At 67.8% G+C, this 56,480-nt stretch carries 49 protein-coding genes (1 of these 49 running past the window's edge); 18 read left to right on the top strand and 31 right to left on the bottom strand.

Annotated elements, in window-relative coordinates; genetic code table 11:
* From AC3A6G_RS05710 to AC3A6G_RS05690, 5 genes are all read left to right on the top strand, one after another.
* A protein-coding gene (locus AC3A6G_RS05710; protein WP_487864332.1) for a cyanophycin synthetase crosses the window boundary here: on the top strand, positions 1–102 show its 3' portion. The gene continues 2,142 nt to the left of window position 1, outside the view; the window shows 102 of its 2,244 coding nt (coding positions 2,143–2,244); its start codon lies beyond the left edge, outside the window; the stop codon is at positions 100–102.
* A 20-nt stretch (positions 103–122) separates the two neighbouring features.
* Complete coding sequence (cphA, locus tag AC3A6G_RS05705) at positions 123–2,690, top strand: cyanophycin synthetase (protein ID WP_487862262.1); 2,568 nt, start codon at positions 123–125, stop codon at positions 2,688–2,690.
* Between the two features lie 169 nt (positions 2,691–2,859).
* Positions 2,860–3,294 carry a hypothetical protein gene (locus tag AC3A6G_RS05700; protein WP_487864333.1) on the top strand — a complete coding sequence of 145 codons (435 nt, stop codon included), beginning with the start codon at positions 2,860–2,862 and terminating at the stop codon, positions 3,292–3,294.
* A 41-nt stretch (positions 3,295–3,335) separates the two neighbouring features.
* Entirely contained in the window at positions 3,336–3,857 is a 522-nt protein-coding gene (locus AC3A6G_RS05695) for a hypothetical protein (protein WP_487873294.1), read from the top strand.
* 126 nt (positions 3,858–3,983) lie between these two features.
* Positions 3,984–4,238, top strand: a complete 255-nt coding sequence (locus AC3A6G_RS05690; protein WP_487862265.1) for a hypothetical protein — start codon at positions 3,984–3,986, stop codon at positions 4,236–4,238.
* A 35-nt stretch (positions 4,239–4,273) separates the two neighbouring features.
* Here AC3A6G_RS05690 and AC3A6G_RS05685 read toward each other — a convergent pair whose 3' ends face one another.
* From AC3A6G_RS05685 to AC3A6G_RS05640, 10 genes are all read right to left on the bottom strand, one after another.
* The gene (locus AC3A6G_RS05685; protein ID WP_487873293.1) at positions 4,274–5,194 is read right to left on the bottom strand and encodes a dihydrodipicolinate synthase family protein; all 921 of its coding nucleotides are present in this window, start codon (positions 5,192–5,194) and stop codon (positions 4,274–4,276) included.
* A 6-nt stretch (positions 5,195–5,200) separates the two neighbouring features.
* Positions 5,201–6,940 carry an IlvD/Edd family dehydratase gene (locus AC3A6G_RS05680; protein ID WP_487873292.1) on the bottom strand — a complete coding sequence of 580 codons (1,740 nt, stop codon included), beginning with the start codon at positions 6,938–6,940 and terminating at the stop codon, positions 5,201–5,203.
* Positions 6,941–6,947: 7 nt separating this feature from the next.
* Positions 6,948–7,982, bottom strand: a complete 1,035-nt coding sequence (yjfF, locus tag AC3A6G_RS05675; protein ID WP_487862268.1) for a galactofuranose ABC transporter, permease protein YjfF — start codon at positions 7,980–7,982, stop codon at positions 6,948–6,950.
* The gene (locus AC3A6G_RS05670) at positions 7,979–9,013 is read right to left on the bottom strand and encodes an ABC transporter permease (RefSeq protein ID WP_487873291.1); all 1,035 of its coding nucleotides are present in this window, start codon (positions 9,011–9,013) and stop codon (positions 7,979–7,981) included. Before AC3A6G_RS05670 ends, yjfF begins: the two co-directional genes overlap by 4 nt.
* Positions 9,014–9,083: 70 nt before the next feature.
* Positions 9,084–10,604 carry a sugar ABC transporter ATP-binding protein gene (locus AC3A6G_RS05665; protein ID WP_487873290.1) on the bottom strand — a complete coding sequence of 507 codons (1,521 nt, stop codon included), beginning with the start codon at positions 10,602–10,604 and terminating at the stop codon, positions 9,084–9,086.
* A complete protein-coding gene (gene mmsB, locus AC3A6G_RS05660; protein WP_487873289.1) occupies positions 10,601–11,827 on the bottom strand; it encodes a multiple monosaccharide ABC transporter permease in 1,227 nt (408 codons plus the stop codon). The genes AC3A6G_RS05665 and mmsB overlap by 4 nt, the downstream gene beginning before the upstream one ends.
* On the bottom strand, positions 11,814–13,370 hold the full coding sequence (gene mmsA, locus AC3A6G_RS05655; protein ID WP_487862308.1) for a multiple monosaccharide ABC transporter ATP-binding protein: 1,557 nt from the start codon (positions 13,368–13,370) through the stop codon (positions 11,814–11,816). The genes mmsB and mmsA overlap by 14 nt, the downstream gene beginning before the upstream one ends.
* 8 nt (positions 13,371–13,378) lie before the next feature.
* Entirely contained in the window at positions 13,379–14,452 is a 1,074-nt protein-coding gene (chvE, locus tag AC3A6G_RS05650) for a multiple monosaccharide ABC transporter substrate-binding protein (RefSeq protein WP_487873288.1), read from the bottom strand.
* Positions 14,453–14,465: 13 nt separating this feature from the next.
* A complete protein-coding gene (locus AC3A6G_RS05645) occupies positions 14,466–15,431 on the bottom strand; it encodes an ABC transporter substrate-binding protein (RefSeq protein ID WP_487873287.1) in 966 nt (321 codons plus the stop codon).
* Between the two features lie 55 nt (positions 15,432–15,486).
* On the bottom strand, positions 15,487–16,938 hold the full coding sequence (locus tag AC3A6G_RS05640; RefSeq protein ID WP_487873286.1) for an aldehyde dehydrogenase family protein: 1,452 nt from the start codon (positions 16,936–16,938) through the stop codon (positions 15,487–15,489).
* A 160-nt stretch (positions 16,939–17,098) separates the two neighbouring features.
* Here AC3A6G_RS05640 and AC3A6G_RS05635 point away from each other — a divergent pair, with 160 nt between their 5' ends.
* The gene (locus AC3A6G_RS05635) at positions 17,099–18,058 is read left to right on the top strand and encodes a LysR family transcriptional regulator (protein ID WP_487862275.1); all 960 of its coding nucleotides are present in this window, start codon (positions 17,099–17,101) and stop codon (positions 18,056–18,058) included.
* On the opposite strand, the gene AC3A6G_RS05630 is transcribed toward AC3A6G_RS05635, so the two are convergent.
* Positions 18,059–18,841 carry an SDR family NAD(P)-dependent oxidoreductase gene (locus tag AC3A6G_RS05630; RefSeq protein ID WP_487873285.1) on the bottom strand — a complete coding sequence of 261 codons (783 nt, stop codon included), beginning with the start codon at positions 18,839–18,841 and terminating at the stop codon, positions 18,059–18,061.
* Between the two features lie 148 nt (positions 18,842–18,989).
* Here AC3A6G_RS05630 and AC3A6G_RS05625 point away from each other — a divergent pair, with 148 nt between their 5' ends.
* Positions 18,990–19,916 (top strand): SMP-30/gluconolactonase/LRE family protein, encoded by a 927-nt coding sequence (locus AC3A6G_RS05625; RefSeq protein ID WP_487873284.1) that lies wholly within the window; start codon positions 18,990–18,992, stop codon positions 19,914–19,916.
* A 22-nt stretch (positions 19,917–19,938) separates the two neighbouring features.
* Here AC3A6G_RS05625 and AC3A6G_RS05620 read toward each other — a convergent pair whose 3' ends face one another.
* Complete coding sequence (locus AC3A6G_RS05620; RefSeq protein ID WP_487873283.1) at positions 19,939–20,826, bottom strand: LysR family transcriptional regulator; 888 nt, start codon at positions 20,824–20,826, stop codon at positions 19,939–19,941.
* Between the two features lie 130 nt (positions 20,827–20,956).
* Between AC3A6G_RS05620 and AC3A6G_RS05615 the strand changes: the two genes are divergently transcribed.
* Both AC3A6G_RS05615 and AC3A6G_RS05610 read left to right on the top strand, forming a co-directional pair.
* Positions 20,957–21,838, top strand: coding sequence for an NmrA family NAD(P)-binding protein (locus AC3A6G_RS05615; RefSeq protein ID WP_487873282.1), 882 nt, complete (start codon positions 20,957–20,959; stop codon positions 21,836–21,838).
* Entirely contained in the window at positions 21,835–22,086 is a 252-nt protein-coding gene (locus AC3A6G_RS05610) for a DUF2798 domain-containing protein (RefSeq protein ID WP_487873281.1), read from the top strand. The genes AC3A6G_RS05615 and AC3A6G_RS05610 overlap by 4 nt, the downstream gene beginning before the upstream one ends.
* 14 nt (positions 22,087–22,100) lie before the next feature.
* On the opposite strand, the gene AC3A6G_RS05605 is transcribed toward AC3A6G_RS05610, so the two are convergent.
* The 8 genes from AC3A6G_RS05605 to AC3A6G_RS05570 all read right to left on the bottom strand — a co-directional run bounded on the left by AC3A6G_RS05605 (position 22,101) and on the right by AC3A6G_RS05570 (position 35,286).
* Positions 22,101–23,189, bottom strand: a complete 1,089-nt coding sequence (locus AC3A6G_RS05605; RefSeq protein ID WP_487873280.1) for an aldose epimerase family protein — start codon at positions 23,187–23,189, stop codon at positions 22,101–22,103.
* 50 nt (positions 23,190–23,239) lie between these two features.
* Positions 23,240–24,190, bottom strand: coding sequence for an alpha/beta hydrolase family protein (locus AC3A6G_RS05600; protein WP_487873279.1), 951 nt, complete (start codon positions 24,188–24,190; stop codon positions 23,240–23,242).
* A 19-nt stretch (positions 24,191–24,209) separates the two neighbouring features.
* Positions 24,210–28,910 (bottom strand): CapA family protein, encoded by a 4,701-nt coding sequence (locus AC3A6G_RS05595; protein WP_487873278.1) that lies wholly within the window; start codon positions 28,908–28,910, stop codon positions 24,210–24,212.
* A 180-nt stretch (positions 28,911–29,090) separates the two neighbouring features.
* The gene (locus AC3A6G_RS05590; protein ID WP_487873277.1) at positions 29,091–30,347 is read right to left on the bottom strand and encodes a putative Na+/H+ antiporter; all 1,257 of its coding nucleotides are present in this window, start codon (positions 30,345–30,347) and stop codon (positions 29,091–29,093) included.
* A 108-nt stretch (positions 30,348–30,455) separates the two neighbouring features.
* Positions 30,456–31,775, bottom strand: coding sequence for a lytic murein transglycosylase (locus AC3A6G_RS05585; RefSeq protein ID WP_487873276.1), 1,320 nt, complete (start codon positions 31,773–31,775; stop codon positions 30,456–30,458).
* Positions 31,776–31,785: 10 nt separating this feature from the next.
* On the bottom strand, positions 31,786–33,534 hold the full coding sequence (locus AC3A6G_RS05580; protein WP_487873275.1) for a RecQ family ATP-dependent DNA helicase: 1,749 nt from the start codon (positions 33,532–33,534) through the stop codon (positions 31,786–31,788).
* On the bottom strand, positions 33,531–34,079 hold the full coding sequence (locus tag AC3A6G_RS05575; protein ID WP_487873274.1) for a hypothetical protein: 549 nt from the start codon (positions 34,077–34,079) through the stop codon (positions 33,531–33,533). Before AC3A6G_RS05575 ends, AC3A6G_RS05580 begins: the two co-directional genes overlap by 4 nt.
* A gap of 16 nt (positions 34,080–34,095) precedes the next feature.
* Positions 34,096–35,286 (bottom strand): zinc-dependent alcohol dehydrogenase, encoded by a 1,191-nt coding sequence (locus AC3A6G_RS05570; protein ID WP_487873273.1) that lies wholly within the window; start codon positions 35,284–35,286, stop codon positions 34,096–34,098.
* 242 nt (positions 35,287–35,528) lie between these two features.
* On the opposite strand from AC3A6G_RS05570, the gene AC3A6G_RS05565 reads away from it, so the two are divergent.
* Positions 35,529–35,861, top strand: a complete 333-nt coding sequence (locus tag AC3A6G_RS05565; RefSeq protein ID WP_487864348.1) for a four-helix bundle copper-binding protein — start codon at positions 35,529–35,531, stop codon at positions 35,859–35,861.
* Positions 35,862–35,966: 105 nt separating this feature from the next.
* Positions 35,967–36,728 carry an SDR family oxidoreductase gene (locus tag AC3A6G_RS05560; RefSeq protein ID WP_487873272.1) on the top strand — a complete coding sequence of 254 codons (762 nt, stop codon included), beginning with the start codon at positions 35,967–35,969 and terminating at the stop codon, positions 36,726–36,728.
* Positions 36,729–36,743: 15 nt separating this feature from the next.
* Here AC3A6G_RS05560 and AC3A6G_RS05555 read toward each other — a convergent pair whose 3' ends face one another.
* On the bottom strand, positions 36,744–38,294 hold the full coding sequence (locus tag AC3A6G_RS05555; RefSeq protein ID WP_487873271.1) for a methyl-accepting chemotaxis protein: 1,551 nt from the start codon (positions 38,292–38,294) through the stop codon (positions 36,744–36,746).
* 167 nt (positions 38,295–38,461) lie between these two features.
* Between AC3A6G_RS05555 and AC3A6G_RS05550 the strand changes: the two genes are divergently transcribed.
* The 4 genes from AC3A6G_RS05550 (at position 38,462) to AC3A6G_RS05535 (ending at position 42,014) form a co-directional block, all read left to right on the top strand.
* Positions 38,462–39,259: a GntR family transcriptional regulator gene (locus AC3A6G_RS05550; protein ID WP_487873270.1), complete on the top strand. Its 798-nt coding sequence runs from the start codon at positions 38,462–38,464 to the stop codon at positions 39,257–39,259.
* A 64-nt stretch (positions 39,260–39,323) separates the two neighbouring features.
* Positions 39,324–40,310 (top strand): Bug family tripartite tricarboxylate transporter substrate binding protein, encoded by a 987-nt coding sequence (locus tag AC3A6G_RS05545; protein WP_487873269.1) that lies wholly within the window; start codon positions 39,324–39,326, stop codon positions 40,308–40,310.
* 4 nt (positions 40,311–40,314) lie between these two features.
* Positions 40,315–41,544, top strand: coding sequence for an aconitase X (locus AC3A6G_RS05540; RefSeq protein ID WP_487873268.1), 1,230 nt, complete (start codon positions 40,315–40,317; stop codon positions 41,542–41,544).
* Entirely contained in the window at positions 41,541–42,014 is a 474-nt protein-coding gene (locus AC3A6G_RS05535) for an aconitase X swivel domain-containing protein (protein WP_487873267.1), read from the top strand. The genes AC3A6G_RS05540 and AC3A6G_RS05535 overlap by 4 nt, the downstream gene beginning before the upstream one ends.
* Before the next feature lie 4 nt (positions 42,015–42,018).
* On the opposite strand, the gene AC3A6G_RS05530 is transcribed toward AC3A6G_RS05535, so the two are convergent.
* Genes AC3A6G_RS05530 through AC3A6G_RS05520 form a run of 3 tightly spaced genes read right to left on the bottom strand, consistent with a single transcriptional unit; the run spans position 42,019 to position 44,867 of the window.
* Positions 42,019–43,320 (bottom strand): TRAP transporter large permease, encoded by a 1,302-nt coding sequence (locus AC3A6G_RS05530; protein WP_487873266.1) that lies wholly within the window; start codon positions 43,318–43,320, stop codon positions 42,019–42,021.
* Complete coding sequence (locus AC3A6G_RS05525) at positions 43,310–43,831, bottom strand: TRAP transporter small permease (RefSeq protein WP_487862292.1); 522 nt, start codon at positions 43,829–43,831, stop codon at positions 43,310–43,312. Before AC3A6G_RS05525 ends, AC3A6G_RS05530 begins: the two co-directional genes overlap by 11 nt.
* A 4-nt stretch (positions 43,832–43,835) precedes the next feature.
* On the bottom strand, positions 43,836–44,867 hold the full coding sequence (locus AC3A6G_RS05520) for a TRAP transporter substrate-binding protein (protein WP_487873265.1): 1,032 nt from the start codon (positions 44,865–44,867) through the stop codon (positions 43,836–43,838).
* Between the two features lie 205 nt (positions 44,868–45,072).
* On the opposite strand from AC3A6G_RS05520, the gene AC3A6G_RS05515 reads away from it, so the two are divergent.
* The gene (locus AC3A6G_RS05515) at positions 45,073–47,055 is read left to right on the top strand and encodes a metallophosphoesterase family protein (RefSeq protein ID WP_487873264.1); all 1,983 of its coding nucleotides are present in this window, start codon (positions 45,073–45,075) and stop codon (positions 47,053–47,055) included.
* Positions 47,056–47,099: 44 nt separating this feature from the next.
* Here the strand turns inward: AC3A6G_RS05515 and AC3A6G_RS05510 are convergent, their stop codons facing one another.
* The 6 genes from AC3A6G_RS05510 to AC3A6G_RS05485 all read right to left on the bottom strand — a co-directional run bounded on the left by AC3A6G_RS05510 (position 47,100) and on the right by AC3A6G_RS05485 (position 53,476).
* A complete protein-coding gene (locus AC3A6G_RS05510) occupies positions 47,100–48,467 on the bottom strand; it encodes a hybrid sensor histidine kinase/response regulator (RefSeq protein ID WP_487873263.1) in 1,368 nt (455 codons plus the stop codon).
* A 5-nt stretch (positions 48,468–48,472) separates the two neighbouring features.
* On the bottom strand, positions 48,473–49,960 hold the full coding sequence (locus AC3A6G_RS05505; RefSeq protein WP_487862296.1) for an ATPase domain-containing protein: 1,488 nt from the start codon (positions 49,958–49,960) through the stop codon (positions 48,473–48,475).
* Positions 49,957–50,373, bottom strand: coding sequence for a hypothetical protein (locus tag AC3A6G_RS05500; RefSeq protein WP_487862297.1), 417 nt, complete (start codon positions 50,371–50,373; stop codon positions 49,957–49,959). The genes AC3A6G_RS05505 and AC3A6G_RS05500 overlap by 4 nt, the downstream gene beginning before the upstream one ends.
* A 218-nt stretch (positions 50,374–50,591) precedes the next feature.
* A complete protein-coding gene (locus AC3A6G_RS05495; protein ID WP_487862298.1) occupies positions 50,592–51,428 on the bottom strand; it encodes a sterol desaturase family protein in 837 nt (278 codons plus the stop codon).
* 82 nt (positions 51,429–51,510) lie between these two features.
* Complete coding sequence (locus AC3A6G_RS05490; RefSeq protein ID WP_487862299.1) at positions 51,511–52,770, bottom strand: iron-containing alcohol dehydrogenase; 1,260 nt, start codon at positions 52,768–52,770, stop codon at positions 51,511–51,513.
* Positions 52,760–53,476 (bottom strand): alpha/beta fold hydrolase, encoded by a 717-nt coding sequence (locus AC3A6G_RS05485; RefSeq protein WP_487862300.1) that lies wholly within the window; start codon positions 53,474–53,476, stop codon positions 52,760–52,762. Before AC3A6G_RS05485 ends, AC3A6G_RS05490 begins: the two co-directional genes overlap by 11 nt.
* 80 nt (positions 53,477–53,556) lie before the next feature.
* On the opposite strand from AC3A6G_RS05485, the gene AC3A6G_RS05480 reads away from it, so the two are divergent.
* Positions 53,557–54,276: a GntR family transcriptional regulator gene (locus tag AC3A6G_RS05480; protein WP_487862301.1), complete on the top strand. Its 720-nt coding sequence runs from the start codon at positions 53,557–53,559 to the stop codon at positions 54,274–54,276.
* Positions 54,277–54,284: 8 nt separating this feature from the next.
* Here the strand turns inward: AC3A6G_RS05480 and AC3A6G_RS05475 are convergent, their stop codons facing one another.
* Positions 54,285–55,607, bottom strand: a complete 1,323-nt coding sequence (locus AC3A6G_RS05475) for an MFS transporter (RefSeq protein WP_487873597.1) — start codon at positions 55,605–55,607, stop codon at positions 54,285–54,287.
* 206 nt (positions 55,608–55,813) lie between these two features.
* Between AC3A6G_RS05475 and AC3A6G_RS05470 the strand changes: the two genes are divergently transcribed.
* Entirely contained in the window at positions 55,814–56,116 is a 303-nt protein-coding gene (locus AC3A6G_RS05470) for a hypothetical protein (protein ID WP_487873262.1), read from the top strand.
* Positions 56,117–56,480 lie beyond the last annotated feature (364 nt).

Here is a 56,480-nt window from a genome sequence, read left to right as displayed (position 1 = left end):
GGCGCCGGCGTCGAAGCCTTCGAAGCCGACCTGCAGGCGGCGCTCGCGTCGCTGCAGCTGTCGCAGAGCCCGCCGCTCCCCGTCCAACCGCAGCTCGCCTGAACCCAACCGCGTCGCCGTCCATGAAAGTCACCCGTCTCCGCGCCCTGCGCGGGCCCAATCTCTGGAGCCGCCACACCGCGATCGAAGCGGTGGTCGCCTGCGAAGGCGACGAGAACGCCATCAGCCGCCTGGCCGGTTTCGAGGCCCGCCTGCGCGCGCGCTTTCCGACCATCGGCGAGCTGCATCCGATGGTGCTGGGCCAGCCGCTGGCGCTGGCCCACGTGCTCGAGAACGCGGCCGTGGCGTTGCAGGCGCAGGCCGGCTGCGCCGTCAACTTCGGCCACACCTCGCCCACGCTCGAAGACGGCGTCTACCAGGTCGTGGTCCAGTACACCGAGGAAGAGGTCGGCCGCCGCGCGCTCGCGCTCGCCGAGGCGCTGCTCACCGCCGCCCTCTACGACACGCCTTTCGACGCGACCGCCGCCCTCACCGAGCTGCGCGACCTCGACGAATCGGAGCGCCTGGGCCCGAGCACCGGCGCCATCGTCGACGCCGCCGTGGCGCGCGGCATTCCCTACCGCCGGCTCACGAGCGGCAGCCTGGTGCAGTTCGGCTGGGGCTCGCGCCAGCGCCGCATCCAGGCCGCCGAGATCGACAGCACCAGCGGCGTGGCCGAATCGATCGCGCAGGACAAGGAGCTCACCAAGCAGTTGCTCAATGCCGCGGGCGTGCCGGTGCCGCTGGGCCGCCCCGTGGCCGATGCCGACGACGGCTGGGCCGCTGCCATGGAGATCGGACTGCCCGTGGTGGTGAAGCCGCAGGACGGCAACCAGGGCAAGGGTGTCACGGTCAACATCACCACGCGCGAACAGCTCACGGCCGCCTACGAATCGGCCGCCGCGTACGGCGAGGTGATGGTCGAGAAGTTCCTGCCGGGCTTCGACTTCCGCCTGCTCGTGGTGGGCGACCGCCTCGTGGCCGCGGCACGGCGCGACCCGCCGCACGTGATCGGCGACGGCAGCGCCACGGTGCGCCAGCTCGTCGATGCGGTGAACCTCGATCCGCGGCGCGGCGAAGGGCATGCCACCTCGCTCACCAAGATCCGCCTCGACGACATCGCCGTCGGCCGGCTCGAGGCGCAGGGCCTCACGCCCGACAGCGTGCCCGAGCGCGGCCAGCGCGTGGTGCTGCGCAACAACGCCAACCTCTCCACCGGCGGCACTGCCACCGACGTGACCGACACCGTGCACCCCGAAGTGGCCGCGCGCGCGGTCGATGCGGCGCAGATGGTCGGGCTGCACATCTGCGGCGTCGACATGGTGTGCGAGAACGTGCTGCGCCCGCTCGAGGAGCAACACGGCGGCGTGGTCGAAGTCAACGCCGCACCCGGCCTGCGCATGCACATCTCGCCCTCGTTCGGCCGCGGCCGCGCCGTTGGCGAGGCCGTCATGGACACCCTCTTCGCACCCGGCGACGACGGCCGCATCCCCGTGGTGGCCGTGACCGGCACCAACGGCAAGACCACCAGCGCGCGCCTCGTCAACCACCTGCTCGCATCGAGCGGCCTGCGCACCGGCATGACCAACACCGACGGCGTGTACGTCGACGGGCGCCAGACCGACAGCGGCGACTGCAGCGGCCCGAAGAGCGCGCGCAACGTGCTGCTGCACCCCGACGTCGATGCGGCGGTGTTCGAGGTGGCGCGCGGCGGCGTGCTGCGCGAGGGCCTCGGCTTCGACCGCTGCCAGGTGGCCGTGGTCACCAACATCGGCAGCGGCGACCACCTGGGCCTGAACTACATCACCACGGTCGAAGACCTTGCGGTGCTCAAGCGCGTGATCGTGCGCAACGTCGCGCCCGAAGGCTATGCGGTGCTCAATGCGGCCGACGCGAACGTGGCCGCGATGGCCGCGGGCTGCCCCGGCCATGTGATCTTCTTCGCGGCCGACCGGCAGCATCCGGTGATGGCCACGCATCGCGCACAGGGCAAGCGCACCGTCTACGTCGACAACGACGCGCTGATTGCGGCCGAGGGCTCGTGGCGCGAGCGCATCGCACTGCGCGACGTGCCGATCACGCGCAACGGCACCATCGGCTTCCAGGTCGACAACGTGATGGCCGCCGTGGCTGCGGCCTGGGCCGTGGGCCTCGACTGGGACACGATCCGCAGCGGCCTCGCCAGCTTCATGAACGACGCGGCCGGCGTGCCCGGGCGCTTCAACGTCATGGACTACCGCGGCGCCACGGTGATCGCCGACTACGGCCACAACACCGACGCAATGCGTGCGCTGGTGTCGGCGGTCGACACCATGCCCGCGAACAAGCGCTCGGTGGTGATCAGCGGCGCCGGCGACCGGCGCGACTGCGACATCCGCGACCAGACCGCGATCCTCGGGCAGGCCTTCGACGAGGTCATCCTCTACCAGGATGCCGCGCAGCGCGGCCGCGCCGACGGCGAGGTGATGGCGCTCCTGCGCCAGGGACTGCAGGGTGCGCAGCGCACGAGCTACATCGACGAGATCCGCGGCGAGTTCATCGCCATCGACACTGCGCTGGCGCGGCTGCAGCCGGGCGACCTGGCGCTGGTCCTGGTCGACCAGGTGGACGAAGCGCTCGCGCACCTGGCCAAGCGCATTTCGGAGGCTTGATCCCCGGAGCGCCTTCGGGGCGCGCATGCCGGACCAGTCCCACATGCAGCGGCGAGTCCGGCCGGGGCTGCTGTCTGTGCCGTCCCACAGGGGCCGCTGGGCCAGCGGCCCCAGACTGGCGCTCCGGTCGTGCCCTCTTCGGAGGGCGTGGCCCAACCAGGAGCACCCGATGAGAACAAGAGCCCGTTCCGTATCCCGCGTATCCCGCCTTTCCGCTGCCGCCTTCTTCGCGGCCAGTGTGGTCATTCTCGCGGCCGGCACCTCGCTGGCGCGGGCCCAGGCACCCGCCGGCAGCGCCGACACGATGCGCCAGGAGCGCGCCACCTGCGACGGCGTCCAGCAGGACCGCGCAGCCTGCCTGCGTGAAGCGGGTGCCGCCCGCCAGGAGGCGGCGCGCAGCGGCTTGACCAGCGCGAGCCCGGGCCGCTACGACGCCAATGCCCTGGCACGCTGCCGCGAGCAGCCCGCGGCTGACCGCGCCGACTGCGAAGCGCGCCTGCAAGGCGGCGCGCGCACCAGCACCGAGGGCAGCGTGATGGGCGGTGGCGTCATCCGCGAAACGGTGACACCGCTGCCGGCGCAACCGGCATCCCCCGCGCGCTGAATGCGCTTCCTTTCGTTTCAGGTCACGCCAAGGAGCACACCATGAACAACAGTCTTCACGCCCGTTCGATGATCGCCGCCCTGATCGCAGTCGGCGGTCTGTCAGCCGCCGTGGCGCCGGCCTCGGCCCAGTCGCGCCAAGGCGGTTCCACCTACCAGCAGGAACTCGCCGTTTGCGGCCACAACCAACAGGACCGTGCGGCCTGCATTCGCGAAGCCGGCGCCGCGCGCCAGGAAGCCGCGCGCGGCGGCCTGACCAGTGCACCCGACTTCCGCGCCAATGCGCTCGCGCGCTGCAACCTGCAGCCGCCCGCCGACCGCTCGGCCTGCGAGGCGCGCGTGCTCGGCGACAGCGGCAACACCGACGCCCGGGTCAGTGGCAGCGTGATGGGCGGCGGCGTGATCCGCGAATCGGTCACCACGGTCGTCATGCCCGCGCCCGCGGCGATGCCTGCGCCCTCGCGCGCGCCGGCGCCAGCGATCGTCGCACCGGTCGAGCGCATGCCGCCGCCCGCGGCGTACCCGGCGCCCGCACCCTATCCAGCGCCGTATCCCGCTCGCTGAGCGTTTCGCGCGATGGCCAAGGCCACTGCCGCAGGGCATGGCCTTGGACTGTCACAGGACTGTCATAAAGCCTGGCGCACTGATAGCTATAGTTCCCGGTCTCTGCCTACCGAGGAACACTTTCCAATGAATGCCATCAAGGTCGCCCGCCGATTCATCGAAACGGACCCGGCCAATGAATCGGCCAAGATCCTGGCCCAGCTCGTGCTGGCGCTCGAATCGGAGCGCAGCTTCGAACTGGTCACCCTCTACAACCTCGATTACAAGAGCTTCGAACTCGCGATCGACATCCTGAAGGAATGGCGGCTCGACCGCTACTACGCGAGCAAGTCGAAGCTGTTCGATCTGTCGCTGCAGGTCAGCGAACTCGAGAAGCCCTGAGGCGCTGTTGCGTCTCCTCTTCTTGTTCTCCTTCTTCAACGCCTCCAGCGCAGCACCAGAGGATCGAGCCGCTTCGCGGTGTCGATCAGGCCTGCGCGCGTGTCGGGGTGCAGCGCCGGCAGCGGATGGCGCGGTGCCTCGCAAGCGATCACGCCGCCCTCCTTCATGAGCGCCTTGCAAGCGAGCAGACCGGCCTGGCGGTTCTCGTAGTTGATCAGCGGCAGCCACTGCTGGTAGAGCGCGAAGGCACGGTCGCGATCGCCCGCGCGGTGCGCCTCGATGATCGGCCGGATGCCATCGGGATAGCCGCCGCCGGTCATCGACCCGGTGGCGCCCGCATCAAGGTCGGGCATCAGCGTGATGGCCTCCTCGCCGTCCCAGGGTCCCTCGACCGCATCGCCACCGAGGCGGATCAGTTCGCGCAGCTTCGATGCGGCACCGGGCGTCTCGATCTTGAAGTACGCCACCTGCTCGATCTCACGCGCCATGCGCGCGAGGAAGGCCGCCGACAGCACGGTGCCGCTCGCGGGCGCGTCCTGGACCATGATCGGGATGCCCACCGCGTCGGACAGCCCCGCGTAGAACTCGAAGATCTGCGGCTCGGGCACGCGGAAGGTCGCGCCATGGTAGGGCGGCATCACCATCAGCATCGCCGCACCCATGTCCTGCGCGCGGCGGCTGCGCTCGGCGCAGACCCGGGTGCTGTAGTGCGTGGTGGTCACGATCACCGGCACGCGGCCTTTCACGTGGTCGAGGATGGCGCGCGTGAGCACCTCGCGCTCCTCGTCCGACAGCACGAACTGCTCCGAGAAGTTCGCGAGGATGCACAACCCGTCGGAGCCCGCGTCGATCATGAAGTCGACGCAGCGCTTCTGGCTGTCGAGGTCGAGCGTGCCCTGGTCGGTGAAGGTGGTGGGCACCACCGGGAAGATGCCGCGATAACGGGGATTGTTCATGGTGAATCAGTGTGAATGGCGGGGAACGGCAGAGCCTCGGCAGCCGACCAGGAAGTCGAAATCGCAGCCCTCGTCGGCCTGCAGCACGTGGTGGACGTAGAGCTTCTGGTAGCCACCGCCGCGCGTGCTCATTGGCTGCACGTCGGCGGCCGAGAGCGCGGCAAGCCGCGCGGCGAGTTCCTCGTCGCTGATGTCCAGGTGCAGCCGGCCCGCATCGCAGTCGAGCTCGATCCAGTCGCCGTCGCGCACCGCCGCGAGCGGTCCGCCGTCGGCGGCCTCGGGTGCCACGTGCAGCACCACCGTGCCATAGGCCGTGCCGCTCATGCGCGCGTCGGAGATGCGCACCATGTCCTTGATGCCCTGGCGCAGCAGCTTGGGCGGCAGGCCCATGTTGCCGACCTCGGCCATGCCGGGGTAGCCTTTGGGGCCGCAGTTCTTCATCACGAGCACCGAGCTGGCGTCGACTTCGAGCGATTCGTCGACGATGCGCGCCTTGTAGTGCTCGAGGTTCTCGAACACCACGGCGCGGCCGCGATGCTTGAGCAGTTCGGGCGATGCGGCCGAAGGCTTGAGCACCGCGCCGCGCGGCGACAGGTTGCCGCGCAGGATGCGAATGCCGCCGTCGGCGATCAGCGGCCGGTCGAGCGGGCGGATCACCTCGTCGTCGAGGCTCGGCGCCTCGCGCACGTTGTCCCAGATCGAGTGGCCGTTGACGGTGAGCGCGCCCGGGTGCGGCAGCAGGCCGTTCTCGCCCAGGCGCCGCAGCACGGCCGGCAGGCCGCCCGCGTAGTAGAACTCTTCCATCAGGAAGCGGCCCGAAGGCATCAGGTCGACGATGGTCGGCGTGTGGCTGCCGATGCGCGTCCAGTCTTCGAGCTCGAGCGGCACGCCGATGCGCCCGGCGATGGCCTTCAGGTGGATCACCGCGTTGGTCGAGCCGCCGATCGCCGCATTCACGCGGATCGCGTTCTCGAACGCCTGGCGCGTGAGGATCTTCGACAGCGTGAGGCCCTCCTTCGCCATCTCGACCGCGCGCATGCCCGACATCTGCGCGAGCACGTAGCGCCGCGCGTCGACGGCCGGGATCGCCGCGTTGTGCGGCAGCGAGGTGCCCAGCGCCTCGGCCATGCAGGCCATGGTCGAGGCGGTGCCCATGGTGTTGCAGGTGCCGGCCGAACGCGACATGCCCGCCTCGGCCGACAGGAACTGGTGCAGGCCGATCTCGCCGGCCTTCAGCGATTCGTGCAGCTGCCACACGGCCGTGCCCGAGCCGATGTTCTTGCCGTCGAGCTTGCCGTTGAGCATCGGTCCGCCGGTGACCACGATGGCCGGGATGTCGCAGCTCGCCGCGCCCATCAGCAGCGCCGGCGTGGTCTTGTCGCAGCCCGTGAGCAGCACCACCGCATCGACCGGATTGCCGCGGATCGCTTCTTCCACGTCCATGCTCGCGAGGTTGCGCGTGAGCATCGCGGTCGGCCGCAGGTTCGATTCGCCGTTCGAGAACACCGGAAACTCCACCGGAAAGCCACCCGCCTCCGAGATGCCGCGCTTCACGTGCTCGGCAATCTTGCGGAAGTGGGCGTTGCACGGCGTGAGCTCCGACCAGGTGTTGCAGATGCCGACGATCGGGCGTCCGTCGAACTCATGGTCGGGGATGCCCTGGTTCTTCATCCAGCTGCGGTACATGAAACCGTTCTTGTCGGCGGAGCCGAACCATTCGGTCGAGCGCAATTTCTTTGTCGTCATGAAAGTCTCAGTGGCGCGGGGCGCGCGAGGTGAAGAAGCGCTGCAGCAGGCAGAACACGAACAGGAGTGCGCCCACGACGATGCGCGTCCACCACGAGCTCAGGGTGCCGTCGAAGGAGATCAGCGTCTGGATGATCCCGAGCATCAGCACGCCGAACAGCGTGCCCGCGACATAGCCCACGCCGCCGGTCAGCAGCGTGCCGCCGATCACCACGGCGGCGATGGCGTCGAGCTCGAGCCCCATCGCATGCAGGCCGTAGCCCGACTGCATGTAGAAAGTGAAGATCACGCCCGCGAGCGCCGAGCACAGGCCCGACAGCGTGTACACGCCCACCAGCGTTCGGCGCACCGGCAGGCCCATCAGCATGGCCGAATGCGCGCTGCCGCCGATGGCGTACACCGCGCGGCCGAAGGGCGTGCAGTGCGCGATGAACACGGCGGCCAGCAGCACTGCGATGGCGATCACCGCGCTGATCGACAGCGAGGCCTCGCCCCAGACCGGAATGCGGATCTGCGACACCTCCGAATAGAACGCGTGCGTGATGCTGATCGAGTCGATGCTGATCAGGTAACACAGTCCCCGCGCGAGGAACATGCCCGCCAGCGTGACGATGAAGGGCTGCAGCCGATAGCGCTCGATCAGCAGGCCCATGAACGCGCCGAAGGCCGTTCCCATCGCGAGCACCAGCGGAATGACGACCGCGGGGCTCCAGCCGTGCTTCTCGACCAGCGCGGCCGACACCATGGTCGTGAGCGCGATCACCGAACCGACCGACAGGTCGATGCCGCCGGAGAGGATCACGAAGGTCATGCCGACCGCCACCACGATCAGGAAGGCGTTGTCGATCAGCAGGTTCAGGAACACCTGCGCCGAGAAGAAGCCGTCGTAGAACACCGAGCCCAGCGTGGCCATCAGCATGAAGAGCGAGATGGTCGCCGTCAACGGCAGGTACTTCGGATTGAGCCCGCGCTTGCCCCCTCTCCCGCGCGCGGGAGAGGGTTGGGGTGAGGGTGCAGCGCTCGTCTCGATCACCGCGCTCATGCCCTGCTCCCGTCATGCGCCGGCCGCTGCACGAGCGTGCGGACCTCCGCCCTGAACTCCGGCGATTGCAGCAGCATCACCGCGAACACCACCGCCGCCTTGACCACAAGGTTGATCTCGGGCGGAACGCCCATCGAATAGATGGCATAGGTCAACGTCTGGATGATCAGCGCGCCGATCACGCTGCCCACGAGGCTGAAGCGCCCGCCCGTGAGCGCGGTGCCGCCGAGCGTCACTGCGAGGATCGCGTCGAGTTCGAGCAGCTGGCCGGCGTTGTTGCCGTCGGCGCTCTTCACGTTGGAGCTGATCAAGAGGCCCGCGATGCCCGCGCAGACGCCGCAGAACGCATAGGCGCCCACGACCAGGCGCTTCGCCTGCACCCCCGCCACGCGCGCGGCCGTGGGGTTGATGCCGACGGCCTGGATGAACAGGCCGAGCGCGGTGCGCGTGATCGCGAGGTAGAGCAGCGCGAACACCGCCGCGACGATGAACACCGCGAACGGCAGGCCCAGCAGGTGGCCGCTGCCGAGAAAGAAGAAGGGCTTGTAGTAGATCGTGATGATCTGGCCGTCGGTGATGAGCTGCGCGATGCCGCGCCCCGCCACCATGAGGATCAGCGTGGCGATGATCGGCTGCATGCCGACCTTCGCGACCAGCAGGCCGTTCCACAGGCCGCACAGCAGCGCCGCGCCGATCGCCGCCAGGATCGCGAGCCACATCGGGAACCGGCTCACGTCGCTCGCCACCGAGCCGCCGATCATCCAGGCGGCCACGGCCGCCGCGATCGCCACCGTCGCACCCACCGAGATGTCGATGCCGCGCGTGGCGATCACGAGCGTCATGCCGAGCGACACCAGCACCAGCGGCGCCGCGCGGTTCACGATGTCGATCAGGCTGCCGTAGAGATGGCCGTCGCGCCACTCGAGGTGCAGGAAGCTGGCGTTGAACGCGGTGTTGACGGCGAGCAGCAGCAACAGCGTGATGAGGGGCCAGGCGAGGCGGTGATGCATGAGGGCGGAGAGGCGGTTCATGGGGTTGGCTGCCTTGCTCCTTCCCCCTTTGGGGGAAGGTTGGGATGGGGGCACGCGGCCTCGCGCGGGTTCATACCGAGGCAATCATTTCGTAGACCTCGTCCTCGGTCGAGCCGCCCGGCAGCTCGCCCACCTTCTGCCGGTCGCGCAGCACCACGATGCGGTGTGCCACGCGCACCACCTCGCTCATCTCCGACGAGATGAAGACCACCGCCATGCCCGCACGCGCGAGCCGCAGGATCTCTTCCATGATCTCCTGCTTGGCCGCGACGTCGATGCCGCGCGTCGGCTCGTCGAGGATCAAGAGGCGCGGCTCGGTGGCGAGCCAGCGCGCGATCATCGCCTTCTGCTGGTTGCCGCCCGACAGCAGACCGATCGGCGTCTCGACGCTCGCGGTCTTGATGCCCAGCGACGCGACGAAGCGCTCGGCCAGCGCGGTCTGCTCGGCTTGCGAGAGAAAGTGCCGGGCGCCGAGCCGGGCCTGCAGCGCGAGCGCGATGTTCTCGCGCACCGACAGCTCGGCGACGATGCCGTCGGTCTTGCGCTCTTCGGGGCAGAGCGCGAAGCCCTGTCGGATCGCATCGGCCGGGCTCGAGAAGCGCATCGCGCGCCCGTCGACCTTGAGCATGCCACGGTCCGGCGCCTCCAGGCCGAACAGCAGCCGCGCCAGCTCGGTGCGGCCCGCGCCCAGCAGTCCCGCGATGCCCACCACTTCGCCCGCGCGCACGCGCAGATCGACCGGCTGCAGCTGCCCCGCCTGCGCGAGCCCCTCGGCCTGCAGCAGCGCGGGCGCGGCTTCGTCGAGCGCCGGCAGCGCGGCCGGGCGTGCCGACTGCGCCGCCAGCTCGCGTCCGAGCATGGCCGCGATCAGCGCCGGCGGGCCGAGCTCGGCGGTTGCCCATTCGCCCACCCACGCGCCGTTGCGCAGCACCGTGATGCGGTCCGACACCGCATACACCTGGTTGAAGAAATGCGTCACGAAGACGATCGCGAGCCCTTCGCCGCGCAGCCGCCGCAGCACCTCGAACAGCTTCTCCACCTCGTCGTCGTCGAGGCTCGAGGTCGGTTCGTCGAGGATCAGCACCTTCGACGACACGCCGAGCGCGCGCGCGATGGCCACCATCTGCTGCACCGCCACCGAGTAGCTCGACAAGAGGCGCGTCACGTCGATCTCGAGCCCGATGCGCGCCAGCAGCTCGGCGGCGCGCCGGTTCACCGCCGCCCAGTCGATGCGAAAGCCCTGGACCGCGCCGCGGCGCGGGTAGCGGCCCGCGAAGATGTTCTCGGCCACCGAGAGATTCGGGCACAGGTTGACCTCCTGGTAGACGGTGCTGATGCCGAGCTTCTGCGCCTCGAGCGGCGAGCCCGGCCGGATCGGCCGGCCATCGAGCCGCATCTCGCCGCCCTCCGAGGCGAGCACCCCGGTGAGCACCTTGATCAGCGTCGACTTGCCCGCGCCGTTCTGTCCCATGAGCGCATGGATCTCGCCCGCGCGCAGGCTCAGCTGCACGTCGCGCAGCACGGCAATGCCGCCGAACTGCTTGCCGATGCCGCGCAGTTCGAGCACGGGCTGGTCGCTGCTGCCGCTCATGCCTGCCTGTTCTTGTTGTAGACGTCGATGAACACGGCCGCGAGCAGCACCAGCCCCTTGATCACCTGCTGGTAGTCGATGCCGATTCCCATGATCGACATGCCGTTGTTCATCACGCCCATGATGAAGGCGCCGATCACCGCGCCCATGACCTTGCCCACGCCGCCCGAGGCCGAAGCGCCGCCGATGAAGCAGGCCGCGATCACGTCGAGCTCGAAGCCGAGGCCCGCCTTCGGCGTGGCGGTGTTGAGCCGGGCCGCGAACACCAGGCCCGCGAGCGCCGCGAGCGCGCCCATGTTCACGAAGGTCAGGAAGGCGAGGCGCTGCGTCTTCACGCCCGACAGCCGCGCGGCCTTCTCGTTGCCGCCGAGCGCATAGATGCGCCGACCGACCGTGGTGCGGTTGGTGACGAAGTCGTAGGCCACGATCAGCACCGCCATCACGATCAGCACGTTGGGCAGGCCCTTGTAAGTCGAGAGCAGGTAGCTGAAGAACAGGATGAGCGCCGCGAAGAACACGTTCTTCACGAGGAAGAAGGCGTAGGGCTCGGTCTCCATGCCGTGCGCGGCGAGCCGGGCGCGTCCGCGCAGCTTGAAGAACACCAGCGCCGCCGCGGCCACCGCGCCCACCACCAGCGAGGTGACGCGCAGCGTCCCGCCCTCACCGCCCAGCGGGTCGGGGATGAAGCCCGAGCTGAGCCGCTGGAAGGTCTCGGGAAACGGCCCCACAGACTGTCCCGCGAGCAGTGCGAGCGTGAGCCCCTTGAACACCAGCATGCCCGCGAGCGTGACGATGAACGACGGGATCCTGCGGAACGCGACGAACCAGCCCTGCGCGGCGCCGATCAGGGCACCCGCCACGATGCCGAGCACGGCCGCCGGCACGAAATGCCATTCGTACTCGACCATCAGCACCGCTGCGAGCGCGCCGATGAAGCCGCAGACCGAGCCTACCGACAGGTCGATGTGCCCGGCCACGATCACCAGCAGCATGCCGAGCGCCATGATGACGATGTAGCTGTTCTGCAGCAGCAGGTTCGTGAGGTTCAGCGGGCGCAGCAAGGTGCCGTCGGTCAGCACCTGGAACAGCACCATGATCGCGACCAGCGAGATCAGCATGCCGTATTCGCGCAGGTTGTTCTTGAGGAACCCGGCATGCACCCCGCGCGGCGCGGCGGCAGCAGGCATGGCGGCGTTCACCGCTTCGGCGTCAGGCGGCGTCATGGACGGAACTCCCCGCGCTCACGATGGCGTGCATGATGCGCTCCTGCGAGGCCTCGGCGGCCGGAAACTCGGCCACGAAGCGGCCCTCGTTCATCACGTAGATGCGGTCGCACATGCCGAGCAGCTCCGGCAGTTCGGAAGAAATCATGAGAATGCCTTTGCCCTCGCTCGCGAGCTGGTCGATGATGGTGTAGATCTCGTACTTGGCGCCCACGTCGATGCCGCGCGTGGGTTCGTCGAGGATCAGCAGCTCGGGCTGCGTGAAGAGCCACTTGCTCAGCACCACCTTCTGCTGGTTGCCGCCCGACAGGTTGACCACGGCCTGCGACACGCCGGGCGAGCGGATGCGCAGCGCCTTGCGGTAGTCGTTGGCCACCGCGAACTCGCGCGTGTCGTCGATCACCATGGCTTTAGCCACCGCCGGCAGGTTCGCGAGGCTCACGTTCTTCTGAATGCTCTCGTCGAGCACCAGGCCCAGGCCCTTGCGGTCTTCGGTCACGTAGGCGATGCCGTGGTCGATGGCCTTGCGCACCGTGCCCACGTCCACCGGCTGGCCGTGCATCAGCACCGTGCCGCTGATGCGCTGGCCGTACGAGCGGCCGAACACGCTCATCGCGAACTCGGTGCGGCCCGCGCCCATGAGCCCCGCGATGCCGATGATCTCGCCGCGGCGCACCTGCAGGTTCACGCCCTTGATCTGCTCGCGCTCTGCGTGCAGCGCATGGTGCACGCGCCAGTCGCGCACCTCGAACACGGTCTCGCCGATGCGCGGCGTGCGCTCGGGATAGCGGTGCGCCATGTCGCGCCCGACCATGCCGCGGATGATGCGGTCCTCGCTGACCGGTCCGGCGCGGCAGTCGATCGTCTCGACCGTGGCGCCGTCGCGCAGCACGGTGATCGAATCGGCCACCTTGGCGATCTCGTTGAGCTTGTGCGAGATCAGGATCGACGCGATGCCCTGGCGCTTGAGTTCGAGCAGCAGCGCCAGCAGCGCGTCGCTGTCGTTCTCGTTCAGGCTCGCGGTCGGCTCGTCGAGGATCAGCAGCTTGACCTCTTTGGCCAGCGCCTTCGCGATCTCCACCAGTTGCTGCTTGCCCACGCCGAGATCGGTCACCAGCGTGGTCGGCAACTCCGCGAGGCCGACCCTGGCGAGCAGCGCGCGCGTCTTGGCGTAGGCCGCGAACCAGTCGATCACGCCGCCGCGCGCGATCTCGTTGCCGAGGAAGATGTTCTCGGCGATCGAGAGCAGCGGTACCAGCGCGAGCTCCTGGTGGATGATGATGATCCCGAGCTTCTCGCTGTCGGCGATGCCGCGGAAGCGGCGCAGCGCGCCCTCGAAGTGGATCTCGCCGGTGTACGAATCGCACGGGTACACGCCGCTCAGCACCTTCATGAGCGTCGACTTGCCCGCGCCGTTCTCGCCCACCACCGCATGGATCTCTCCGGCGCGCACCGCCAGGTTCACGTCGGCGAGCGCCTTCACGCCCGGGAAGGTCTTGGTGATGCCGCGCATCTCGAGGATGCGCGGCGCGCCGGCTGCCATGGCGGTGCTCACTTGACCTGGGTTTCCTTGTAGTAGCCGCTATCGACCAGCACCTGCTTCCAGTTGCCGCCGTCCACGCTCACCGGTTTCAGCAGGTACGAGGGCACCACCTTGATGCCGTTGTTGTAGGTCTGGGTGTCGTTGACCTCGGGCGTCTTTCCCGAGAGCATCGCGTCGACCATGGCCACGGTCACCTTGGCAAGCTCGCGCGTGTCCTTGAACACGGTCGATGTCTGCTCCTTGCGCAGGATCGACTTGACCGATGGGATCTCGGCGTCCTGGCCCGAGACCACCGGCATCGGCTGCGAGGGCGAGCCGTAGCCCACGCCCTTGAGCGACGAGATGATGCCGATCGAGAGCCCGTCGTACGGCGAGAGCACCGCGTCGACGCGGTTGGTGGAATAGAAGGCCGACAGCAGGTTGTCCATGCGCGACTGCGCCACCGCACCGTCCCAGCGCAAGGTGCCGACCTTGTCCATGCCCATCTGCTTGCTGCGCACCACGAGCTTGCCGCTCTTGATGTAGGGCTCCAGCACCGACATCGCGCCGTTGTAGAAGAAGAAGGCGTTGTTGTCGTCGGGCGAGCCGCCGAAGAGCTCGATGTTGAACGGCCCCTTGCCGCTCTTCAGGCCCAGCGCCGCCTCGATCGACTGCGCCTGCAGCACGCCGACCTGGAAGTTGTCGAAGGTCGCGTAGTAGTCGACGTTCTTCGAGCCCTTGATGAGCCGGTCGTAGGCAATGACCTTCACGCCCCTGTCGGCCGCCTTCTGCAGTACGTCCGACAGCGTGGTGCCGTCGATCGCCGCGATCACCAGCACCTTCGCGCCCTTGGTCACCATGTTCTCGATCTGCGCGAGCTGGTTCGGGATGTCGTCGTCGGCGTACTGCAGGTCGGTCTTGTAGCCCTTCTCCTTGAAGTACTTGACCATGTTGGCGCCGTCGGCGATCCAGCGCGCCGACGACTTGGTGGGCATCGAGATGGCGATCGGGCCCTTGTCCTGCGCGTGGGCGAGCGGCGCGAGACCGGCGGCGGCCAGCGCCACGACGGCCAGGGAGGCCTTGAGGAAGTTGCTGCGTTTCATTGGATGTCCGTCCTCAGTACTTTCGATTCGGGAATTCTTTTGCGGCGACTTCCATCGGGAAGATGCCTTCCTCGGTCACGATGCGCTTGGGCAGCGTCTTGCCGGCCTTGATGTCCTTCACCGCGCTCATGAGCTGCGGCCCGAGCAGCGGGCTGCACTCCACCGACACGTTGAGCTTGCCGGCGATCATGGCTTCGAAAGCGCCCTTGACTGCGTCGATCGAGATGATCGTGATGTCCTTCGCGGGCTTCAGGCCCGCTTCCTCGATCGCCTGGATCGCGCCGATGGCCATGTCGTCGTTGTGCGCGTACAGCACGTTGATCTTCTTGCCCTCGGCCTTGAGGAAGGCTTCCATCACCTCCTTGCCCTTGGCGCGCGTGAAGTCGCCGGTCTGCGAGCGCAGGATCTTGAACTTGGGATCGGCCTTGACGATCTCCTCGAAGCCCTTCTTGCGGTCGATGGCCGGGGCCGAGCCCACGGTGCCCTGCAGTTCGACGATGTTGACCTCGCCCTTCTGGTCCTTCATCTTCTCGACCAGCCAGCGGCCGGCCTTGCGGCCTTCCTCGACGAAGTCCGAGCCCATGAAGGTGACGTAGAGCGAATCGTCCTTGGCGTTGACCGCGCGGTCGGTCAGCACCACCGGGATCTTGGCGGCCTTGGCCTCGCGCAGCACCGTCTCCCAGCCCGACTCCACCACCGGCGAGAAGGCGATCACATCGACCTTCTGCGCGATGAACGAGCGGATGGCCTTGATCTGGTTCTCCTGCTTCTGCTGCGCGTCGGAGAACTTGAGCTCGATGCCGGCTTCCTTGGCCGAGGACTTGATCGACTCGGTGTTGGCGGTGCGCCATTCGCTTTCGGCGCCCACCTGGCTGAAGCCCAGCACGATCTTCTTCTGCGCCAGCGCGCTGGCGGGCAGCAGTCCGCCGAGCGAAGCGGCGGCCAATGCGATGTTGAGGGTGCGGCGATTGAGTGTCATGGGATGTCTCCTTCTTTCTTGCTGTGAGCCTGCTGGAAAGCCTTGGTGGTGGTGGTCAGGCCCGCATGTAGCCGGTCTTGACCGTCGTGTAGAACTCCGCGGCATGGCGCCCTTGTTCGCGCGGCCCGTAGCCCGACCCCTTGCGGCCGCCGAAGGGCACGTGGAAGTCCACCCCCGCGGTCGGCAGATTGACCATCGTCATGCCCACTTCGGCATGGCGCCTGAAATGCATCGCGTGCTTGAGCGAGTTGGTGCAGATGCCCGCGCTCAAACCCGAGGGCGTGTCGTTGCACAGCGCCAGCGCCTCGTCGTAGTCGGCCGCGCGCAGCACGCAAGCCAGCGGGCCGAAGACCTCCTCGCGCGCGATGCGGTGGCCGGGCTGCGCAAGGAACAGCGCGGGGCTCATGTAGTGGCCCGCCGTGGCGCGCACGAGCGGCTCGCCGCCCCAGACATGCTCGGCGCCTTCTTCGCGCGCGATCCCGACCCAGGCCAGGCTGCGCGCGAGCCGCACCTCGTCGACCAGCGGGCCGACGTCGATGCCGCGCTCCAGCGCATGGCCGATGCGCAGTGCCTTGAGGCGCTCGCGCAGCCGCGCCACGAACACGTCGTGCACGGCAGCCTCGACGATGAGCCGGCTCGACGCGGTGCAGCGCTGGCCGTTGGAGAAGTAGGCGCCCTGCACCGCGCAGTCGACCGCATGGTCGATGTCGGCATCGGCCAGCACCACGAGCGCGTTCTTGCCGCCCATCTCGAGCTGCACCTTGGCGCGCCGCGCGGCCGCCGCCTGCAGGATGCGTTCGCCGTTGCGTGCCGCGCCCGTGAAGCTCAGCGCATCGACCAGCGGGCTGTCGACCAGGGCCTGGCCGGCCTCGCGCCCGCTGCCCATCACGAGGTTGAACACGCCCGCGGGCAACCCGGCGCGGCTGATGATCTCGGCCAGCGCCCAGCCGCAGGCCGGCACCAGCTCGGCCGGCTTGAACACCACGCTGTTGCCGTGCGCCAGCGCCGGTGCGATCTTGCCCGCGGGCACCGCGAGCGGCGCGTTCCAGGGCGTGATGAGCCCCGTCACGCCCACGGGTTCGCGCGTCACGTCGACCTGCACGCCCGCGCGCAGCGAGGCCATGTTCTCGCCGCCGCCGCGCAGCGCCTCGCCCGCGAAGAACTTGAAGACCTGCCCCGCGTGCCCGGCCTCGGCCACCGCCTCGGGAAGCGTCTTGCCGACCTCGCGCGCCAGCAGCAGGCCCAGCTCGTCGCGGCGCGCCAGCAGTTCGGTGCCGATGCGATCGAGCACGTCGGCGCGGCGCTGCGGCGTGCTGTGGCTCCAGTGGCCGAAGGCATCGGCCGCGGCACGGACCGCGAACTCCACCTGCCGCCGGTCGGCGCGCGCGTATTCGGCCACCACTTCGCTGGTGTCCGACGGATTGGCGCTCACACCCGTGGTCGCGCTGGTCTCCCAGCGGCCATTGATGTACTGCCGCACGTTCTGGTGGAGCTCGCCGTGGATCACGGTGCGTTGACCTTTGTCTCTCGTTTTTGAAGTGGCGAGAGTCTATGAACGATATTGATATCGATCCAATCATTTTTTCGACAAAATGGATATCAATCGACGGATTCTGGAAAACCCGTCAGCCCAAAGTTCCAAGCCGCTAGGCAAGCAATCAAAAGCCATGAACAACTACAACCACTGGTTCATCCGCGCGCGCCTCAAGACGCGGCAACTGCTGCTGCTCGTGGCGCTGGCGGAGGAAGGCAACATCCACCGCGCGGCGCAGGTGCTGAACATGACGCAGCCCGCGGCCTCCAAGCTGCTGAAGGACCTGGAGGACGTGCTCGAAGTGCCGCTGTTCGAGCGCCTGCCGCGCGGCATGCGCCCGACCTGGTACGGCGAAACCATGATCCGCCATGCGCGCGTGGCGCTCGCGAGCCTGAACCAGGCGCACGACGAACTCACCGCGCTCAAGGCGGGCCGCTTCGGCCAGGTGAACGTGGGCGCCATCACCGCGCCGGGCATCACGCTGATGCCGCCCGCCGTGGCGATCGTCAAGCGCGAGCAGCCCGACCTGCGCGTGTCGCTCGAGATCGAGACCAGCGCGGTGCTGATGGAGCGGCTCGCGCAGGGCAAGCTCGACATCCTGGTGGCGCGGCTCTTCGCTGAGCACGACAAGTCGCAGCTGCGCTACGAGGCGCTGGCCGAGGAACCGGTGTGCGCGCTGGTGCGCCCCGGCCATCCGCTGCTGGGCGTGAGCGGCCTCACGCTGCGCGACGTGGTGGGCGCCGGCTGGATCGTGCCGCCCGCGGGCAGCGTGCTGCGCCACCGCTTCGAGCTGATGTTCCAGGAGGAAGGCCTTGCGCCGCCCGCCAACATCATCGAGAGCCCTGCCCTGCTTTTCATCACGCGCATGCTGCAGCAGAGCGACATGGTGGCGGTGCTCGCGAGCGACGTGGCGCGCTACTATGCGGCACACGGCATCGTGTCGCTGCTGCCGCTCGACATGCCCTGCCACATGGACGCGTTCGGCATCATCACGCGCACCGACCGGCTGCTGTCGCCGGCGGCGAAGGTGATGATGAAGGCTTTGAAGACGGCGAGCCTCAGCGTCTACGGACGCAAGCTCGAGATGGACTGATCAGGTCCAGCCGGCGTCCACCGTGAACTCCTGCGCCGTGCACATCTTCGCGTCGTCCGATGCGAGGAACAGCACCATGCGCGCGATGTCTTCGGGCATCAGCTTGTCGGGCAGACACTGGTTGCGGTGCAGCGCCTTCTCGCCCTCGTCGTCGAGCCAGAGGTTCACCTGGCGCTCGGTCATCACCCAGCCCGGCGACACCGTGTTGATGCGGATACGGTCGCGGCCCAGCTCCACCGCCAGCCCGCGCGTGAGGCCGTTGACCGACGACTTGGCGATCGCGTAGCACGGGTAGCCCGAGCCCTTGGTCTGCCAGCCCGTCGAGCCCAGGTTGATGACCGCGCCGAAGCCCAGGCGCCGCATGCCCGGCACCACCGACTGGATCGCGAACAGCGCCGGCCGCTCGTTGATGGCCATGCGGTTGTCGTAGTACTCGGGCGTGACCGATTCGAGCGTGTGGCGGTCGTCGCTCGCGACGTTGTTGACCAGCACCGCGAAGTCGCCGAGCTCGGCCGCCGCGTCGGCCATGGCCTGCTGCAGCGCGCCGATGTCGCGCACGTCGCAGCTGCGCCACCACGGCGCCGCATGGCCCGCGGCGGCGATGCGCTCAGCGAGTGCCGCGCTCGCGGCTTCGGCGATGTCGATGAATGCCACGCGGGCGCCCTGCGCGGCGAACGCCGCCACGATGGCCGCGCCGATGCCGCTGCCGCCGCCGGTCACGAACACGGTGCGCCCCGCCAGACTGGGGTGGATCGATGGCTTTTCCGGTGAATCAGTCGTCAAGGGAGGCATCTCCAAGCGGTTGGCAGTGACATTGCAAATTCAATATCTATCGATGCCATAAATCGCAATTTCTATTATCAATATGCCTTGATACGATCCGCCGCGTCAAGGCCGCGTGACAGACAACAACGAAGAAGGAGACAAGCACATGAACCACGACAACAGCGGCAGCGCGCTCACCGCACCGACCATCCTCGGCCAGCCCGAATGCCTGTGGCCCGCGGGCGCGACGCTCGGCGAGGGCACGCTGTGGTCCGTGCGCGACCAAGTGCTGTACTGGGTCGACATCCTCGAGCACCGGCTCTACCGCCACGATCCGCGCGACGGCGCGCGCCGCAGCTGGCAGTTCGACGAGGAGATCACCGCCCTGGCCGAGCGCGCCGAGGCGCCGGGGCTGATCGTCACGCTGCGCCGCGGCTTCGCGCTGTTCGACCCGGCCGCCGACGCCGCGCCGCGCTACCTGCACCAGCCCGAGACCGAGCGCACCGGCAATCGCTTCAACGACGGCAAGTGCGACCGGCAGGGCCGCTTCTGGGGCGGCAGCATGGATTTCGACTGCCAGGCGCCGACCGGCGCGCTCTACCGCTTCGATGCCGACGGCCGCTGTACGCGGCACGACGACGGCTTTGCGGTCACCAACGGACCGACCTGGTCGCTTGACCAACGCACGATGTACTTCAACGCCACGGCCGAAGGCTGCATTCATGCCTACGACTTCGATGCCGCGGCCGGCACGGTGCACAACAAGCGCGTGTGGCTGCGCTTCGGCGCGGGCGAAGGCCTGCCCGACGGCATGACCACCGACGCCGCCGGCCGGCTGTGGATCGCGCGCTGGGGCGGCCGCTGCGTGAGTTGCCACGACCCCGCAAGTGGCGACGAGCTCGGCCGCATCGCCTTGCCCGCAAGCAACGTGACCAACTGCGCCTTCGGCGATGCGGACCTGTGCACGCTCTACATCAGCACCGCGCGCAGCGGCCTCACGCCCGAGCAGCTGGAGTCCGAGCCGCTCGCGGGCGGCCTGTTCAAGGTGCGCATCGCAAGCCCGGGGTTGCCGGCCGCGCTGTTCGCGGGTTGAAGCGGCGGGCGCTGCCGATCGGTCAGAGCGGCGGCAGGCTCTCCGCCGCGAAATCCGCGAACAATTTCGCGCGCGCGAAACTGCCGCGCGCGGCAGGCCACACGGCGTGCACCGGCAGCGGCGGCGCCTCGAACGCGGTGAGCACCAGTTCGACCTGGCCGCTCGCGACCAGATGCCGGATCTGCCACAGCGGCGTGAAGAACAGGCCCATGCCGCTGGTCGCCGCCGCGTAGAGCGCGGCGGTGCTGTCGGCGCGAAACCGGCCGGACACCTTCACGCGCTCGCGCCGGCCGTCGATCGAGAACGGCCAGTGCCCGTCGTTGCCGTGCGTGGTGCGCACCAGGCATTCGTGCGCCGCGAGGTCCTCGGGCCGCGCGGGTCTTCCGTGCCGCTCGAAGTACGACGGCGCACCGAACACCACCCGCCGCAGTGCGCCGAGCCGCCGCGCCGCGAGCTCCGAATCGGGCAGCTCGCCGATGCGGATCGCGAGGTCGAGGTCGCCTTCGATCAGGTCGACGAACCGGTCGGACGCCGTGAGGTCCACCGCCATGCCGGGGTAGCGCTGCATGAACGCGCCCGCCAGCGGCACCACGTACGACGCGGAGAACTCCACCGGTGCAGCGACGCGCAGCAGTCCGCTGGGCGCTTCGCGCTGGCTGTTCGCCTCGGCGCCCGCTGCGTCGAGTTCGGCCAGCGCGGCCTGCACGCGACGGTAGTAGCTGCGCCCCACTTCGGTCGTCGACGAGCGCCGCGTGGTGCGGCGGAGCAGCTGCACGCCGAGGCTGCGCTCGAGCATGCCAAGCGAACGGCTGATCGACTGCACCGAGCGCCCCAGCTGGCGCGCGGCTGCGCTCTGGCTGCCGTGGTCGACGATGGCGACGAAGGCGCGGATGTCCTGAAGCTGGTCCATGCATCTTTCCGGTCTGGATGAAGGTTCTTGGCGCGGCGCGCGGATTCTCCGGTGCGCATGCCTTCCCTATCTTTGCGGTTCCGCGGCGATGGCCGCTTCGCAGGCAATCAAGAGAAAAAAGGAATCATCCATGGAACGACAAAAACCCACCGTGCTGGTGGTCGGAGCGACCGGCCGGGTCGCCGGCCTCGTGCTGCCGGCACTCGCTGCGCGCGGCGCCACCGTGCGCGCGCTGGTGCGCAGGCCGGACGACACCGCGACAGCCTTGCAGCGTGGCGCGCACCAGGTGGCGGTGGCAGACCTGCGCGACGGCGCGAGCCTCGCGCGCGCGGCGGCGGGCTGCGACGGCGTGTTCCACATCGGCCCGGCCTTCCAGCCCGACGAGGCCGACATGGGCTGCCGCATGGTGGCGGCGGCGCAGGCCGCGGGCGTGCGCAAGTTCGTTTTCTCTTCGGTGATCCAGCCCACGCACGCCACGCTCGCGAACCACGCGAGCAAGCTGCCGGTGGAAACAGCGCTGTTCGAATCGACGCTCGACTACACGTTGCTACACCCGGCCAACTTCTTCCAGAACCTGCAGTCCGCCTGGGCGGCCATTGCGCGCGAGGGCGTCTTCGCCGAGCCCTACCCGGTCGGCACGCGCATCGCGCGCGTGGACTACCGCGACGTGGCCGAAGCGGCGGCCATCGCGCTGACCGAAGACCGCCTGGCGTACGGCAGCTTCGAACTCTGCGCACCAGGACGCTTCAACCGCGTCGAGATCGCAGCCATCGCCGCCGAGGCACTCGGACGGCCGGTGCGTGCGGCGGAACTGCCGTTCGACAAGTGGGTGGCCGTGGCGCGCCCACCCTATGACGCGCAGCAGCTCGTCATGCTCTCGAAGGTGCATGCCCACTACGCGGCCCACGGCCTCGGCGGCAATGCGCTCACGCTCGAGGCCATTCTTGGCCGCCCGGCGCGCACGCTCGCCGACTACATCCGCGAACTGGCCGCAAGCCAGCCTTCCCGATGAGCGCGCGCAAGCTGCCCGCGCGCTGGGCCGGCGTCCTCATGCCGCTTCTGTTGTCGGTCTTCATGTCGTGCATCGTCGCGGGCATTGCGACGCTCAAGAGTGTCGGCTTCAACGACGGGCTGCTGCCGCAGTGGATGGCCGCGTGGGGCGTGTCGTGGCTGGTCGCCTTTCCTGCGCTGCTCGGCCTGCTGCCGATCGTGCGGCGCCTGGTGGCGGCGATGGTGCAGGCGCCGCCGCCGCCGCGCTGAAGCGGCGGGCCCGCTCAGCCGAGCAGGCCGAAGCGGTGCTCGGTCGCGCTGTCGAAACGCTCGCCGGGTCGCAGCACGGTCGACGGAAACTCCGGCCAGTTCGGCGCGTCGGGATGGTGCTGCGTCTCGAGGCATAAGCCGGCGCCGCGCAACAGCGGCTCGCCGTGGCTGCCGCGCAAGCTGCCGTCGAGGAAGTTCCCCGAATAGAACTGCACGCCGGGCTCGGTGGTGTGCACTTCCATCACGCGCCCGGAGGGCGCATGCGCGACGCGGGCAGCCAGCGCCAAGCCGTTCGCATCCGCGCGATCCAGCACCCAGTTGTGGTCATAGCCGCCGGCCGCAAGCAGTTGCGCGTGCGGCTCGCTGATGCGCTCGCCGATGGCCCGCGGCGCGCGAAAGTCGAATGGCGTGCCGTCCACTGGCGCCTCGCCGAGCGGGATCAGGCCGGCGTCCACGGGGCAGTAGCGGCTCGCGGCGATCGTGAGCGTGTGGTCCAGCACCGTGCCTCTGCCGCCGGCAAGATTGAAGTAGTCGTGGTGCGTCAGGTTCAGCACCGTGGGGCGGTCGATGGTCTCGGCGCGGTAGTCGATGCGCCAGGTGTTCTCGCGCGTGCTCAGCGCATAGCGCACCGCCACCTGCAGCGTGCCCGGATAGCCTTCCTCGCCATCGGCGCTCGTGTAGCGCAGGTCGATCGCGACGGCGTCCGGCGACTCGTCGGCGGGAACGGGCTCGATCTGCCAGAAGCGTGTGCCGAAGCCATGTCGGCCGCCATGCAGCGAATGGTCACCGTCGTTGACCGACAGCTGGTGCGACTGGCCGTCGAGCGTGAAGCGCCCCTGTGCAATGCGGTTCGCATGGCGGCCGACGATGGTGCCGAGGTGCGGATGCGGCGCCAGGTAGTCGGCCAGTGTCGGCAGGCCCAGCACGATGTTGCCGCTCTGGCCGTTGCGGTCCGGCACGTGCAGTGCGGTGACGATGCCGCCGATGTTGATGGCGCTGAGGCGCAGGCCGAGGCCGTTGTCGAGCGTGTATTCGGCGACCACGCGGGCGTCGGGCATGCGGCCGAATTCGCGCGAGGTGATGCCGTTGGGGAGCGGGGTCATCGGTCTGCCCATTCTTGCTTGATTATTGATGGCTGCCGGAAATCGACCCTCTATCGATGAGCTTGCGAGCTGGGCCTGACTTTTCGATTCGCCGCTTGCTTTGAAGTGGCGCATTCTTGCGCATAGGCCAATCCCACATCACCACGCAGATCGTGAAAGCTGGGAGGGACGCCCTCCACTTCGCTCAGAACTACACGGTGCCCCGCGCTTCTCAGGGCCTTCGCGAACCTTGCCTGGAGGTAAAACGGGGTGACCTTGTCCCGGGGGTCGCCAAGGATGTAGACGATGCGTTTTTCGTCTCGGACCACATTCTTGACGTGGTCCAGCGGATCGTACATTTTCCTTGCCAGCGCCACCTCCTTCGGACGGGGAGAGACTCCCGCATCCTCGCCCCGGCGCTTCTGCCACCGCTCGAGATATGCGAACGTCGACGAGGACATGACGGCGCAACCGATATCGGAGCGTCCCATTGTCAGCATTGCAGCGGCGGCGGTTGCGCCGCCACTGTGTCCCCAGAGCACGAAGCTTTGAACGCCGTAACGCCGCTTCAACACGTCGAGGCTGTCGTTCAGGGGGGTGAACTCGTCCCGCAATCGGCGGCGCAAGCGATGATTGCCGGACGATCCGTAGGTTCCAGGGCGCGCCAGCATTACGACCGGAACACCTGCCCGGCGAGAAAGCTCGGTGTAGCGCGCACTCAGGGCCTGGCGGGTGTTGCTCGGGATCTCGTTCCAAGGCCGTGTCAGCATCGCGTCGCGGTCCCCGGTCATGTAGACGATGAGCGTCGGCGCAAGGCGAAGGTCAACCGGACCAAAATAGCGAAGACAGCTACCGCTTGCGTCCAGGTGCAGATAGCTGGCTTCGTCGGGGCAAGCCAGTTGCTCTGCAGGCATTCCCCAGGGCAAGGGATCTCCCGCGGAACTGAACGAAAGCGCGGCGCTGCAAGCCAACCCGCAAAGCACCCCGAACAGCAACCGCTGCCCCGATCGACGAGATTTCATGCTGCCGGGTCCCTGACGGTCAAGCCGCAGTCGTCTTCGACAGCGCACGCAGCTTCGGAAAAGTATCCCCGAAATCCGAGTCTCGGCGAGACCCTTTCAACAGCACCGTGTCGCCGTCTCTCAGTTCTCTGCGAAGGTACCGCGCCAGTTCGTCAGCCGATGTGAAGTGAGGCCCGAGAAGGCCGGATGGCATGACCGCGCGCAGGAACTGCATCTCCTCGCCATGCGTGAGTACCAGCTCCGCACCGGACTGCAGGAGCGGTTCGGCAAGGCTTTCGTGAAGAGGCTTGGCCATCTCGCCGAGGTGGACGATGCGCCCGAGTACGGCGACCTTGCGCCCGTTGCGGTTGCGGCGATCGAGCGCCAGCACCGAAAGTGCATTGCGCATCGATTCGACTTCCGCATTCCAGCTGTCATCCAACACTTCCGCGCGCACACCATCCCACTGGAGCGTGTGCCACTGCAGGCGGCCCTCTTCTGGTTCAAACCCTGCGACGCGCGCCATCCCCGATTCAATATCGCAGCCCATTGCATAGAGAACCGCCGCCACCGACATGGCGTTGTTCACCATGCCTTCGCCGGGAAGCGGGACGTAGAAGCCGCAACTTCGTTCGGGTGTCTCAACCTCGACCCACGAACCGTAGGCATTGCCACGCGAGCTCCGCAGACGGACTTCTGCTTTGTCACTGCGGCCAACGACAATGCAGCGTTTCGCATGTTGGCGCGCCCTCTCCAGGACCTGCTCGAAATGCGGCAGATGCTCTCCGACAATGGCCGTGGCCCGGCCGCTCAGGCCGACGAACACACGCGACTTCCAGCGCACGACATCCTGGATTGATTTGACCATCGAGTTCGTCTGCGAGAACCCGATCGCCGTGACCAGTGCAATCGTCGGTCGCAAAAGTTGCGTGATGGGACCGCGCTTCATCCACAACGCACTTTGCGCCACCTCGACGACGGCAGCTTCATGCTCCGCCGACAAGCTCGCCAGCGTGGAAGGCGCTCCGACGCGCGAGTTGTAGTTGTCGACACTGCTGAGCACGCGCTCCGGGCCGCCAAGTGCCTGGGCCAGCAAGCCCATCGTCGTGGACTTGCCGACAGTACCGGTTATCGCAATCACTTCACCGGTGTACCGAGCTCGCGCAGCCAGGCCGAGCTCGATGATGGCGCGGATCGGGTCCTGCACTTGGAGCATCGGGAAATCCGGCGGCATGCCCTCCACCGGCTTGCTCACAATGGCGCCGGCCAATTGAGTAGCCGACCCCGGCAGCAATCGATGGCGGTCGACATTGCGCTGTCCCGTTGTATTGCTCTGCTCATGGCGCGCGCGGTCGAACGTGTCGTGTGCGACATAGAGCACCGGCGAGGCGCGCATCGGGATGTGCTTGGCGCCCGACACCACGGAGCGGACCGACCATTGCGGCGGCGGCTCGACCAGCCAGGTTCCCCCGGTGATACCGGCCAACTGAGCCGCGTTCCAGGTCTGCCCTGGCGTGCAGGCCAACAATTCTGGAGAGAACTCGGCGGCGTACGTCGCGGGGACGCTCGACGTTGGCGCTGAATCCCTGCCCGGCACAGCGAGCTCGAAGAACCGGTCGATGGCTTGGACGTGCTCTCGTGCGCGCTGCAGCACCAGCGCAACCTGAAGCTGCATTCGACCGTTCACCAAGTCTTTTCTCTCGGGCGGACGCAACGGGCAAAAGTCCCGATAGAGGGTGCCGGGCCGCCACTGTGTGGTCGGTACCTGCCAGTCGCACGGATCGTGGTCCATGCCAAGGCCCCAGGGCGGCATGGTGGAACTGCCCGTGGGTTGCGCGCGAATATCGATGCGGTAGTCGCGCAGCACAGCTGCATCACAGGTCCAGAATGTTTCGACCCAGATGCTCTCACGGGTGGCGATCGGCTCCTCGGGCCAGGCCCGCACACCCACCAACGTCAATGGACCGAATCGGAGTGGTACCGGCAATGCTGCCGTCGCCGGCAGTTCGTCGACCCAGGCATCCTTCGGCATCGGTCGGGGCATGCGCAAGCTGCGCAGGTCATACCGCACGGCTGCAGCCGGTTCTGCGGTCACAGGATCGCGCCGGCTGGGCGCAAGGTCGATCGCTGCAGTGCCGTCGCTGCGGCACTGCATCCGCGTGCCCAGCGCCGCGCAGCGGGCCACATAGCGTTCCGCCGCTGCCATGGAGGAGGGTCCGCCGCGCTCTACAGTCTGGCCGAAACCGACTGCTACCGGAACGAAAACGACGCGTTCGATGCCGTTTGCGCCAAGCTCGAGCTCGAACACCCCGCCGTCGCCATTGTCGATGCGGCGCGCGTCGAACAAGAGATCACCAGCGTCATGAATAATCGGACGGCCCTCGTGCAGTTCGATCCCATGCAGCGTATGCGCAGATGCGCCCAATACCGCGTCGGCGCCCGCATCGATGATGGCCCGGCCCACGGCGGATTGTTGCGGGTCAACTTTGGCAGTGTGGTTCTCGCCCCAGTGGACCGCCACCAGCACCACACTGGCCTCGATGCGCGCCTTGGCGATACGGGGTGCTAGACATGAAGTCCATTGCTGAATCTCGCTCAGCGGCAGGTGCGCGCTGCCAGGTGCATCTGGACGCGCAGCAAAGCGGGGCTGCGTTGCGTCGATCGAGAACACGGCCACGTTGTGGGTTCCCGCTGGCACGATGGCCGGTGTCAACGCAGCCTCGAGATCTACGCCACTCCCCGCTTGGGCGAGCCCGACGTTGCGCAGCCACTGCAAATGCTCCATCAGTGCCTCGGGACCGTAGTCGCCCGAATGGTTGTTGGCCGTGGTCACCACGTCCACACCTGCCGCGGTCAGCACCTCGAGCATCTCGGGGCGAGCACGCAGGTAGTAAGGACCACCCTCGCCCTTCGCCACACCGCGCTGACCGCTGGTGGCCACGACGCATTCGAGATTCACGATGCTCAAGTCCGCGCGCGCGATGGCGCGCACCGGTGCGAGGACGCGATGCACGCCAAAACGCGCGGTGAGATAGTGCTGCCTTCGACCGAGGTTCACATCGCCGCCCCAAAGCACGACAGGGCGCTTGCGTTCGATTCTGGGGGAACCCTCGAGGTATTTCAGATAGCTGACATAACCCGACAGGTAGTGCTCCACGTCGTCGATCCGCACTCGAAAGCTGTGATGGCGGATGAAGAAGCCGTCGACGATGCGCGCCGGATTCTTGAAGAACATCGCGAGCTCGGGCCAGAAGTGACCATTCAGCAGATAGCGCGCACGGGATTCGAGCGCACGATAGAACTTGTCGAGATCGAAATCCTTGAGAAGATGCGCATGTACCGGATCCGCCTGCAGCCGCGAGATCATCTTCTGCGCCGCCATCATCAGCTCGAGCAAGGTCGGAAATGTCGTAATCCGCTCCAGCACGAAATCCAGATGGTCGCGCACGTTGTCGAGGCCGAAGCGGTAATAGCGCTCATCGCTACGGTACAGCGTGAGTTCATTCACGCAATAGCTCAGCCAATGGTCATGGGCTTGCCAGTGCTTGGCCTCGATGAAGTGTTCGAATGCTTTCTCGACGGACTGGAGGTAGACGGGGTTCTTCGTCAGCCCGTACAGCCGCATCAGCCCGAAGGCTGCTTCGCCTTCGTAGTAGATGATCCGATTCTCCTGTGTCACACGCAGCGTGGGGTACGCAAGCACATGCACGAACCGACCTGTGGCCGAATCCTGCATGTGCAGAATTCCAAGTGCCAGCTTTTCGAGCAATGGAAGATGCTGTGTGTCCCCCGTGACCTCCGCGTACTTCACGAACGCCAGCAGGCACACAGCGTTGCCGCCGAGCTTGATCTCGTCGCCGATGTCGATCAGGAAGGCCGCGCGTTCGCCGCTCGGGAGCGTTACTTCCCGGATCGCGTCACGTACGAGATAGCCGAGCGCGCGATCGATCGCGTCGCGCTGGTCAGGGTTGCCCGTCCGTTCCCAACCTTCGAGCAGGGCATAGGTCGAACTCGCATGGCGCAGCGTGTTGTACGTTGGAATCGGACGATCAAAGCAAGGGAACCACCCGTAGTCGAAACGCCCGGAGGGCTGCACCTGGCGGGCCAGGTAGGCGCTGCTTCTTGCGATCACTCCGTGTACGAATTCGGCGTCCCAACGATCCACCGTGCGGTAGCCGCTGTGGCGTCCTTTGTCTTCAATCAAATGGACATCGCTGCCATCGGTAAACGCGGCGAGGGTGTCGAAGAGCCACACGGTCGTTTCGGGCTCCGACGGCCACGCCAACGGACGCCCGAAGCGGCGTGTGCCGTATGTCCGCAGGTTGGTCGCGTTGGGTACGGCCTCCTCGAACGCGTTGTCGTAGAGCAGCGCATTGGCGCCGATCTCCTGCTCCAGGATCGCTACGGAAAGGTCTGCGTCGAAGCCGATCCCGCAGCGGAAATAGTTGCGCTTGGTCGTGCGAAGCTGGGCCTTCAATTGCGCCCACGGCATGGCTTGCACGTTTTGAGCGATGTCGGCTCGCAGCCAGAAGGGCGAGCCCGGCTGCTTGCGCCGCCACACTTCTATTTTTTGAACGCCGTCGGACCAGGCCTCATCGAAGCGCTTCCCCACGGCGCGCACGACCTCCGCACGTTCGTTTCCGGTGCTGACAGAGAGGAAAAGAACGCATGCAGGCGAGCCACCTGCGCGGTGCAGATGCGCGTTCCAGAGTTCCAGAAGGGCGCTGTGCAGCCGGCGCAAGGGTTCGCTGTGAGGAGCGGTGCTCGCTAGATCCGCGGACCTATCGGTGGAATGCGGTCGGGGAGAGGGAGGTGCCATCCGAACTTCTCAAAACGTAAAAAGAGCGGATCGCAGTCTATTCTGCTTTGCATTGATGAACGCACGTCCGCGGCAGCTCCGCCGCCGCAGCCCGGCCGCACCCTACAGCAGCATGAACGCCGCGGCCGCCACGGCCGTAGGCCCGAGCGCGCCGAGCAGCAGCCCGCCCGCACCGATGGTCTCGTCGGTGAAACCGCGCTTGAGCAGCGCCACACCCGCGGGATTCGGCGCGTTGGCAATCACCGTCAGTCCGCCGCCCGCCACCGCGCCGGCGACCAGCATGTACTTCGATTCGTCCGAGATGTTGGCGATCAGCGAACCCAGGTAGGTGAGCGCCGCGTTGTCGGTGATCGCGGTGAGGCCCAGCGCGCCGAAGAACAGCGCGACCGGCTCGAGCCCCGAGACGACCGGCTCCAGCCACCAGCGCTGCATGCCGCCGAGCACCACCAGGCCCGCAAGGAAGAAGCCGACGAGCAGGGCCTCCTTGATGATCAGCGGGCTCTGGTGGCGCTCGTACGCCTGCGTGAACCCGAGGAACATGAGGAACAGGCCGAGGAACGCGACCGGATGGTGCGCGAACAGCACGATGCCCGCGAGCAGCACCAGGTGCGTGGCGGCCACGGTGGCAGGCACGGGCGCGCCGGCCAGCTGGTTGCCCGCGGCACCAATCGGCAGGTGGCGGCGCAGCACGAACGTGGCGACGGTCGCATTGATGAGCACGGCCACGGCGGCCTTCCAGCCGAAGGTGGCGAGCATGAAGGCGCTGTCCCACTGCCAGGTGGTGGCGACCATCAGCACGGGCGGTGCGGCATACGAGGTGAGCGTGCCGCCGATCGAGATGTTGACGAACAGCACGCCGAGCGCAAAGTACTTGACGCCCTCGGGCACCTGGGGCCGGAAGATCTGCGGCGCGAGCATGAGCGCCGCGATGGTCATGGCCGCGGGTTCGGTGATGAGCGAGCCCAGCAGCGGCACCGCGGCCAGCCCGAGCCATGCGGTGGCGACAGGCGTGGGCACCGGCACCAGCCGCGCGATATTGTTGACGACCGACATGACGGTGGCCAGCACCGGCCGCGAAGCGGCAACCACCATGACCACGAAGACGAACAGCGGCTCGGTGTAGTTGCGCGATTCGGCATAGTCGAGCGCCGCGTCACCGCCGATGACCACGCCCATCGTGAGCACCAGCACGATGGCCCAGAAGCCGAACACCACCTCGACCTCGCCGAGCAGGTGGAACAGGCCGGCGTGGCGGGGGTAGCGATGCGACAGCCGCTCGAACTGCTTGGCTGCGAAGGTGTGGATGAGGGCGACGGCGAACAGTGCAGCAGCGATGTACTGCATGGTGGACTCTTGCATGGGTGGCGATGGCGTGTGTGAACCGCGTGGCGGCCCGACCAGCGCATGAAACCTGCGTTGCCGCGCTCGCGGCTTCGCACCCGGCTGCAATTTTAGCGGACGCCGCCTTCAGTTCTGCTGCTGCAGACGCTGCAGCAATTCGACGCTCGGGTAGCCGTCCGCGGGCGAGCCCACGCTGCGCTGCCAGCGGCGCAGCGCATCGCGCGTGGCGGGCCCCATCACACCATCGGCCGCGCCGGCCGCGAAGCCGCGCTGGTTGAGCGCGGCCTGCAGTTCGGTCGTCTGGCTGCGCGACAGCGCCGCCAGATCGCGCGGCCACGCGGCCTGCACGCCCGTACCACCCGCCAGCTGCTGCGCGAGAAGGCCGACCGCAAGCGCGTAGTTGGTCGAGTTGTTGTAGCGCAGGATCGTGCGGAAGTTCGGCCCGACCAGAAAGGCCGGCCCGCGCGCGCCCGCGGGCAGCAGGATCGCGCCGTCGCCAAAGGCCGGCAGAGGCTGGCCGTCGATGGCTGCCACGCCTTCGGCCGCCCATTGCGTGGAGGCCTGGCGAATCGCCATGTCGGCGCGGCCGGGCTCGAAGCCCGCAGGCAGCCGGACCTCGACACCCCACGGCTGGCCGGCCTGCCAGCCCGAGCGCGAAAGAAAATTGGCGGTCGAGGCCACGACGTCGGCCATGCTGCCCCAGATGTCGCGCCGTCCGTCGCCGTCTGCATCGACCGCGTACGCGAGAAAGTTCGACGGCAGGAACTGGGTCTGGCCCATCGCGCCGGCCCAGGAACCGATCATCCGCTCGCGCGCGATGTCGCCGCCCTCGAGGATCCTGAGCGCCGCGAGCAGTTCGCGGCGGGCCCAGTCGCCACGGCGCCCGTCGAAGCCGAGGGTGGCCAGCGCGTCGATCACCGGCGTGCTGCCGTAGTTGCCGCCGTAGTTGCTTTCCATGCCCCAGATGGCAACGACGATGGCCGGTGGTACGCCGTAGCGCGCAGCGGCCGCGTCGGCTTCTGCATGCACCTGCTGCAGCCGCTCCTGGCCCGTGACCACGCGCTGCGGCGTGACGGCGCTGTCGAGATAGTCCCAGACCGTGCGCGTGAACTCCGGCTGGGCCCGGTCGAGCTCGACGACGCGCGGCAGGTACTGCACGTTGGCGAATGCGGACTGCAGCGTGGCTTCGCCGATGCCCGCGGCGCGCGCCGTGGCGCGGAAATCGGCCACCCACTGGGCGAACTGCTGCTCGACGGCAGCGCCGTCCTGTGGCACTGGCAATGGCGCTGGTGCTGCGACCCGGTTCGCAGGCGCTGGTGCCGATGCCTGTGGCGGTGCCTTCGCCGCGGGGCTGGCAGCGCAGCCGGCAAGGCCCACCGCGGTGGCCGCGAGCAGTGACGAGAGCAGATGGGAGCGGGCGAAAGATGGGCGTGCGGAATGGTGCATGGCTCGATTCTCAGGCCTGTGCCTGGGCCTGCACCGGGGCCTGCACCGCGGACCGCCGCGCCCGCCGTGCGGGCACCGGCCGCACGAACTCGGGCCGGAAGCAGCGCTCACTGCCGTCGGCGAATTCGATCGTGACCGAGATCGCGTCGGCGTTCGCCACCGAGCCGACGCCGTAGCGCGCGACCCGGACCGACTCGCCGGGCGCGAAGGCGGTGCGCGGCGATGCGGCCTGCTTCTGCGCATTGGCCGCTGCCGCTTCGGCCTCGGCGTCCCGCTGCGCGCGCTCGTGCCTGGCAAGGCGCGCGCAGTTGTCGCAGGCGCCGCAGCGCTGCAGCAGTTCGTCTTCGCTGCCCAGGCCCGAGAGCAGCACCTGCCAGCGGCACATGCCGGTGGTTGCGTAGAAGGTCATGCGCTCGAGCGCCGCGCGCTCCTGCTCGCGCTTGTCGTGGTGGCCGCGCAGCAGCGCCTCGAGCCCGGCGTCGTCGAGCGCGGCCTTGCGGCCCCAGCGCAGCAGGCCTTCGTCGTCCTGCGCGAGCAGCTGCGCCTGCCGCAGCAGGTTCAGCAACACGCGCAGCTTGCCACGCGGCAGGCCCGCGCGCTGCGGCAGATCGGCGAAGGCATGCCGCGCATCCCGCGCTTCCGAAAAGACCTGCTGCACGCGGCGCAGCTCGGCCAGCTCGGGCAGCCAGCCGGCAAGAAAGAACTGCTGCACGGCCTTGTCGCGGCGCAGGTACAGCAGCACGCAGTCGGCACGCTCGCCGTCGCGGCCGGCCCGCCCCGACTCCTGGTAGTAGGCATCGAGGCTCGCGGGCACCTGGTAGTGCAGCACGAAGCGGATGTCGGGCTTGTCGATGCCCATGCCGAACGCGTTGGTCGCCACCATCACGCGAAGGTTGCCGGCCATGAAGCGCTCCTGCGCCGCGCGCCGCTCGTTGGCCGGCTGCCGGCCGTGGTAGAGGCCGACGGATTCGCCCAGGGCTTCGGACAGCGCGGCGAAGAGCGCCTCCGCCGCCTTCACGGTGGCGGTGTAGACAATGCCGCTGCCCTGCAGCCCGGTCGCGAGCGCGAGCGCACGCTGCAGCTTGTCTTCCTCGCGCTCGAAGGTTTCGACGGCATAGTGCAGGTTGGTGCGGTAGGCGCCGGTGTCAACATGGCCGGCGCGCGGGATGCCGAGCTTCTCCATGATCTCGGCGGCCACCTCGTCGTTGGCGGTGGCCGTGAGCGCCAGTACCACCGGGCTGCCCAGCGCGCGCGCCGCCACGTCGATCTCGAGGAACGCGGGTCGGAAGTCGTGCCCCCACTGCGAGATGCAATGCGCCTCGTCGACCACCAGCAGCGACACCGGCCGCTGCCGCAGCAGCTTTACGAAGGCCGCATCGGCCAGCCGCTCGGGCGTGCAGAAGACCACGCGCGCACGGCCATCGGCGATCGCCTGCTCGGCATCCGCGATGGCCTCGGCGCTGCACTGGCTGTTGAACTGCACCGCGGTGACGCCGAGCGCATCGAGCTTGTCGCACTGGTCCTTCATGAGCGCGATCAGCGGCGAGACAACGACGGTCTGCCCCGCCGCCAGCACCGCGGGCACCTGGTAGCAGAGCGACTTGCCGGCGCCCGTGGGCATGACCGCGAGCGTCGATTCGCCTGCCACCACGCGGTCGATCACGCGGCGCTGCCCCGGCCGCAACTGCCGCAGGCAGAACACCTCGCGCAGCACACGGTCGACGCGGGATTGGGCCCGCGGCCTTGGCGCTGCGCTCATCCGCGCAGGCGCCGGGCCCGTTTGCGCGGCTTGAGCACCACGCAGAGCAGCGCCACGGCCGCGATGCCGATCGCGGCCTTGCGTGCGGCGCCCCTCGGGTTGTGCCGGAGTTCGGCGCGTCCGCCCATCTCGGCATAGATGTTCGGCACGTGGCCGCGCGCGAGATCGCCGACCAGTGCCTCGCCCATCTGCAAGCGGTCGGCCATGAGCAGCATCATCCAGTGGCGCAGGTCGTTCTCGGAATGGCGAAAGGCCGCGCGGCGCAACCAGCCGCTGAGACCCGAGGGCGGCAGCGTGGAGCCGAAGATCGGCGTGATGCCGGGGCGTTCGGTCGAGTGCAGCACCTCGACGTGCGCGTGCTGCTGCTGCGGCGGATCGATCGGGTGGTTCGGCAGGCGCGGCGGCGTCCGCTCCTTCGGCACGGCGGGGCGCATGGCGCGGTCGAGGTCCGCGCCCCAGCCCACGATGTGCGCATGGCGCGGGGAGACTGGTGCCTCGCTCTCGGCGTTGTTCGTGTTGTCCGATGGGTTCGGGGTGTGGTTCATGGACGGCTCCCTGGTGTCAAAGTGCTGCCGCGGTGGCCAACGTGGCGCCGCCGTCGCGTGCGGCGCCGGGCGGCACCAGCACGGTCTTGATGCAGTTGTCGAGCTTGCTCGAGAAAAGGTGGTAGGCATCGGCCACGTCCTCGAGGTCGATGTGGTGCGTGATCACGCGCCGCGGCTCGATGCGCCCGGCCTGGATGTGTTCGATGAGCCGTGGCAGGTGCCGCTTCACGCTGGCCTGGTTCATGCGCAGCGTGAGGCCCTTGTTGATGGCATTACCGATCGGCACCGCGTTGAACGTGGGGCCGTACACGCCCACGATCGAGACGGTGCCGCCCTTGCGCACCGAGTTGATGCACCAGTGCAGCACCGTGGCCGCGCCGCCCTGCAGCTTGAGCTTGACGCCCAGCAGCGTCTGCGCGAAGTTGCCGGCGGCCTCGCAGCCCACGCAGTCGATGCACACGTCGGCGCCGAGGCCGTCGGTCATCTTCTTGATGTGGATCGCCATGTCGCCGACCTGCTTGAAGTCGATGGTTTCGCATTGCGCGTAGTCGCGCACGAAGTCGAGCCGGTATTCGAGATGGTCGACCACGATCACGCGCCCCGCGCCCATCAGCCACGCCGACTTGGCCGCGAAGATGCCGATCGGTCCGGCGCCGAAGATCACCACCGTGTCGCCCTCGTCGATGCCGCCCATCTCCGCGGCCTGGTAGCCGGTGGGGAGCGCGTCGGTCAGCAGCACGGCATCGTCGACATGCATGTCGGGCGGAATGATCGTGGGGCCCACGTCGGCCATCGGCACGCGCACGTATTCGGCCTGGCCGCCGTCGTAACCACCGGCCGTGTGCGAATAGCCGAAGATGCCGCCCACCGCGGTGGCTTCGGGATTGGTCGAATGGCAGTTGCTGTAGAGCTCCTTCTGGCAGAAGTAGCAGCTGCCGCAGAAGATGTTGAAGGGCACGAGCACATGGTCGCCGGGCTTCAGGTGCTGCACCGCCGACCCGACCGCTTCGACCACCCCCGTGAACTCGTGCCCGAAGGTGGAGCCGATGCGCGTATCGGGCACCAGGCCGTGGTAAAGGTGCAGGTCCGATCCGCAGATGCACGAACGCGTGACCCGCACGATCGCATCGCCGGGATGCTCGATCTCGGGCTCCTGCTTGTGCACCGTGCGGATCCGGTAGGGACCGCGGTAGTTCATTGCCAGCATCGCTTGCTCCTTGCTTGTGTGCAGCCGAAAAAGGTCGACAGAGGAAGCCAAGCATCTGCAGCGCGCACAGGCGCCGCGCAAGCACAGGCCGACGCGGTCCGTCGGACAGCGCCCCTACCGCGCCTACTGATGAGCAGATGCGGTGCGCCTGCATGCCAAGCGCATCGCACGCGCCGATACGCCACGCTCCTACACGGGTGCACCGCTGTCGCGCGAGCATGTTGGATTTGAAGGAGAACGCCATGCCGCATGACAGCACCTATGCCGCCTGCATCGAGGCGTGCAACGGTTGCGCCACCGCGTGCAACCACTGCGCCGCCGCCTGCCTGAAGGAAGACGACGTGAAGATGATGGCGCGCTGCATCGCGCTCGACATCGACTGCGCCGCCGCCTGCCACTTTGCCGCCGCTGCCATGGCGCGCGGCAGCGAACATGCCAAGGCCATCTGCGCGCTGTGCGCCAGCGTCTGCGATGCCTGCGCCGAGGAATGCGCGAAACACACGCACGACCATTGCCAGGCCTGCGCCAAGGCCTGCCGCGACTGCGCGGCCGCGTGCCGAAGCATGGCCGGCTGAGCGCGCTGCACTGCCGGTGAAGACCCCCTCCTCGTGCCGCGCGCACGGATGCTACAAAGCGTGTGCGGCGCACCCGCGCCGCGCGAGGCATCGAGGAGGGTTTGAATGACGACGAGCGAAAACGAGAGCCAGAAGGTGGTGCTCATCACGGGCGCGAGCCGCGGCATCGGGGCCGCCACCGCGCTCGGGGCGGCCCGGGCCGGCTATGCGGTGGCGGTCAACTACGCCTCGGACACGGCAGCCGCCGAGTCGGTGGTCGATCGCATCCGCAACGCGGGCGGCCGCGCGGCCGCCCTGCGCGGCGATGTCGCGAGCGAGTCGGAGGTGCGCGCGCTGTTCGACCGGACCGAGGCCGAGCTCGGGCCGGTCGCCGCCCTGGTCAACAACGCGGGCATCACCGGTCCGATCGGCCGCTTCGAGGAGGTGGCCACCGACAACCTGCGGCGCATCCTCGATATCAACGTGCTCGGCACCTTTCTCTGCGCGCGCGAGGCGCTGGTGCGGCACGGCCGGAATGGCGCGCTCGAGGTTATCGTGAACGTGTCCTCGGTGGCCTCCACCACCGGCAGCCCGGGCGAGTACGTGCACTACGCCGCAAGCAAGGCCGCGGTCGAGAGCTTCACCATCGGCCTCGGCCGCGAAGTGGCGGCGCGCGGCATCCGCGTGTGCGCTGTCGCGCCGGGATCGACGCTGACCGAGATCCATGCCAAGGCAGGCGAGCCCGGCCGGCCCGCACGCATCGCACCGAAGATCCCGCTCGGCCGGCTCGCCGAGCCCGAGGAGATCGCGGAAGCGATCGTGTGGGCCATGACGCCGGCCGCCTCGTACGTGACGGCGACGGTGATCCGCGCGACGGGCGGGCTCTGACGCGGGAAGCCCGGTTCAGAGCCTGAAGGCGCTCACCGCCTGCGAGAGGCTGCCGGCCTGCGCCTGCAGCGAGCCGGCCGCCGCGCCCGCCTGCTGCACCAGCGCGGCGTTCTGCTGCGTGACCTGGTCGATCTGCGCGATCGCCTGGTTCACCTGCTCGATGCCGTCGGTCTGCTCCCGGCTGGCGACGGTGATCTGGCCCATGATCTCGGTCACGCGCTGCACGCTGGCGACGATCTCCCGCATGGTGCGACCGGCCTGGTCGACCAGCGCGCTGCCCGCCTCGACGCGGCCGACCGAGTCGCCGATCAGGTCCTTGATCTCCTTGGCCGCCGCGGCCGAACGCTGCGCCAGGCTGCGCACCTCCGAGGCCACCACCGCGAAGCCGCGGCCTTGCTCGCCGGCGCGCGCCGCCTCGACCGCCGCGTTGAGCGCGAGAATGTTGGTCTGGAACGCGATGCCGTCGATCACGCCGATGATGTCGACGATCTTGCGCGACGAGCCGTTGATCGCGGCCATGGTGTCGATCACTTCGCCGACGATCGTTCCGCCCTGGGCCGCCACCGACGACGCGGAAACCGCGAGCTGATTGGCCTGGCGCGCGTTCTCGGCGTTCTGCTTGACGGTGGAGGTGAGCTCTTCCATCGAGGCCGCCGTCTGTTCGAGCGAGCTCGCCTGGTGCTCGGTGCGCGACGAAAGGTCGCGGTTGCCGGCCGTGATTTGGGCCGAGGCTTCGCCGATGCCCGCGGTGCCGCGGTGCACCTCGCCGACGAGGCGCGCGAGGCTGGTGTTCATCTCGTGCAGCGCCTGCATCAGCAGGCCGGTTTCGTCGCCGCTGGTCGGCCGCACGTCGGTGCCCAGGTTGCCGGCCGCCACCGACTGCGCGACGCGCACCGCGTCGTTGAGCGGACGCGTGATGGAGCGGGTCAGCCACACGGCCGTGGCGATGCCCAGCGCCAGCGAAACGCCGCAGAGCAACAGCATCAACCAGCGCGCGGCGCGATAGGCCTCGGCCGCCTCGGCCGCGGTGCGGTCGGCGCCTTCCTTGAGCGTCTTCTCGAAGGCGCCGACGTGCGCGATCACCTGGGTCAGCAGCGGCATGCATTCCTGCGTCAGCGCGCGCACGGCCTCGTCGGTGCGGCCGCCGGTCGCGAGCGACACCACCTTGCCCGCGATCACCAGATAGCGCGTCTCGAGCGCCTGCAGCTGATCGAGCAGGCGCCGCTCCTCCTCGGCGCCCGCACCGGCCTGCTTCAACAAAGTGGCCAGCGATGCCATGCCCTGGTCGATCTCGGCCTGCGAGGAGCGCACGAGTTCGAGGTCCTTCTTCTGCAGCGCCGCATCGGTCACCAGTGCGAGGTTGCGCGCTGCGATGGCGCGCGTGCCGATCGCAAAGCGCACCCGATTGAGAGCGTAGAGCTTGCCGCCCGCCACCTCGTTGACCACCCGGATCTGGTCCGAGAGCCTGGCCATCTGCTGCAGGCCGATGGCGCCGATGGCGAGCAGCAGAAGCAGCAGCAGCGTGAAGCCGATCCCGAGACGGGTACCGATCTTGAGGTGTCGCATGGAATCGCCGGAAGGGAAAGATGGCGGATTCTCCCGGCGCACCCCACCGCCCCATTGGGTGAACAGAGGCTCGAAGGCACCTCACTTCACGCGATCGGCCAACGCGGCATGAAGCCTTGGTTCAACCCTGGCTTGACCAAGATATCCTAAGACAACACAATACATGTATGCCCAAGTCGCTCCCCCCATCCCGCATGCCGCCCGGCGCGCCGCTCACGCCCGCCAGCGAGGATCCGCTCTATGTGCAGCTTGCCAACCGGCTTGCGGAAGCGATCTCGGGCGGCGTGTACGCGCCGGGGCAGCAGCTGCCGCCCGAGGCCACGTTGATGAGCGACTACGGCATCAGCCGCGTCACGGTCCGCCAGGCCATCCAGCTGCTCGTGCGCAATGGCCAGGTGGTGTCCAGGCGCGGCAAGGGCACCTTCGTGACGCGGCCCTCGTTCCAGCAGGACCTGTCGAGTCTCCAGGGATTCCAGGAAGCCTTGCGCCTGCAGGGCATCGAGCCCGAAACCGAACTGCTGGAGTTCTCTGCCTCCGCCGGCCGGACCGACGGGCAAGTGCCCGCGGGCCTGAACCTTCCCGTGCGGCTGCGCCGGCGCTATTGCGTCGACGGCGAGGCCTTCGCGATCGTCGAGGCCTTTCTTCCGGCCGAGGCGCAGGCACTCGGCAGGGCCCGCGCCGAACTGCTGTCGGTCTACGACATCCTTCAGCAGTTTCTCGGCATGCGCATCGGCCGAGCGGACATCGCGATCCAATGCGCGAAGCCGAAGAACCGGATCTCGGCCGAACTGGGCCTTCTCGCACGCAGCCATGCGCTGCTGATGCAGCGGACCTCCTACACCGTGGCGGGGCTCGCCTGCGAGCACATGCGCATCTACATCGTCCCCGAACGCTACACCTTCCGCATGAGCGTGCCGGGGCCGATGAAGCTGGCCTCGGCCATTCAGCCGGTGCCGCTCACGTAGAGGACCTGTCGACAGGCCCCGGACCGAGAGCGACGGAATTCCAAGCCACAAGGAGACAACCCCGATGAACGAAGAGATCCCGCGCCGAACGCTGCTGATCCTGCCGGCCGCCGCACTCGGTACCATGTCCGCCCTGGCATCGCTGTGCGCCGCCGCGGCAGGCTATCCGTCGAAGCCCATCCGCATGGTGGTGCCCTTCCCGGCCGGCGGGCCGACCGACATCGTCGCGCGCCCGCTCGCCAAGCTGCTCGGCGATGCGATGAACCAGCAGGTCTTCGTCGAGAACCGCGGCGGTGCCGGCGGCGCAATCGGCGCCACCACCGTGGCCACTGCCGCGCCGGACGGCCACACCGTGCTGCTGGGCACCGTGGGCACCAGCGCGATCAACCAGGCGCTCTACAAGAAGCTCGGCTACGACCCGGTGGCCGACTTCACGCCGCTGGCCACGGTCGCCAGCGCACCGGTGGCCGTGGTGGCCAACCCTTCGACCGGCATCACCTCACTGACCGAACTCGTGGCCAAGGCGAAGGCGCAGCCCGACACCCTGACCTACGGCTCCGCAGGCAACGGCACGCCGGGCCATCTCGCGGGGGCCATGTTCTGCGCGGCCGCCGGCATCAAGCTGCGCCACGTGCCCTACAAGGGCAGTGCGCCGGCCATGGTGGACCTGCTCGGCGGCCAGATCCAGGTGATGTTCGATCCGCTGCAATCGGTGCTGCCGCATGTGCAGTCCGGAAAGCTCAACGTCCTCGGCGTCACGAGCCGCCAGCGGGCCAAGGCCCTGCCCGCCGCGCCCACCGTGGCCGAAGCGGCGATCCCCGGCTTCGAGATGCTCGCCTGGTGGGCGCTCTTCGGCCCCGCGAGGATGCCGGCGGATGTCACGCGGCGCCTGGTCGAGGACGTCCAGCGCGTGGTCAAGGGTCCCGAATTCGAACTCGGCCTGGGCAACCTCGGTGTCCAGCCGCTCGACGTGCCGCTGGCACAACTGCAGCAGGAAGAAATTGCCAAGTGGGGTGCGGCCGTGCGCACCTCGGGCGTCACCATGGAATGAACGCATGAAACTCGACGATGAAGAGAAAGCGATGCTCGCCGGCGAAGCCGGCAGCGTTGCCAAGACCGCGATGGAACACCAGGTCAAGGTCGGCCGCTTCTTCGGGGCGGAAGACTTCGTCCCCGTCACGCAGGCCCACATCATGGCCGACACCGAGAGCCTCGGCCAGGCCGGCGTGATGTGGCTCGAGAAGCTGGCCGATGCCGAGGAGGGCGGCGTTCGGATCCCGACGATCACCGACCCCCGCGGCACCGATTTTTCGAAAGCCGCGATGCTCGGCCAGGCGGACTGGATGCTCGAGCTCGAGCAGCGCGCGATCGACGCGTTCGTGCGCCTGGGCGTCAGCATGACCGACACCTGCATCAACTACCAGACCGTGCTCGCTGCGACGCGCGGGGAGCACGTGGCCTTCGGCGACACGGGGGTGGTGATCTACTCCAACTCGGTGGGCGGCGCGCGGTCGAACTTCGAAGGCGGCCCCTCGGCGCTTTCGGCAGGCCTCACGGGCCGCACGCCGCGCTATGGCTACCACCTCGATCGCCATCGCCAGGCCACGCTGCGCATCCGCACCGACTGGACGCCGCGCACGCTGGACGACTGGGGCGCGCTCGGCGGCATCGTCGGGCGGCTTTCCAACAACTACTGGCAGGTGCCGCTGCTGGAGGGCCTGGAGGCCGCGCCCACCTCGGACGAGTTGAAGCACTTCGGTGCGGCGATGGCGAGCTTCGGATCGACGGCGCTGTTCCATCTGCTGGGCATCACGCCCGAAGCGCAGACGCTGGCGGACGTGGGAGCCGACAAGCTCGCGGTGGCGTACCGCATCGGCGAAGCCGACGTGATCGCCCTCAAGCGCAGCTACCGCGTCGATCCGTCGGTCGACGTGGTGGTCTTCTCGGCGCCGCAGCTGAGCATCTTCGAACTGCGCGACCTGGCCGCGCTGTGCAGCGGCAAGAATTTCAAGCGGCCGCTGCTCGCCGTGACGAGCCCGCAGGTCAAGCCCGATTGCGATCGCTTCGGCTACACGAAACGCATCGAGGATGCGGGCGGCACGGTGCTGGCCGGCATGTGCTTCTACCAGTCGTACGCCCGGGAGATGAGCGAGGCGAAGGGCTGGAAGCGGCTGGCGACGAACAGCGCCAAACTCGTCAACATCCTGGGCGGCTATGGCTACGTGCCGATGCTCGCCTCCATGCAGGCCTGCGTCCAGGCCGCCGAAACCGGGGAGCTGCAATGACTGCCAACACCTACAAGTCGCGCCACGCCATGGGGCGCCGTGTGGTCGGCGAGGCGCTGGTCGCCAACGACGGCTTCTCGGCGCGCTACGACCTCAACCGGCTGCAGGGCGTGTTCTCGCGGCCCGCGCACAAGCTCGTGGGCCAGTCGTACGTCGACAAGATACTGGTGCTCGACACCGCCAAGGGCGGCGTGGCCACGGCATGGATGCTGCACGAGATGCGCTCGCGCAACATGGTGCCGCGCGCCATCGTGTTCAACACCGTCAACACCATCCTCGCGCAGGGCGCGGCGCTCGGCGACGTCACCATGCTCGCGGGCTTCGAGGTCGACATCACCGAGCGGATCCCGAACGGCGCAATGGTGGAGATCGACCCCGACACCCACACGATAAGGGTGCTGGCACCGGGTGAGCACCCCGCTCATGCGGGTGGCGAGCACCGCGTACAGAAGGTGCACGGACCGCGCTAGTGCGCTATTGAAGCAAGCCCGGCAACCACAGCGAAATGGCGGGAAAGGCGCAAAGGATCACCAGGCGCACGATGTCGACCCCGATGAACGGCATGGTGCCCCGGTAGATGCGCCCCAGCGTGATGTCGCGCGCAATCGAGTTGATCACGAAGACATTGATCCCCACCGGCGGACAGATCATGCCGAAGGTGACCGCCATCACTACGATGACGCCGAACCACACCGGGTCGAAGCCGAGCTGCATCATGGCCGGGAAGACGATCGGCACGGTCAGCAGGATCATTGCCAGTTCGTCCATCACCGCGCCAAGAATGAGGTAGCCGACCATCACCAGCGCCAGCACGCCGTAGGCACCCACGGGCAGAGTCACCAGGAACTCCACGGCCTTCTGCGTGAACTGCGTGATGGTGAGGAAGTAGCCGAACAGGAACGCACCGATCACGATCGTGAGGATGGCCGACGAGACGCGCAGCGTGTCGATCAGCGCCGCCTTGATCTCGCCCGGGCCGAGCCGGCGGCGCAGCACGCCGATCACGAGCGTGCCGACCGCGCCGACGCCCGCGCCCTCTTCCACTGTGAACAGGCCGCCGTAGATGCCGCCCAGCACGAACACGAACAGCAGCACCACGGCCCAGAGGCTGCGCAGCGAACCGAAGCGCTCGCCCCATGTGTGCGCCTCGCCGCGCGGCATCGCGTCGGGCCGCACGCGCGCGATGATCTGAACCACCAGGAAGTAGAAGGCCACGGCCATCAGGCCCGGCAGGACGCCGGCCGCGAACAGCTTCTTGATGTCGGTCTCGGTCATGATCCCGTAGAGCACGAAGATCACCGACGGCGGGATCATGATGCCCAGCGTGCCGCCGGCCGCGATGAGCCCTGCGGACAGTCCCGGGTGGTAGCCGGCGCGGCGCATCTCGGGCAGCGCCACCTGCGACATCGTGGCCGCGGTGGCCACCGACGATCCGTTGATCGCCGCGAATCCCGCGCACGCGGCGACCGAGGCCATCGCGACACCGCCGCGCAGGTGGCCGAGCCACGCGCGGCCGGCCTGGAACAGCTCGCGGCTCATGCCCGAGCGCGATGCGAACGCGCCCATCAGGATGAACATCGGGATGACGCTGAGGTTGTAGTCGGTCACCACCGACAGCGGCACGTTGGCCAGCAGGTTCAGGCCCGCATTCCAGCTGGTCAGCGCCGCGAAGCCGCACACGCCCGCGATGCCCATCGCGATGCCGATCGGCACGCGCACCGCCATCAGCACGAACATGCCGATGAAGCCCAGCAGGGCGACGAGGTCACGGTCCACGGTCGGCGGCCTCTTCCATGTCTTGCACGCCCGCGATGGGCGCCGGCTGGAGTTCGGCCTCGCGCCCGCGCCACAGGTAGACGACGCGCACCACGCCCAGCAGCGCCGCGACCGTGGCCCCGAGCGAAGCGACCGCGTAGAACATCCACAGCGGCATGCGCAGGTCCATCGTGCCTTGCGTACCGGTTCCCGCGACCTTGACCCACGCCATCCACGCGAGCGGCACCAGGAACGCCAGCACGACGAGCGTGGCGACGATGTCGAGCCAGCGGCGCCCAGGCACCTTCAGGTGCTCCCAGAGCAGGTCGACGCAGATGTGGCTGCCATAGAAGGTGGCCAGGGCAATGCCCCAGAACAGCGCAATGCCCTGCAGCATGCGCGAGCCGTCGTACCAGTCGGGAATCTGGACTGCGAACAGGTCGCGCAGCAGCACGTTGCTGGCCGTGAGCAAAGCGATGGCGAGCAGGAAGAAAGCGGCCACCGCTTCGGTGGCCGACAGAATGCGCTTCATCGCGTCAGTTGGCGTTGCGCGCTGCGATTTCCTTGCGGAGTTCTTCCAGCGCCTGCTTGCCGTTCACGCCCGACTTGTCGACCGCGGCCTGCCACTGCGTGTAGACCGGCTCGGCGGCCTTGCGCCACATGTCGAGCTGCGCGGGCGTGACTGCGACGATCGTGTGGCCGGCGGCCTTCTCGAGCTTGGCCTTGCCCGAATCCTCGAAGTCGCCCCAGGCGGCCCCCACCTTGGCGGCCCATTCGTTGCTGCAGTGGTCGTCCATCACCTTCTTCTGCGTGGCCGAGAGCCTGTCGTACCAGCCCTTGTTCATGACCCAGGCGAAGTCGGACGCGTACAGCCGCATGTCGGAGTGGTACTTCACGGCCTTGTCGATGCCGAAGCTGATGACCGAATCCCACGGGAAGGCCAGCGCGTCGGCCACGCCCTTCTCGAGCGCGTCGCGCGCCTCTGGGGCCGAAACCTGCACGTTGGTGGCGCCCAGCGCCGACATGAAGGTGGCGTTGGTGCCATTCGACGAGCGGATCTTCATGCCGCTGAGCTGGCTCGGCTCGCTAATCGGCTTCTTGGCATGCATGGTGCCCACGTGCAGGTGCGCAAAGCAGAACTTCACGTCCTTCATCTCGGCGGCCGCGTACTTGCGGTACCACGCGTCGAGCGCTGCCGACCCCGGGCCGGGCTTGCCCACCAGGAACGGCAGTTCGCCAGCGGCGAACACCGGGAAACGGCCGGCCTGGTAGCCCGGGTTGGCCCAGGTCACGTCGGCGATACCGTCGCGCGCCATGTCGTAGTGGTCGGCGGCCTTGCCCAGCTGCTGGGCCGGGAACATCGCCACCTTGATGCTGCCCTTGGAGGCCGCCTCCACCGACTTGGCCCACGGCTCGAAGCCGGTCTTCGCGAGCGAGTGCGACGGCGGCAGCCAGTGCGCGAACTTGAGTTCGACCGGCTTGTCCTGTGCGCTGGCGCCTGACGCTGCGACGATCACCACGATGGCGGCGGCGACGCCGCGGAGGTGGCGGGATGGGTGGCGGGACATCGGAACTCCTTTGTTATGCGGGATAACCAATAGTGTCAACAAATCTACTCAATGCGCACGGTATTTTCCCGGGCGCGGCGGCCGGGAGGACTGAAAGCGACCATCGCCCGACTGCCGGATGCGCGCAATAGGGTTAGTACCTTCTGATTCACTTTCCTGACACACGGCCCCGATAGCGTCGCGCTCTTTCACTTGGAGCAACGGTATGCGTGGATCGAAGAAGAGTGCGGGCACGTTGTCGCTGGCGGCGTTGTTGGCCCTGGCCGCCTGCGGCGGGGGCAGCGGCGGCGGCGGGATCGCGTTTCCCATCGTGCCGCCGGGCACCGCCCCCACGGCGCCGCCCACCACCTCCCCCGACACGCCAGCGCCGCCGGCCACGCCGGTTGCCACCACCTTGCGCATCGGCATCCTTCCCGACACCCAGGGCAGCGATTCGGGCGTCGCGTTGCATCCGATGAAGGCCATCCTCGACCTGTACGAGAAGTCCGGCGTCAACGTCGTGCTGGCCGTGGGCGACCTGGTCGAGAACGGCACGGCGAGCGAATACAAGCTCTGGCGCGACATGGCCGAGAAGTACCGCAGCAAGATGACGATCCTGCCGATCATGGGCAACCATGAGCCCAAGGGCATCGACCAGGACTGGTACGACACCGTGGAGTCGTTCATTCCCGCCGATGCCGAGCACATGCCGGGCTCGCGCAACAAGAACTACGTGGTGGTGCGCGAGAACGTGCTGCTGATCAACATATCGTACGGCTGGCTCGAGCGCTCCTACGACTTCGTGGAGGCCATGGTGGGCAAGCACGGGCCGAAGGTCGACCACATCATCCTGCAGACCCACAACTCGTTCGCGGGCAACCGCTACGGGCTCGTGCGCGAGAACATCGTCGACGGCAGCATCTCGATCGTGAACGACGTGAAGTTCCGCGATGTCTACGACAAGTACCGCCAACTCTTCGCCGCGCACGACGTGATCTACGTCTCGGGCCACGAGCACCACTACTCGCGCAGCGTGGTGCGCGACGACAACGACCTGGCCTTCACGCAGATCGTTTCGGGCAATGCGGCCTACAAAGGCTACGAAAGCCGCTTCGGCGAGCACGAGCGCATCCAGAGCATGCTGATGCTGAAGGTGCGCAACGAGGCCACCGGCAGCATCGACGCCAACGCTTCGATCTTCGAGATCACCGGCCCTGCGATCGACTACCGCTCATACTTCGTGACGCACTCGGTGTTCCGCAACACCGACGAACCCCAGCAGCTGGCGGCGCCCGACTGGCAGATGATGGACCGGTTCGTGCGCACCAAGGACCGCTGCGAGAAGGTGGTGTACCCCTCGAGCGTGCCGGCGCAAGTGCAGCGCTACAGCGTCTACGATCCCTCGTACCGCACCAGCGCCTGCGTCTCCGCCGGCGGCAGCCGCGCCCGCCTGCTCGATGGCCGCAACGACACCTTCAACCGGCACGACACGCGCACGCGCACCATGAGCGCCACGCCGGGCTACTCGTTCGCCGCCAGCAACCGCGAGATGGAGTCGATGATGTATCGCTACATGTTCGTGCGCGACGCGAGCTTCAGCCCCAACCTGAACAACAGCCAGCGCGCACGCGTCGTCAACGAAGGCACGCCCGACGAGGAAGTCGAGGTGCGCGGCACCACCATCGACCTGAAGAAGCTGGTGGCGCTGAACTGGAAGGCGGCCGGTGCCGGCACCCTGTCCGACGAGCTCGTCGTCAGCGGGATCGCCGGCCAGGACGGCACCTACATCGACGCCTACGGCCGTGTGAAGAACATCCAGACCGACACCGGCCTTGCCGGCAGCATGGGCGACAGCACCGAGGCCGGCAAGGCCCCGGTGGTGCTGCCCGCGCTTGCCAAGGGCGGATGGGCGCTGACCGACGACAAGGCCGGCGACAGCTACGTGCTCGAGTTCTCCGTGCCCGAGGGCCGCTCGGCCGCCGACACGGTGCTGGCCCGGTACGACAACGCATCGGGCAAGTGGGTACCGCTGGCCACCCCGGCGTGCGTGAGCAGGACGGCCTATCGCAGCGCCTACCTCGGCGCGGCGCCGGGCGATGTGGATGCGTCGTGCGCGGCAGGCACGGTCGTCGGCTACGACGTGCAGGCCTCGGCGTATTGGGCGCGACTGAACCAGGACGGGCGTTTCGCGCTGATCCCTGCCAATTGAGTGCGGCGGACGCCCCCGCCGACGCGCAAGCGGATTGGGCCGGCCTACGCCGCCGGTCCCGCGCCGCCCGCCGACGCATCGGCGCCTGCCAGCACCCACGCATCGACAAGCGCCAGCAGCGCCTCGAAATCCATCGGCTTCACCACGTGGTGGTCGAACCCGACCTCGTGCGCGCGGGCACGATGGTCGGGCCCGTCGTAGCCGGTCAGCGCGACCATCAGCACGGGCCTGCCATTGCGCAGGCCATGGATGCGCTCGGCCACGTCGTACCCGTTCATGCCCGGCAGGCCGATGTCGCACAGCACGATGTTCGGCTGCAGCCGAGCGAACAGCGCCAGCGCGCCCGTCCCCTCGAGGGCGACCTCGACCTCGTGCCCGGACATGCGCAGCAGCATGGCGAGCAGCAGCCCGGCATCGACGTTGTCGTCGACGAGCAGGATGCGCGCACCCGCGGGCGCGAGCGCAGGCGCCACCGTCGGCACGTGCACCGGCTCGACGGGCCGGAGCAAACGCGAAAGCGTGATGACGAACTCGCAGCCTTGGCCAGGCCCGTCGCTGTGCACCTCGATGCGGCCGCCATGCAGTTCGACCATGCCGCGCGCCACCGTCAGACCGATGCCGAGTCCTCCCTGGCTGCGGCTCAGCGACCGGTCCTCCTGCCTGAACAGGTCGAAGATATGGGGCAACACATCGTCCGGGATGCCTGCACCGTCGTCGCTCACCGTGATGGCCACCGTATCGCCGACCGGCCGGACGCTGAGCGCGATCCGGCCGCCTTCGGGGGTGTACTTCGCCGCGTTGTGCAGCAGGTTGCCGACGGCCTGCGCGAGGCGCTGCGAATCGCCATCGACATAGACCGGCTCCGGCGGCAGGTCGACCGTGAGCTGCTGGCGCTGCAGGTCGATCAAGCCCCGGCAGGTTTCGACCGCCTGGTCGACGAAGTCGCCGACCGCCGTCGGCTGGCGCTGCAGGTTGACCTTGCCGCTCGTGACGCGCGACGCATCGAGCAGATCGTCGAGCAACCGTGCCATGTGCGCCACCTGCCGCTGGAGGACATCCTGGATGAGTTTCAGCCGGGGATCGTCGATGTCCAGCCGTGCCAGGAGCGCCCCAGCGCTGCGGATCGGCGCCAGTGGGTTGCGCAGTTCATGGGCCAGCATCGCAAGGAACTCGTCCTGCCGCCGTTTCGTCTGCTGCGCGACCTCGTTCAGTTCCTCGGCCGCGAGCGTGGCGATGACCAGATGGGTGTTGGCCTCCCGAACGTCCGACATGCGCACTTCGGCCAGCGACTGTTCGTCGGCGACGTCGCGCTGTGTCTGCTCGCGAACCGCGGCGGCGTCCTCTCGAATACCGACCGCGGATTCGCGCGCGGTGACAACCCGGTCGCGCTTGCCACGGTGGTCGGGGTCCATGTCCGTCACCTGCCGGTGGCGGAATGCGGCGCGTCCGACGCCACCCGCGGATGGCCGGTCAGCAATGCGTCCATCTCGGGCCGGCGTTCGCCAATCACGATACCGCTGTCGTCGATCTCGAACAGGCGCAGCTCGTGGCTGTGGGCGCTGTTTCGCAGCTTCACGACGGCCATGACACGCTTGAGTTCACCCCGCAGTTCGACGTAGCGCTGCACGATGATGGCGTCGGTCAGGAACGCAGCGCCGTAGGGGCTGAAGCGCAGGTCGTTGTAGCGGTCTTCGAGCTCGGAGATCATCAGCACCGCCACGCCCATGCCGGTGAGCACCGCCACCATCCGATGCAGCGATTCGCGAAAGTCCTCGCGAAAGGTCGGCGCCAGCGCCAGCTCGAGGCCCGAGAGCGAATCGATGACGACGCGCGTGGCACCGGTACGCCGGATCGTTTCGGTCAGCGCGTACAGCGTCTCGTCGATGGACAGGTCGAGCGCACGCGTGTCGATGACCGCGACGCTTCCGCTGGCAACCAGTTGACCCAACCGGAGTCTGAGCGACTGGCTGGGGCTTTTCTCGAAAGCCGCGATCACGCCCTTCTCGCCGGCGCGCGCGCCCGCAGCGAGGAAGGCCGTCGCGAGCAGCGACTTTCCCGAACCGGAGGGACCGGCGACAAGCAGCGAATAGCCCGCAGGCAGGCCGCCGCACAGCATCTCGTCCAGGGCCGGCACGCCGATCGACAGACGCCGTGGCGCCTGCGCCTCGCCACCGTCGTCCCTGGAGGCCGGCTGCGCTTGCCCGAGGGTTCGCGGGAAAATCTGGATGCCATCGCCATCGATGCGAAAGGTGTGCAGGCCTGCGATGGTCGCTTGCCCGCGCATCTTCATCACCTGGATCTTGCGAACCATCGAATTGCGCTGCACGCTCTGCGCCATCCACAGGATGCCGTCGGCCACCGTGAAGACCGGGTTGGCCTCGCCTTCGAGATTCATGTACTCGCCGATCAGGAAGGTGGTGGCCTGCCATGTCGTGAGGTGCATGCCGAGCCGCTGCACGAACTGCTGCAGATCGGTCTCGCCGGGGCGCACGCCATGCACCGCCTGCACCACCGAGCGGAACGAATCGACGAGCACCAGCCCGGGTTCGAAGGCTTCGACTTCCTCGATCATGCGTGCCAGCACGCGATCGTAGTTACCGGTCATCACGTCGTCGGCCAGGTTGACGAAGCGGATCGAGTCGTTGACCTTGTCGGTGTCGAAGAAGCTGTATTGCTGCTGGTAGCGCAGCATCTTCAACGCCGGTTCGCCGAGCACGGTGAAGAACAGGGCCTTGCGCTGCGGGTTGGCGAGCGCGAACATGATCTGGTGGGCAAGCGTCGTCTTGCCCGACCCAGGTGCCCCCGCGATCAGGTTGAACGAGAACTCCGCGAGCCCGCCGCCGAGCAGCGCATCGAGGCCCGGCACGCCGGTCGGCAATCGCCGGATGACGACCTTGTCATTCATTGCGCTTTCTCCTGATGGGGCTCGTCGGCACCGGGATGGCCCCAGGCTGAATGCAACAAGCGGTAGGTCAATGGCTCGCCGATCAGCGAAATCAGCAGATCGACAAAGGTGAGGAGCAAGGATTCGCCGGCCAGGCCCGCGTCGGGCGCCGTGCGCGCCGAAAGATCGCGGTGCAACAAGGCCGGCAGTTCGCCGAGCGGCCCCGCTGCCATTTCCGCTGGCCATCCGCACGAGGCGTGCGTCAGGTGGAGGCTGCGCGCGTACAAGGCGCGCGCGCCCGGCACGCCGACCAGCGGCTGCAGTTCGGCCAGCAGTGTGCGCAAGGCGCGCGCGATCGCATCGGGGAGGGTGCGTTGATGGGCGCCCACCGCGGTTTCCTCGGCGAGAAAGCGCTGGATGATCTCGTGGCGCATGGCCCTTTGGGTTGAGATCTCGTCGGAGGGGTCCGGCGGCGAGATGGGGATCGGTCCGCGCGAGTATCCCTCACATTGGTCAACAAGGCGCCAGATGCCCTGATTGCAGCAAGAGAATCACGGCCACGCCGAGCGCGAGCCGGTACCAAACGAAGACGCCAACGCTGCGGCGCACGATGAACCGCATCTAGCCGATGGTCACCACATACCGGCGCCGATCAATGCGCCGCGGCACCGTGCGCGGCCTGGCGGCCCGCCATCGCCTGCTCTTCGCTCTCGCTGAGTTGCGGACCGTCCAGGGTCACACGCGTGTGGTCGTGGCGGAACTTCTGGATGATCGGCCGGAGCTCTTCCTTGACGTGCCGTTCGCTGTAGCCATTGAAGAGGTGGCCCAGCAGCCCACGCCGCAGGTCCGAGGTGCCCATGACCCAGTCAGCAATGGGGAACGTGAGGTTCATGTTGTATTTCATCATGATGCCCATGTTGTGGTGGGCCGTGTGATGGCGGCGGATGGTGTTGATGAACGGCATGTTGCGCACGAACCAGTTGTCGTGCACATGGCAGCAGTAGTGGAAGGTCTCGTACACCAGGTACTGCGCCACCATCGTGAGAAAGACGATGTAGCCGACGTTCGGATTGAAGACGAGCGATGCGAGGTAGCCCAGCGTCAGCCCGCCGACGCCCAGCGTCGCGAGCACGCGCCACGGAAAGAACACGATGCGGAACTCGCGCGTCGTGTCGATGGTCGGCTCCAGGTCGGTGAAGTACTGATGGTGTTGGCGGGTGTGGCGCTCGTAGATGGCCCTTAGCGCGAACACGTCGATGCGCTTGTGCATCACGTAGCGGTGCATGAACCATTCGACGAAGTTGCCCGCCAGGAACACCGGAATGACCATGAGCCACTCCCACTGCGCGCCCTGGATCCTGCTCAGGCAGTACCAGATGGCGGCAATGCCGACGGCGTACATCACGCCAATGTGGAGCAGGCCGTTGTACAGCGGGCTGATCTCGGCCTTGTACTGCTCGCGAAATTTCCGTTGGCGCTCGGTCATCATGGCAAAGTCTCCTGTCTATATCTGATGTATGACTAGTATATCAGTTGAGTACAGACGGTCAATGGTGCTGCGTGCCGCCGGGTCAGAAGTCGCGCCCGCCGGCACCTTCGGCACGGAGATAGCCGGCAAAGGCATTGCGCACGATGGCGCGATAGCGCGCCGCGACGTCGGGCACCGGAAACGCCTTGGCAAGCCGCGCGACGCCCAGCGCGTCGTCGACCAGCCCGCTCAGATCGCCGTCCCCGATGCCCATCGCGGCCAGATCGGTAGGAATGCCGAGGCGACCGATCAGATCGCGCACTGCCACCGGGACGGCCAGGCTCGCTTCACGCGCGGTCGACACCTGCAGCGACATGAGCCCGGCGACCTCGAGCATCTCGTCGCCTCGCACGTCGCCCAGCGCATCCAGCACGTACGGCAGCATCACGGCATTGGTGGTGCCATGGCTCCTGTGCGTCTTGCCCGCGACGGCATAGGCGATGCCGTGCACGGCGTTGAGGCCGGCGCTGCCATAGGAGAGCGCCGCATAGACACTGGCATGGGCCATGCCGATGCGCGCCTGCCGGTCGGCACCATCGTTGAACGCGCGCTCCAGGCAGTCGATGCAAAGGCGCATCGACTCCCGCGCGAACATCATCGTCAGCGCCGACCGGCCGCTGTAGCCCGGATCCGGATCGCCGCTGCGGTCGTAGGCGCTCGAGTCCATGGTGAGGAACGATTCGATCGCGTGCGTGAACGCGTCGATGCCGGCATCGGCCGTGACACGCGGCGGGCAGGTGTAGGTGAACTCCGGATCGATCAGAGCCACCTGGGGACGCAGCGCGTTGTCCATGACCGCGACCTTCGTTGCGTTCTCCGGGTCGAGAAGAATCGCCCCCGGCGTGGCCTCGGAACCTGTGCCGGCCGTGGTCGGCATCGCGATCATCGGCAATGGGCGGCAGGCTCCGATGTCGCCCACGAACGCCCGGACCGGAAGGCCCATCGGCAGCGTGAGGCACAGCGCTTTGGCCAGGTCGATGTTGCTCCCTCCTCCGAGCGCGATGACGTGGTCGAAGGTGCCGCCAGGGCACTGTTGCCGCAGCACGCGGGTGGCCGTGTCGCACAGGTCGGTGGTCGGGTCGGGTGCACCGCCGTCGTACACCACGGTCTCGACGCCCAGAGCCTGCGCCGCGTCGACGTATTCGCGCACCCAGGGCGTCGATCCGGAAAAGTACCGGTCGGTGACCAGCACGCCATGCTTCCAGCCGAGCTTCTGCACCAGGCGGGGCAACTGCGCGCGCGCTCCGCAGCCGAGGATCAGGCGCGCCGGGGCGCAGAAGTGGATCAGGTCGTCAGGTCTCATCGGGGTTGTCCAAAGGATCGAGGAATCGGAGCAGTTCGTCGGCGACGCGCGCCGTGTGCGAAGACAGCAGGCCGTGGCCGGCACCTTCGATCGGCACCAGCGTCGCGTCGGGCAGAGCCGACGAAAGCGCGCCGGCGTGGTCCCAGGGAGAGTCTTCGTCCTGCACGCCGTGCAACACCAGCGTCGGCTGCCTGACCCGCCCCAGCAATGGCCGCTGGTCCGACGCGCGAATGGCTTGCCAGGTCCACGCGACCGCGTCATGGTCCGCCGCATGCCGCAACCCGAGCCGGGCCTCGCGCGCCGCGATCTCGCGCAGCAGCACTTCGCCTTCGCCGCGGAACCAATCGGCCGCGCAGAGTTGGGGCGTACCTGAAAGAAGCGCCAGCTTCCCGGGCTGAGGCCCTTTCGCTTCCGCGACATATTCGAGCGCGACTGAAACGCCCATGCTCCAGCCGGCCAACGCAAAGGGCGCGTCGGCCAGGTGCGCTTGCGCCACCTCCCGCACGTCGGACGCAAACGCCTGCAAGGCATGCGCCCCTGCACCGCTGCAGCGTCGCGCGACACCCCGCCCGCGCAGGTTGGGCAGCACGAAGCGGAAGCGGGCGGAGAGCCGCTCGGCGACGGGAAGCCATGCGTCGCGGGTTCCCTGTATGCCGTGCAATGCGAGCACAGTGGTCGGGCCGTCGCCCACGAAGACAACATCCATTGTGAACACCTGATATGTCAGACGGATTCCATGCGCCACCGGAGGCAGTACGATGGATGCCTGTTTCGAAAGTCAAGAAGATGGTTACCAAGACGACGAGCCGCACGCGCAAGGCCCCTCCCCGTGCGGCACCCAAGCCGATGGACTTCGCCGAGCCGAAGACGCGCCTGACCGACCTCGCCTACGAACGGATCGAAGAGGCCATCGTCACGCTCGTCATCCCCCCGGGCGCCGCCGTTTCGGAGCAGGGCCTCGCAGACATGACCGGCATCGGACGCACCCCCATCCGGGAGGCCATCCAGCGGCTCGCCCGCGAGCACCTGGTGATCGTGCTGCCGCAGCGCGGGCTGCTGGTGGCCGAAGTCGATGTTGGCAAGCAATTGAAGCTCCTTGAAACGCGACGCGAGATCGAGCGGCTGGTTTGCCGCAGTGCCGCGAAGCGGGCATCGAAGGAAGAACGGCAGCGCTTCGAGCAGTTGGCCGAAGAGTTCAGGCGTTCGTCTACGAAGAACGATTCGGTGGCGTTCATTCGCGCCGACCGCGACTTCAACGAGCTGTGCCTTGCGGCGGCGCGCAACGAGTTCGCCGAGGGCGCGATGCGCATGCTTCACGGCCTTTCGCGCAGGTTCTGGTATCTCCACTACAAGCAGTCGCCCGACATGCCCCAGATGGCCAAGCTGCATGGCGACGTGGCCGTGGCCATCTCCAAGGCCGACGTGCAGGGCGCCGGAGAAGCGCTGGACCGCCTCATCGACTTCATCGAGAACTACACGCGCGCGACCGTCATGTCGGATCGCTAAGGCCTGGGTCAATGCGACAGCGCTTCGAGCGACTGGCCCTTGGTCTCGATCCCGAAGAGCATCACGATGAGGGCCGCCACCACGAAGCAGGCCGCGCCCAGCGTGAACACGCCGGCTTGTCCGGTGAACGGCAGCACGATGCCCACGACGTACGGGCCCACGAGCGAGCCGATCCGCCCCACCGACGACGCAAAGCCCGCACCGGTGGCACGCGAACGCGTGGGGTACAGCTCGGGGGTGTACGCATAGAGCACCGACCACATGCCGAACATGAAGAACTGCATGAACAGCCCGGCGGTGATCAACTGCGCCACCGGCGCCTGGGTCGCGGCGGCCTGCCCGTACATGAAGGCCGCGGCCGCACTGCCGACGAGCATCAGCATGCAGGTCGGCTTGCGGCCCCATTTCTCGAGCAGCCACGCGGCGAAGATGAAGCCCGGGATGCCCGCGAGCGAGATATAGACCGTGTAGAGGACCGACTTCGTGACGGCGTAGCCGGCCTGCTGGAGCAACGCCCCGAGCCACGTCGTCAGCCCGTAGTAGCCGAGGAGCGCGAAGAACCACAACGCCCAGATCATCAGGGTCCGTTTCGCGTAGACGCCCTTCCAGAGTTCCTTGAAGGCCGCACTGCGGGCCATCGGCGGCCGAGCGGCTTCGCCAGGCTTCACTTCCACCGCGGGCAGCGAGCTCATGCCCGAGGCCCGAAGCACATGCCCTTCGAAGCCGGTCATGACCTTGTCGGCCTCGTCGACCCGCCCGGCGTCTTCGAGCCAGCGCGGCGACTCCGGAATGTTACGCCGAACGACGAACACGAACACGGCCGGCACCGCCAGCGCGATGAAGATGCCGCGCCATCCGATGACGGGAAGCAGGAAGTAGGCGGTGATGCCCGCGGCAATGAAGCCCAATGGCCAGAAGCCCTCGAGGATGGCGACGTACCGGCCCCGGCTCTTGGCGGGAACGATCTCCGACACCATCGCGAGGCCGATCGGGAACTCCATGCCCATGCCGAACCCCAGCAGCACGCGGTAGGCCATCAGCTCATTGGCGCTGTCCGACAGGCCGCACATGAGGCTGCCGACCCCCCAGAAGATCATGCTGAGCTGGAAGACCGGCTTGCGCCCGAAGCGGTCGGCGAGCATGCCCGCAGTGGCTGCGCCCAGGAACATGCCCAGGAAGCTCGAGCTCGCCAGCAGGCCGGTCTGCATCGCTGAGAGGCCGAACTCTGCTTTGATCGAGCCGAGCACGAAGGTCATGATCCCCAGGTCCATCGAGTCGAAGAACCAGGCGGTGGCAATGATGGCGAACAGGCGGCGCTGGTAGCCCGTCATGGGCAGGCGTTCGAGGCGATGGCCGATGGTGGCGCGCCGTCCCGAGACGGGCGCGGTCGTGGGCAGGTCCACGAGGGGAATCTCGCCGGATACGGTGCTCATGGTGTCTCCTTAATACATCTAGTAGTCAACTGACATATTACTGGTATTCTTTCTAGCCCAGGACTAGGGCGCACCCTAATCCTTACTGGGGAACGGCGTGCGACTTGTCGCAACTTTGGCGCGAGCAGCGCTTCTGTGTCGTGAGCTTCGTGTGGGGCCCCCGCCAACAGACACCGATTCACGACCACATGGTCTGGGGCGTGATCGGCGTGCTGCGGGGATCGGCGCTGTCACAGCGCTACCGACGCCTGCCCAAGGGCTTGGTGCCCGAGGGCACGCCCGAGCGACTAGCGCCTGGAGATGTGACTGCCGTGTCACCCGCGATCGGGGACATCCCCGATCCGTTGATCGGTGCGCAGAAGGCGTTTGTATCCGGCTATTCCAACGCGCGAAGCCGCGCCGCATGAACTGTCCCCGTTCTCAGCGCGAGCTCCGTAGATTGACTAGTGTTGTGGATATTTCGGACTAAGGTGTTGCGAAATACGGATACTTCCCAGTTTCGGCACCACAGACTTCGCTTCACATTCAGGGCGGTGGTTGATCAGAAATTCGCTTGCGAATCGATAGCGCGAACAGTGTCAGCGCCGACCCGTGTTCTTCTGCAAACCTCCGGCGGCGCACCCTCAGCAGCCCGAACTGAGATGCACATGCCGCACGCGGCGGGACCTTCCTGACGCGTACCGGGCGTAGAGAGCGAGCCGATCTGCAAGGTCTTGCAGATCGCCCCGTCGGGCTACCGGCGGCACGCGGCGCTGCTGCGTGAGCCGCACA

It is taken from the genome of Variovorax sp. Soil_C_26, from assembly GCF_057657075.1.
This window is presented reverse-complemented; position numbering and strand designations above follow the sequence as displayed.

What these genes read in the sequence shown, in the direction of transcription:
- cphA (WP_487862262.1), top strand. Translation starts at nt 123, where the DNA reads ATGAAAGTCACCCGTCTCCGCGCCCTGCGCGGGCCCAATCTCTGGAGC.
- AC3A6G_RS05700 (WP_487864333.1), top strand. Translation starts at nt 2,860, where the DNA reads ATGAGAACAAGAGCCCGTTCCGTATCCCGCGTATCCCGCCTTTCCGCT.
- AC3A6G_RS05695 (WP_487873294.1), top strand. Translation starts at nt 3,336, where the DNA reads ATGAACAACAGTCTTCACGCCCGTTCGATGATCGCCGCCCTGATCGCA.
- AC3A6G_RS05690 (WP_487862265.1), top strand. Translation starts at nt 3,984, where the DNA reads ATGAATGCCATCAAGGTCGCCCGCCGATTCATCGAAACGGACCCGGCC.
- AC3A6G_RS05685 (WP_487873293.1), bottom strand. Translation starts at nt 5,194, where the DNA reads ATGAACAATCCCCGTTATCGCGGCATCTTCCCGGTGGTGCCCACCACC.
- AC3A6G_RS05680 (WP_487873292.1), bottom strand. Translation starts at nt 6,940, where the DNA reads ATGACGACAAAGAAATTGCGCTCGACCGAATGGTTCGGCTCCGCCGAC.
- yjfF (WP_487862268.1), bottom strand. Translation starts at nt 7,982, where the DNA reads ATGAGCGCGGTGATCGAGACGAGCGCTGCACCCTCACCCCAACCCTCT.
- AC3A6G_RS05670 (WP_487873291.1), bottom strand. Translation starts at nt 9,013, where the DNA reads ATGAACCGCCTCTCCGCCCTCATGCATCACCGCCTCGCCTGGCCCCTC.
- AC3A6G_RS05665 (WP_487873290.1), bottom strand. Translation starts at nt 10,604, where the DNA reads ATGAGCGGCAGCAGCGACCAGCCCGTGCTCGAACTGCGCGGCATCGGC.
- mmsB (WP_487873289.1), bottom strand. Translation starts at nt 11,827, where the DNA reads ATGACGCCGCCTGACGCCGAAGCGGTGAACGCCGCCATGCCTGCTGCC.
- mmsA (WP_487862308.1), bottom strand. Translation starts at nt 13,370, where the DNA reads ATGGCAGCCGGCGCGCCGCGCATCCTCGAGATGCGCGGCATCACCAAG.
- chvE (WP_487873288.1), bottom strand. Translation starts at nt 14,452, where the DNA reads ATGAAACGCAGCAACTTCCTCAAGGCCTCCCTGGCCGTCGTGGCGCTG.
- AC3A6G_RS05645 (WP_487873287.1), bottom strand. Translation starts at nt 15,431, where the DNA reads ATGACACTCAATCGCCGCACCCTCAACATCGCATTGGCCGCCGCTTCG.
- AC3A6G_RS05635 (WP_487862275.1), top strand. Translation starts at nt 17,099, where the DNA reads ATGAACAACTACAACCACTGGTTCATCCGCGCGCGCCTCAAGACGCGG.
- AC3A6G_RS05625 (WP_487873284.1), top strand. Translation starts at nt 18,990, where the DNA reads ATGAACCACGACAACAGCGGCAGCGCGCTCACCGCACCGACCATCCTC.
- AC3A6G_RS05620 (WP_487873283.1), bottom strand. Translation starts at nt 20,826, where the DNA reads ATGGACCAGCTTCAGGACATCCGCGCCTTCGTCGCCATCGTCGACCAC.
- AC3A6G_RS05615 (WP_487873282.1), top strand. Translation starts at nt 20,957, where the DNA reads ATGGAACGACAAAAACCCACCGTGCTGGTGGTCGGAGCGACCGGCCGG.
- AC3A6G_RS05610 (WP_487873281.1), top strand. Translation starts at nt 21,835, where the DNA reads ATGAGCGCGCGCAAGCTGCCCGCGCGCTGGGCCGGCGTCCTCATGCCG.
- AC3A6G_RS05605 (WP_487873280.1), bottom strand. Translation starts at nt 23,189, where the DNA reads ATGACCCCGCTCCCCAACGGCATCACCTCGCGCGAATTCGGCCGCATG.
- AC3A6G_RS05600 (WP_487873279.1), bottom strand. Translation starts at nt 24,190, where the DNA reads ATGAAATCTCGTCGATCGGGGCAGCGGTTGCTGTTCGGGGTGCTTTGC.
- AC3A6G_RS05590 (WP_487873277.1), bottom strand. Translation starts at nt 30,347, where the DNA reads ATGCAAGAGTCCACCATGCAGTACATCGCTGCTGCACTGTTCGCCGTC.
- AC3A6G_RS05585 (WP_487873276.1), bottom strand. Translation starts at nt 31,775, where the DNA reads ATGCACCATTCCGCACGCCCATCTTTCGCCCGCTCCCATCTGCTCTCG.
- AC3A6G_RS05580 (WP_487873275.1), bottom strand. Translation starts at nt 33,534, where the DNA reads ATGAGCGCAGCGCCAAGGCCGCGGGCCCAATCCCGCGTCGACCGTGTG.
- AC3A6G_RS05575 (WP_487873274.1), bottom strand. Translation starts at nt 34,079, where the DNA reads ATGAACCACACCCCGAACCCATCGGACAACACGAACAACGCCGAGAGC.
- AC3A6G_RS05570 (WP_487873273.1), bottom strand. Translation starts at nt 35,286, where the DNA reads ATGCTGGCAATGAACTACCGCGGTCCCTACCGGATCCGCACGGTGCAC.
- AC3A6G_RS05565 (WP_487864348.1), top strand. Translation starts at nt 35,529, where the DNA reads ATGCCGCATGACAGCACCTATGCCGCCTGCATCGAGGCGTGCAACGGT.
- AC3A6G_RS05560 (WP_487873272.1), top strand. Translation starts at nt 35,967, where the DNA reads ATGACGACGAGCGAAAACGAGAGCCAGAAGGTGGTGCTCATCACGGGC.
- AC3A6G_RS05555 (WP_487873271.1), bottom strand. Translation starts at nt 38,294, where the DNA reads ATGCGACACCTCAAGATCGGTACCCGTCTCGGGATCGGCTTCACGCTG.
- AC3A6G_RS05550 (WP_487873270.1), top strand. Translation starts at nt 38,462, where the DNA reads ATGCCCAAGTCGCTCCCCCCATCCCGCATGCCGCCCGGCGCGCCGCTC.
- AC3A6G_RS05545 (WP_487873269.1), top strand. Translation starts at nt 39,324, where the DNA reads ATGAACGAAGAGATCCCGCGCCGAACGCTGCTGATCCTGCCGGCCGCC.
- AC3A6G_RS05540 (WP_487873268.1), top strand. Translation starts at nt 40,315, where the DNA reads ATGAAACTCGACGATGAAGAGAAAGCGATGCTCGCCGGCGAAGCCGGC.
- AC3A6G_RS05535 (WP_487873267.1), top strand. Translation starts at nt 41,541, where the DNA reads ATGACTGCCAACACCTACAAGTCGCGCCACGCCATGGGGCGCCGTGTG.
- AC3A6G_RS05525 (WP_487862292.1), bottom strand. Translation starts at nt 43,831, where the DNA reads ATGAAGCGCATTCTGTCGGCCACCGAAGCGGTGGCCGCTTTCTTCCTG.
- AC3A6G_RS05520 (WP_487873265.1), bottom strand. Translation starts at nt 44,867, where the DNA reads ATGTCCCGCCACCCATCCCGCCACCTCCGCGGCGTCGCCGCCGCCATC.
- AC3A6G_RS05515 (WP_487873264.1), top strand. Translation starts at nt 45,073, where the DNA reads ATGCGTGGATCGAAGAAGAGTGCGGGCACGTTGTCGCTGGCGGCGTTG.
- AC3A6G_RS05510 (WP_487873263.1), bottom strand. Translation starts at nt 48,467, where the DNA reads ATGGACCCCGACCACCGTGGCAAGCGCGACCGGGTTGTCACCGCGCGC.
- AC3A6G_RS05505 (WP_487862296.1), bottom strand. Translation starts at nt 49,960, where the DNA reads ATGAATGACAAGGTCGTCATCCGGCGATTGCCGACCGGCGTGCCGGGC.
- AC3A6G_RS05500 (WP_487862297.1), bottom strand. Translation starts at nt 50,373, where the DNA reads ATGCGCCACGAGATCATCCAGCGCTTTCTCGCCGAGGAAACCGCGGTG.
- AC3A6G_RS05495 (WP_487862298.1), bottom strand. Translation starts at nt 51,428, where the DNA reads ATGATGACCGAGCGCCAACGGAAATTTCGCGAGCAGTACAAGGCCGAG.
- AC3A6G_RS05490 (WP_487862299.1), bottom strand. Translation starts at nt 52,770, where the DNA reads ATGAGACCTGACGACCTGATCCACTTCTGCGCCCCGGCGCGCCTGATC.
- AC3A6G_RS05485 (WP_487862300.1), bottom strand. Translation starts at nt 53,476, where the DNA reads ATGGATGTTGTCTTCGTGGGCGACGGCCCGACCACTGTGCTCGCATTG.
- AC3A6G_RS05480 (WP_487862301.1), top strand. Translation starts at nt 53,557, where the DNA reads ATGGTTACCAAGACGACGAGCCGCACGCGCAAGGCCCCTCCCCGTGCG.
- AC3A6G_RS05475 (WP_487873597.1), bottom strand. Translation starts at nt 55,607, where the DNA reads ATGACGGGCTACCAGCGCCGCCTGTTCGCCATCATTGCCACCGCCTGG.